Below are 57,671 nucleotides of genomic sequence, written 5' to 3' on the forward strand. Positions count from 1 at the left end.
ACTTGCATCTTAAAGTCTAGATCGTAACGCATAAAAATACCCCATAAGTTGTGTCCAACTTATGGGGGTCAGTTCAATGCCAATGCATATGCCCTTTTTTAATCTGAATCATTTGTTAACAGTACGATTTTTTATGAGATAACTTCTACCTTGGAGTTTTAATCCGTTAACGCTTCTATTAACGGTTGCAAAAAGCTTTAAATATATATAGAAATCACACACAAAGAAAAGCCCCGAACCTAGGGCGATGGGTTCAGGGCTATGGCGTTTCATATTGTTGTTGTTATCTCTTCCGTGTTGACTCATCCTAAGTCATAAACAGTAACTTATAAGACAGCGGGCTGACCTGTGCTTTTATTGCTACTGTCTCAACACTGCATCCTTGCGTATCCTTGTGTTGATGGTTATATTCTAGGCCAATTGATACGAGACAACTAGAGGCTAAAAACCTTATTTAACGTAAGCATTTGCTTACGTCGCAAGTGCTTGTTGTCAGCATTTTATCTTGATACTACAACCTTCTTAGCAATCACTCTTCTATTCTGCTTCTGCGTGCTCTTTTGATACTTTGCAGCCTTCTTTCTTGCCTGCTTCAATGGTGTTTTTTGCCTCTTTGACATCTTCTGCTTTTTCGGTGGGCGCATTGCCTTCTTGTTTACTCGCCTGCTCTGGCTCATATTGTAGGGTCGTCATTACCGGAAAGTGATCAGAGCCAATAGACGGCATGCGCTTGATATCGACCACCGTAAAACAAGCACTGTGAAAAATATGGTCTAGAGCCCAGCGTAAAAATGGGTACTTAACGTGAAAGGTATTGATAAAATGCCGTCCGATACGTGGGTCTAGCAAGCCTGAGATACGCTGAAAACGACGGGTGGTTTTTGACCAAGCAACATCATTTAAATCACCCGCCAATATAGCGATTTGGTTATTCTCTTTAATATGTTTTCCAACCATCAGTAGCTCAGCATCACGGGTCGTAGATTTATCCGCTTCTGTCGGACTGGGTGGCATCGGGTGTAAGCAGTATAGCCAAATGATTTGTCCGCCTTGCAAGCGCATCTTGGTGTGAATAGAGGGTATGTCATCTATAATCAAATACTTCACTTCAGGATTTATCAGCTCAAGCTTGGAATACAGGTGCATCCCGTACAGATTGTCCAATGGTACTTTTACCGTATACGGATAATCCGCTTCAATTTGATTAAGCGCTGCTTCCCATTTCTCATCCGTCTCTAAAGTAATTAGGATATCAGGCTGTTTGTCTTTGACCAACTCAATCAGTTTTTGGGTTTCATCATTCGGCGTCAATACATTTGAAACCATGATTTTTAACTGACACTCCTGAACTTCCGGCTTATCAATGGCGTTTTTTACTTCTTTTTTCCACAGTTTGGTATAGGGCAACACCATACGCAGCTGAAAGGCTAAAGTAATGCTCAAAACGATAAATAGCAGCCACTGCCCCAGTTGCCATTCTGTGCCAAATACCAGCATACCAACCCATGCAATGATACCCAATATCATAATTTGAATACGTGGAAACTCAACACCGCGCACCCACCAATGATCAAGTGGTAACCAGCCCCAAATGGTGACAAATGCGATTAGTCCCGCCAACCACTGTGCGCCATAATATAATAGGGAGAAATCCATAATATGTATCGACCGTTTATTAAATGAATGGCTAAGCCAATGATGGTATTGATTAATTGTTTTTACTAGGGCGCGTCCTCATTTTAAAAATGGTGATAAAAATGAGATAAATTGCAGCCAAACAAGGAAAATAGTGCAGTTAATATCGGGATATTACCCAGCTGTTTGACGAAGTTTGGCAAAATTTAGCCATTTTTAGACCATTTAGATGCCTATCGATTGAATTGAAGACAAGCCCGAACTGATATTAAATTTATTTAATGTCTTTGCTATCCAAATTGTCGATATTTAAACTTTTAATATCAACGTTAATAGCCGCTGCTTACTTTAGCATTTCATGACAGCAGCGCCTACTATTGAAGATAAATTACGTTATAGTCACTATAAAAAGTTACAATCTAAACCTCTCGTTAGATTATGAACCTATTAATAAACCACCCTTTTACTAAGTAGCCATTTCCATAAGTAGTTAGCTGCAGATTGGATAGCAAATCTGACTGGCATCGTTAACCAATCCATCACTCAATGTTATAATGAACATAGCGATAAGTGTATGAAAAACCCTGAAAGTTCTCTAAAAAACCTTGCTTTTTAGGGCTATTCACGGCATTGTTATCGGTTGACGATGCAACAATTTATTGTAAAAAGGATTAAGTTTCATGAGTAATTTAACAGTAGGCTTGGTAGGCTGGCGCGGTATGGTCGGGTCAGTATTAATAGAGCGTATGCGTGAAGAAAAAGACTTTGACGGTATGACACCGGTGTTTTTTTCAACCAGTAACGCGGGCGGCGACGCACCAAGCTTTGATGGTATCAAGACCAGCCAACTAAAAGATGCTCATGATATTGAAGCACTTGCTGCTTGTGATGTGATTATTACTTGCCAAGGTGGCGATTACACCTCAAAGGTTCATCAACCACTTCGTGATAGCGGTTGGACTGGCTACTGGATTGATGCGGCAAGTACCTTACGCATGGAAGACGACAGCATCATCATTCTTGATCCTGTTAACCGCAGCGTCATCGATAGTGCGCTTGCAAATGGTAAAAAAGACTTTATCGGCGGTAACTGCACCGTGTCACTGATGCTAATGGCTATCGGTGAGCTGTTTAATAAAGGCTGGGTCGAATGGGTCAGCGCCATGACGTATCAAGCAGCAAGTGGCTCTGGTGCCAACAACATGCGCGAGTTAATTGAAGGCATGGGCGTACTCCATGATGCCGTCAAAGATGAGCTTGCCAATCCTGCCAGCGCCATCCTTGAGATTGATAAGAAAATCGCTCAGACTCAGCGCTCAGACGATTTCCCTAAACAATACTTTGGTGTCCCATTAGCGGGTAGCTTGATTCCTTATATCGATGCGCAATTAGAAAATAAACAGTCTCGTGAAGAATGGAAAGGTGGCGTTGAAACCAATAAAATCCTTGGCAATTCTGAAGCAGATAAGATTGCTATCGACGGTATGTGTGTCCGCGTTGGTGCCATGCGTTGTCATGCACAAGGCTTAACGATTAAGCTTAAAAAAGACATTCCATTAGAAGAAATTGAAGCGGCATTGAAGAATAGCGGTAATGAATGGCTAGACGTGGTGGAAGACGATAAAGAAGCCACTATGAACCGTTTGACGCCCGTAGCCGTGACTGGTACTTTGACGGTTGCATTAGGACGCCTGCGTAAGCTGAATATGGGACCTGAATACCTCGGCGCTTTCACTGTCGGCGACCAGCTGTTATGGGGCGCAGCAGAGCCATTACGTCGTATGCTCAATATCATCCGTGAGCAAAACTGCTAAATTAATGGGCTTAATCTGAAATTAAAGAAAGACAGCACTTGCTGTCTTTTTTTTATGGAAAAATTTTCGTTAATAATGGGTTATTTTGCTTGATAAGCGATCATTACTTCATTGCGGCGCATAAAAGGTAATGTCCAAGGGGGATTATAACGTGCCAGTTCTGGTGTGCCTATTATGTTTAATTTTTGCATTTGCATCCAAGACTGTAATTCTGCTGTTTTTGCAGCTACCTTTTCAGCACCAGCTAGCCCTGAGAATTTAATAACGCCATAAGTCTGCGGCGGCACTTCGATAATTGCGATGTCTGGATTATTTGGCTTCGGTAACGTTTGCATACTGTATTGGCTTGGCATAGTAAATTGTACGCGCCATTTATCATCAGTCTGCTGCTGGTGCTCTTGTTTAATAGACACTGGCGCAGTCATGGCGATTTTTTGCGATGCATTACTACCATTTTTCTTAGTTGCAGATTGCTTTGCTTCAAATTTCATGGCTACAGGCGAAGTCATACTAATCTTGCTACTCTCGCCACTCGGCGCAGTATTATTACCGAATATATAATCCGCTAATACCTTAAATCCTGCACGACTAGCCGCATCTTGGTCACCAGACACCCAAGTTTGCGCCACCAGCTGACTCTCATAGCGACGCAACTCAAAGTCTTCGGTCTGTTTTAGTACAGTATAGTTCGGCTCTTCGGTTGCCATAGCTGCTCCTGATAGTAATAACGCACTGGTTAATAATACGCCACTTAATAGCGTTCTATTCAAAAGCGAATGTTTCGATGATAGGTAGCTTGCTTTGCTCATACTTTCTCTCCGCTGTGCAAAAATAGCGTTCAATACTCTTAAATTTGCAGCAGTTATTCATTTACTGTAGCAATTACTGGGCAAAGTTGTCTGTGTATTTTAGTTATATTCCTCTAATAGAAAATACTAATTTTAATCCTATGATTTATATACTGAGGCTATTTTTATAATTGCTTTTCCTATCTATGCAGATTGTGTGACGCATAAATATCGTAGTCCCCAAAAACGCCCGATAATGCTATAATTGGCGTTATTTTCTTAGCTTAAATAGCGGTTAACTTATGCAATTTGTCTTACATAAAACGGCCAGCGGCATTACGCGTGCACGCCGTGGTACGGTTCATCTCAATCATGGCGACGTGCAAACGCCCGCCTTTATGCCAGTGGGTACTTACGGTACCGTTAAAGGTATGCTACCACGCGATATCGAAGCGATTGGCGCGGATATTATCTTGGGCAATACCTTTCATTTATGGCTGCGTCCGGGTACGGATATCATTGATAAATTTGGTGGCCTGCATAAATTTATGCATTGGGATAAGCCAATCTTGACTGATTCAGGCGGATTCCAAGTATTTAGTCTGGGTGCGATGCGTAAAATTACCGAAGAAGGCGTAACTTTTAAATCGCCTATCGATGGCGCGAAAGTCTTTTTATCACCAGAAAAATCGATGCAGATTCAGTATAGCTTGAATTCAGACATCGTCATGCAATTCGATGAGTGTACGCCGTATCCAGCAACCCAGGACGAAGCAAAAAAATCCTTACAGCTATCATTACGTTGGGGACAGCGCTGCGTCGATGAGCACAAAAAACTTGGTAGTACCAATGCGTTATTTGGCATCATCCAAGGCAGTATGTATGCCGACTTGCGTAAGCAATCACTTGAAGGTCTGCTTGAGATTGGCTTTGATGGTTATGCCATCGGTGGTTTGTCTGTTGGCGAGCCAAAAGAAGAGATGATAGAGGTTCTAGATTATATCGCCAATGATATGCCAGCCGATAAACCGCGCTATCTGATGGGCGTTGGTAAGCCTGAAGACCTCGTTGAAGGGGTACGACGCGGTGTTGATATGTTCGATTGCGTCATGCCAACTCGCAATGCGCGTAATGGTCATTACTTTGTCACAGGTGATGCCGATAACGCGGGCGTGGTGCGTATACGCAACAGCCAGTACCGTACTGATGAAGGTCCACTAGACCCTGAATGCGATTGCTATACCTGTCAGAACTTTAGCCGTGCTTATTTATCACATTTGAATAAATGCAAAGAGATGCTAGGTGCACAATTAGCGACGATTCATAATCTGCGTTACTATCAGCGCTTGATGCAAGGTATGAGAGATGCTATCGAAGCGGATAAATTTGATGAGTTCGTCAATGAGTTTTATGCTAAACGTGGACAGACTGTTCCTGAGTTAAATCTGCGTTAATAGCTTTGATCAGATTCTGACTTAATAGTAAGCCTATTATAAAAATGCCTTAAATACAAAAATGCCAGTCGGCTTAAACTGACTGGCATTTTTGTATTTGTAATAGACTTTAACGTTTAAAAAATTTGAGGCTTAAAGACTTAAAAGTTATCATCTGGTACTTGGCTCATTGGCACATCTGGGTTGTTTCTTAGATGTATGATGGAAGCAATCAAACCGCCCCATATAAGTACCATTGAGATAATCATAAAAATAATAGCTGAAGTGCTCATAATAAATTCCTATTGAAATGTTAATCTACCTGCTAACTATTTAGTTTACTAACTAGCGCGCCTCATTAATGGCACGAGCTTTAGCATCTTCTTCATCATGGACACCCTTCATACGACTTAGTATAAATGCACCTAGACCGAAGAATACAACTACACCCCAACCAAATAGTAATAGGATAGTTGAAGAATAACCTTCATAAGGTGTTTTAACCAAATCAATAAACTTAAGACCCAAAGCGATAGTCAGTACTGTTGGTGTAATAACAGTTAGCATGAATATCCAAGCACCGCCTAGTTTGACGCTAGAGATACGATTGCTATGAGCCAATAGACTTGGAATTTTATTACGGTTAAACCAAGTGACCAATACAATTGACATTAAACCACCAGCAACGATACCGATATTATTAGCAAAGTGATCGATGACATCTACCAATACCAATGAGCTACCAGTGGAGAATGCTGAGATAGAGATGACCGCACATACGCCACATATTATAGAAACCGCTTTTTTGCGTGACCAATCAAATTTTTCTTGGAAAGCAGAAATAGGTACTTCTAAAATACTGATGAGAGAGCTAATACCAGCAACAACTAAAGAGCCGAAGAATAAGAAACCAACGATATCGCCACTCGATCCCATGGTAGAAATGATTTTAGGGAATACGAAGAACGCAAGCCCAACACCGCCGCTTGCAACTTCAGAGACATCTTGACCTGTTGATACTGCCATAAAGCCAATAGCAGCAAAGATACCAATACCTGCAATAAGCTCAAACGATGAGTTCGCAAAACCAACGACTAAGCCTGCACCTGTTAGGTTTGTATTCTTTTTCAGGTATGAGGCATAGGTGACCATAATACCGAAACCTACTGATAGAGAGAAAAAGATGTGTCCATAAGCTGCTAACCAGACATTAGGGTCTTTCATTTTCACCCAGTTTGGCTCAAAAAAGGCATTGAGGCCGACGATAGCACCCGGTAAATTAACTGCTTTGTATACCATAATGCCAAACAATACCAGCAACAACGGCAGACAAATTTTATTGGCAAGTTCCACACCTTTACGGATGCCACCAAACATAATTAATATAGATACTGCCCAAACGATGACCAAACCTATGAACATCTGTGGTACAAATACCGAGGTTAAATCTCCTGTATGTTTTACAAAGTCGCTGACAAAAAAGTTCGTGGTGTCTTCACCCCACTTTTGCCCGAACGAGAAAAACATATAACTGCCAGCCCAAACAATAACAGCTGCGTAATAAATAGCAATCACGAAAGATACTAGCGTCTGCCACCAACCCACAAACTGTCCAGATGGTGAGAATCTTTTATAAGCACGAGGTGCCGCAGTACGATATTTATGTCCTATAATATAATCTAAGAATAATAGTGGGATACCTGCTGTTAATAAAGCAATCAGGTAAGGCACCATAAATGCCCCACCACCATTATCATAAGCCACATAAGGAAAACGCCATATGTTACCTAAGCCTACCGCCGATCCAATAGCGGCTATGATAAATCCAGTTCTACCAGACCAATTTTCCCTTTGCTGTGCCATGTAACACTCCTAAAATTTATCAATCGTCTCTTCGATCATCTTCAGTATTTATTTTAAATGAATTGGAATAATCAAAAAGATCACAAGTCAGCTGTGAGTTAAAATAAGTTGCTGTAACCTTACTACAGGCAATAAGTCAGTTTCTGCTAAGCAACTAAAAAAGTCAAGTAATCATAAATATAAAAAGCCATAACTATTAGTTATGGCTTTTTATATTTATGATTAGTATTTATAACATTTAGTTTTGATAGTAAAAAACGTTTAAAATGTATTATCTCTCTATTAGAACAGGATTTAGCGCACAACCCCACGACGACTTTTCTGTAGAGAATCAATAAGCAAAGCGATTTTGGGTTCTTGTGGCAACAGCTCTTGTTTTAATATCTCAAGCGCTTGAACCGTGGTCAAACCTGAGCGATAGACAGTACGATACGCTTGACGAAGGACATCAATAGTTTCTTTAGACCAGTCTTTACGGCGCATACCTTCTACATTTAAGCCATGCGCTTTTGCAGGATTACCAGATACCATGGTAAAAGCAGCCACATCCTTTAGGATAAGACTGGCGCCCCCTACCAAACTGTAATCATCAACGGTACAAAACTGGTGAATACCCGAGTTACCGCCGATAATTGTATGATTACCGATGGTCACATGTCCTGCAATACCAACGTTATTGGCCAACACATTATGGTCTCCAATTAAGCAATCATGAGCAATATGGGTATTGACCATCAAAAGGTTGTGACTGCCAATTTTAGTCAAGCCGCCGTCTTGTTCGGTACCACGGTGCAAGCTACACGCTTCGCGAATGGTATTATGATCACCAATCTCAAGCCAAGTGCGCTCACCAGCGTACTTTAAATCTTGCGGGTCTTCACCGATGCTGGCAAACTGATAAAACTGATTGTACGCACCGATACGCGTCAGTCTGGCCACTACCACATGCCGATGCAAAACAGTATGGGCGCCAATGGAAACTTCGTCACCGACAATACAATAAGGGCCGATAATTGCAGTTTTATCAATCTTAGCAGACGGTGAGATGAGTGCTGTTGGATGGATCTGACTCATAATAAGGGCCTTTGTATCATCTGATGCGAGTAAGTAGTAAAACCAATACGGCCAGTTTAGCCTTAAGAATTATCCTAATACCAGCTCTGTGTAAAAATGCGATTGTGCCTAACAAACCGGTTCTGTCTAATATAGAGATATGATTGTCATCATATTTATTGACGACAAGTTTTAGCTGCTTTTACCAATTAGCTAATCTTACCAACTTGTCGCGCGCAATTCGCCAGTGTATTCTATTGTTCCTGACGTGCAATCATAATTTGAGCACTAGCAGCAAGCTCATCTTCTACATGGACGGTACAATCAAATTTATAAATACCCTGCTTTTGCATCACCGTTTTTGCACGGATAATCAGCTGATCACCAGGAATAACTTGGCGCTTAAAACGCACCTTATCCACTCCGGCAAACAGATACAGATAACCATCCTCTGCCGTCAATCCTGCACTAATAAAACCAAGAACCCCTGACACCTGAGCCATTGACTCAACCATCAATACGCCTGGCATAATCGGCTGATCAGGAAAATGCCCATTAAAAAACTCTTCATTAATGGTCACGTTTTTGATAGCAGTAATACATTCACCAGGTGTACAAGATATCACCTTATCTACTAGCAGAAAAGGATAACGATGCGGCAGATAATGCTTCAGGGTATGATAGGTTAATGGCAGTGCTAAGCCTTGTTCGGCCAAGCTTTTAATATCTTCATCACTAGGTCTATCTATATCAGTCGTGCTCATAATGGCGCTTCCTTGCTATATCCTAAGCTTTGCTTTTTTAAGCATTGCTGTGTTTTTAAATTCTATAAATAATTAAATATTGTATTAATTAAGCGCTCATTGGCAGCTACTAATTACACAATCCTAGTCACGCCCAAGCTGACGAAAACGTACCGCCGCACGCCGCCAATTAGCAGTTGGCATTGCGGCTGTTCCAGAAGAGTACGAGCCCGACTTTGTAATGGACTTGGTCACCATGGTCATACCGGACAATGTCACATCATCGGTAATGTCAATATGACCGGTAATGCCAACAGCACCACCGATAATGCAGCGTTTGCCAATCGTGGTACTACCTGCAATGCCAGTTTGCGCCGCAATGGCAGTACCGTCACCGATACGGACGTTATGGGCAACTTGTACAAGATTGTCAATAATAACATGATTGCCAATCACCGTATCGTCAATAGCGCCGCGATCAATACAGGTTTGGCTACCTATTCTTACATGGTCACCTATCACCACGCGTCCAAGCTGAGCGATACGCTCCCAACCTGTGATACTAGGATTGCTGGTGGGTGCAAAACCAAAACCTTCAGCCCCTATGCTAACCCCAGCATGCAATCTAACATGATTACCAAGTATACAATCATGCCCGATTACCACTTGCGATTTGATGACACAATCGGTGCCAATAGTGGTATTCGCTTCGATGACCACATTTACATCAAGCACACTACGGTCACCAATTTGCACTTGTTCACCAATGACACAAAAAGGTCCAATAGTTACCCCATTACCAATTACGGCGCTTTCGGCTATTACAGCGCTTGGATGAATACCACTCATCAAGGACTGATGAGCAAAAATCTGACTAGCGCTAGCATAAGCCAAATAAGGCGCAGCAACGACTAATGCGATAGTATTTTGACCAACTTTGTCCTGATGTTCTGTAGTGGTCAGCACAGCCCCTGCCTGACTATTAGCCAGACTAGGAATATAATGCGGATTGGCTAAAAAACTTAATTGCCGCGGATTGGCAGTGGTTAAATTACCAATACCGTCTAAATGTAGACATAATTGCGCAGCGCTAAGCTCAGCCTTGTTAAGAACAGGCTGACGCTGCTCAATCCGAGTGATGAGTTGCTCAATCGTTATCATAATTGTTATTAGTATATTGCTTTAAGTATCAGTATGAATAAGATGGTCGCCAAGTTGAGATATCATCTTGGCGACCGCTAAAATTTAAATGACTTTTAATTTACTTATTTACATAAACCAAAGCAATTAAATGATTTTACAGGGATTGGTTAGACTAAAAAGTGTTACCAATTTGGAACTGAACTTTTTCAGTCTCATCGCCTTCTTTATCACCGATAGGCACCGCGTAACTGAGTGAAATTGGACCAATTGGCGTATACCAAGTGACACCTAAACCAGCACTAAAGCGTAAGCTGTTATCTTGAGTCAACAACTTAACAGAACTTCCATCTGGATTAATAGTGGGCTTGCCATTAGGGTCAATAAAGTTACGATCTTCTTTATCGGTCGTATCAAATACCTGACCACCTTCAGCAAATATTACTGGACGTACTTGATCTGCCCAATCGCCTTTGAATGGCATTGGTAAAATCAGTTCGGTACCGAAGCTAACGAGCGCATTACCACCAATCTCTTCGTCTTTGAAACGTACCTGAGGATCAGGATTCACAGCATCATTATAACTTTGTGATTTAGGACCAAGCGTTGACGCTTCATAGCCACGCACCGAACCATAACCACCAGCATAGAAGTTTTCATAAAACGGTAAATCATTACCATAGCCAAGCTTAGTATAACCGCGTGCTACCCAATCTTTATAGAAAGGATAATAGACATTGCCACGGTAAACCAGTTTTTGATAACTGGCATCCCCAAGCCCAATGGTCGCATCGACGGTATGGCTCATACCTTTATTTGGAAATACGGGGCGATCTAACGTGCTGTAATCCCAACCAAATAATAGATTATAGCTTTGATAATCATTTTTGAAGCCAGTACGTTCAATGTCAGTGAAGTTTTCAAATGTACCGCCATCGTCAATGATTTGCTGGACGTTTGAAACACCAAGACGGCTACCACCACGTACGGTCGTATTATCAATATTTAGACCCGCACTGACGCGTTTGGTTTCATCAACAGGGTAACTATAGTTAAGAGTGGCGCCATAAGCATCGGTGACATAGTTACTAACGTTTCTGTCATCATACTTGGTTTCACGATAATAAGCGCTGACACCTTGTGACACGCCATTCTCTGTAAAGTACGGGTCAGTATAACCTAAGCTATAAGAATCGCGCGTCTCAGAACGTGATAGTGCTGCTTTCACACGGTTACCAGTACCCATAAAGTTATTTTGGGTCAAGTCTAACTGGAACGTTACACCGCCGCTTTGTGAGTAACCGGCAGCAATGGTTGAGCTACCAGAAGGCTGCTCTTCAACCACATAATTCACATCAACTTGGTCTGGCTGATTAGGTACTGGTTTGACATCGACATTAACGCCTTTAAAGAAACCGGTTCGCATCAAACGTGTACGTGACAACTGAATCTTATCACTAGAGGCAAGTGTACCCTCTAACTGACGCATTTCACGGCGCAATACTTCATCTTGGGTTTTTATGTTACCCGTAAAGTTGATACGGCGAACATAGATAGGACGCGCAGGATCAATATAATAATCGACATCGACCACTTTGGTTTCATCATTGATACGTGGAACCGGTCTGATTTGGGCTAAATAATAACCTTCATTGCCATAACGACTCTTAAGTGCAGCAGTTGTAGCATCAAGTTTGGCTTGTGAATATTTTTCATTGGGCGCAAACGTGACCAGCTCTTTTAGCTCATTGTTGTCAAAGGTTGGTTTACCTAAGAAGTTCACGTCGCCAAACTGATACTGTTCACCTTCACTCAAGCTGACTTCGATAAACACACTGCTTTTATCTTCGCTGATATTAAGAACGGCATTGTCTACTGAAAAACGCACATAACCATCATTTTGATAAAGCGCTTTGAGGTTTTCTAAGCTGGCTGCTAATTTCTCTTTGGCATAGCGATCAGACTTAGACAACAGACGTGTCCATGACGACTCTTTTACCGCAAAAACGTCCTTAATATCTTCATCACTAAAGTGCTTATTACCAATGATATTAATATCGACTACTTTAGCAGGCTTACCTTCAATAAAGCGCACGTCAAGCTTGACACGGTTGCCATCTAGCAGCGTTTGATCGACTTCAATATTGCTATTGTAATAACCTTGACTGATATATTGCTGTTGTAGCTCGTTGGCAACACCTTGCAAGGTAGCTTGCTTAAGTACATCGCCGACAGATAAGCCCGCGTTACCAAGACCTTGCTCAAGCCCTTCTTTTGGGATGAGTTTATTGCCTTCAAAGTTTACTTCAGCGATGATAGGACGCTCGACAACATCAAAACGTAGCTTGCCACCTTCGACACGGCTTTGGATATCGGCGAAGTTTTCAGTCGCATATAGCGCCTTAATACTGGCAGCCAAACTACTATCATTAACCGTCTCACCCACCGTAATCGGTAAAACTGGATAGAGACTATCAGGAGTTAGGCGTTGTAGACCATTGAAACCGATGTCAGTGACCACAAATTCTGCAGCCTGAACCGGCATACTCATCATCGCTACAACTAACGGCAACCCAGCCGCGCTCATAAATAAAGGCGTACGCATAAACACTATCCGTCAATAAAAAACTTGCTTAAGTTAAGGTAAAAAGCACATCTTGTCCAGCCTATTTCGCACACAATCATTTATGCACTCATGGCAGACTCAGGACACTTTATATAAAACGCATCATAAAATAAACTAAAAAATGAAATTAGTATAGTAGCGATATTAGAAAATAAACGCCGTATTGCTCTCATGGTTTGCTCTAGAGAAGCACACAACCATTAATCTATCGCACCTTAATTATTAAAGTGCCACATATTTCGTCAAAATAGCCGACTGATATCATTACCAATCGCTAACACCATGAAACCTGCCAGCAAGAGTAAACCAATATTAAGACCTACCATTTGCACGCCTTCAGAGAGTGGCTTACCGCGTATCAGCTCAATAAGATAGTAGACAATATGGCCACCATCTAATACTGGAATAGGCAAAAGATTCAATACGGCTAGGCTTAAACTTATTAAAGCTGCTGTCGATAATACCATCTGCCAGCTAATATCAAAGCTTTGTTTGGCAACTTTAGCAATGGTAATCGGACCTGATAAATTCTCTAAACCAATCATGCCAGACAGCATCTTACCCATTGAGCTAACAGTCATGACCGCTAACTGCTCTGTCTTCTGGAATGACTTAACCAGTGACTCGCCCGGACCATATACGACAGTGGTTTTGTAGGCATCAGGGATGACGATTTCAGACTCTGCCACCATAGCACCAATTTGCCCGTAATCGTTACCTAAATTGTCTTTTTTACCTTGCGGCATGATGGATAACTGAACCTGTTCGCCGTTACGCAATACGGTGAAATTAAGCAAAGTTTCAGGACTATCGCGAATGACACGCGTAGCGCTGATCCAGTCTTTAATCTGTTCATCATTAATAGCAGTAATGCGATCGCCCACCTGCAAACCTTGACGACTGGCTGCCCCATCGGGCGTTAAATCGCCAACTATCGGTGCGATGTTTGGTTGCCACGGTATCATACCAAAGCTTGATAAAGCGTCTTTACCTTGCGCAGCGCCTTGCATAAACTCTTTAACAGGCGCTTGGTAGGTCTTGGTTGTACCTTTATCTACTTCTGATTGCAAAGTAACGCTTACATTAGCCGTCTCGCCCATGCGCCCAGCAAGGCGATAATTAATACCTTCCCACGTTTGCACGTCATGACCATCAATCGCAACAATTTTATCACCAATAGGCAACTGCGCTATCGCCGCAGGAGTATCGGGTAATACTTGCCCTATCTTTGTCGCTAATTGCTCAGATGGGGTCATAAATAACACCCAAAACAGCACAATAGCGATGACAAAATTCATGATAGGGCCAGCCGCAACAACCGCAATTTTCTTCAGCGGATGCTGACGATTAAAGGCCAGATGCAACTCGTCTGCTGCGACTTCGCCTTCACGCTCATCGAGCATTTTAACATATCCACCAAGCGGTAGCGCCGAGATGCGATAGTCAATGCCGCTTTTTTTACTGGTCCAGCCAAAGAGCTTGGGACCAAAGCCGATAGAATACGTAAGCACTTTAACGCCACAAAGACGCGCGACAATGTAATGACCCCACTCATGCAGGGCGATGAGCGGACCTAAGACAAATATTGCCGCAAGCAGCGTTAATAAAAACGTCATCATCTTTTCTCAGTATTAGCTCTTAGTATTGTCTCTTAACATTGTTTATCGCTATTACTTCTTAGCGCATTTCTTCGCGTACTTTTTAGCATCGCTTATCAATATCACTTTTTAACAGCATTTTTTCGCAGAACGTATCAAATAACTGGATTTTTATAGCTTTATGCCAACTTCGCCACCAACGTATTAGTATGCTGGCGCGCTATTTTATCAATCGCTAAAATATCTTCAATATCAGCAGTCTCACTTAATACCGATACTTGTATCTCATTCAATGCTTGGTTATTAATATCCGCAATATCTGTTAGACGAATTTGCCCATTTAAGAATGCGGCAACCGCAATCTCATTGGCGGCGTTTAGCACAATCGTTGCCTGCGTACCCGCTTGCATCGCCTGCCTTGCCAAACGCAAACAAGCAAATTTTTGCAAATCAGGCTCAATAAATTCAAGTGCACTTAGGGCAAATAAATCTAATGGCTGTGAGCCACTATCGATACGGTCAGGGTAACTGAGCGCATGAGCAATGGGAGTCTTCATATCGGGACTGCCTAGCTGCGCTAAGAAACTGCCATCGCTATATTCTACCATTGAGTGAATGATACTTTGTGGATGAATGACGACATTTATCTTATTTTCTGGCAAATCAAACAAATGGCAGGCTTCGATTAATTCAAGCCCTTTATTCATCATCGTTGCCGAGTCGACCGATATTTTTTGACCCATTGACCAATTTGGATGTTTGACCGCTTCAGCGACGCTAGCTTGCTGCATCTGCGCAAATGACTGCTGTAAAAAAGGTCCGCCAGACGCCGTCAACCATAATTTACGCACACCATGATTTGGCTCGTGAACTTGAGTATTATCTTGCTGAATCGCTAATGGCAAACACTGAAAAATCGCATTATGTTCTGAATCTAACGGTAACAAGGTCGCATGATGCGTTTTAACCGCATTAATCATGACTTTCCCTGCCATGACCAATGCTTCTTTATTGGCCAATAAGATGCGCTTACCTGCGCGTGCGGCAGCTAAAGTAGAAGGCAGACCTGCTGCACCTACGATGGCCGCAACCACCGTATCAGTTTGCGTGTCAGTCGCAATATCGACCAGACCTGCTTCACCGCCGACCACCTCGATATCGAGACCTGCTGCGCTAAGACGCTGAGCGAAATCATCTACCGCTGCTGTCGGCACACTGACGCGTTTGGGCAAAAACTGCTGGCAAAGCGCTAACAACTTATCTAAACGGTGGTAGCCTGATAAGGCATAAACTTCATAGTTCTGTGGTTGCGCCGCCAAAATTGCTAACGTGCTATCGCCAATCGAGCCTGTCGCGCCTAGTACGGCGATGCGTTGGGTCATAACCATTTGTGCCTATAATACAGGGAAAATTAAATGAGAAATAAAGAGCATACATACCAGACTTAAAGCGCGTTAGCCATTTATCATGATAAATAAAATCTAACCAATAGGATCACAGCATCAAGGCGACTTAGTGGTTATAAAATAGCCCTTACCTCTTTTTAGCCTACTAGTCTTAGTTTACTAACTTACGATCTTATCACTGACAGTATTATAGCTTTTTTCTCTTATACTATGATTAAGCCAAGCTGCTGTATTGCCCAAAAACCCAGTGCAAATATCGGTGTGGCAGACAATAGCGAATCAATACGGTCTAATACACCGCCGTGACCAGGTAAAATCGTTCCAGAGTCTTTGACGTTAGCGCGGCGTTTTAGCATAGACTCAAACAAATCACCCAGTACAGAGGCTAAAATCGTCAACGCCGACAATGCCACAAAAGCGATTAATGGCACGCCAGTCAGTTGTAGTTTAAAAACACTAATGACGATAACCACAAGTAAACCTGTGACTAAGCCGCCTGCCAGTCCTTCCATACTTTTATTCGGTGAGACATTTGGTGCCATCTTACGGCGACCGAGCTTACGCCCAACAAAATAAGCGCCACTATCGGCACACCAGACCAATAAGAATACATACAGCAGCCACCATGCTGATAGCTGCCATAAGTAAAACATGGCAGTAATGGCGGCAGTTAATATCACCGCGCCCATCAATGCTAATTTCTTACCGTACCAGTTGGTATGAGTGGGAAATACTCGTACCCAAGACAGCGCCATTAACCAGATGACCAGTGACGCCACCCACCAAAACAGCCAAGTGACTTTAAACATCAGCGAGACGATGGTCAGTGCTAAAACCAAGAGCACAAATAGTGCAGGCTGCTGCCATTTCGGCATCAGCTTGGTCCACTCGTGGGCGGCGATAATGACGCCAATCGCTAATAGCGGTGCAAATAAAATAGGAGTTTGGCTCGCAAACATTGCAATACCAACGATAATAACGAGAACAATTGCCGTCTTAATTCGTTGCCACATACTTATCGAGCCTTATATAACGAAGAATGTTTGGTCAAAATACATCATAATCATAAACTATAACAGTGAGCCACAATCATGAATCATAAGAATGAATCACAATCAGGCATTATGCCAGTGAACCATAATAGCCCATTAGTCATGATTACCGCTCATTAAAACAGCTTATCATTAACCAAACAAGTGTAATTCAAATTACTAGAACTTCTTAACCTATCATTTTTACAGTCGCTATTGCTTGCGCTCGTCTTAATGAGTTTGTTGCTCGATCACTACTTGTTCGCTGGTTTTGCCAAAGCGTCTTTGGCGCTGAGCAAATTCTGCTATCATTGCAGCCAGCTCTGCTACTTTAAAATCTGGCCACAGTGTTTGGGTAAAGAACAATTCAGCATAGGCAGATTGCCATAATAGGAAGTTCGACAGACGGTACTCACCGCCCGTACGTATCAACATATCGACCGCTGGTGCGTCGGCTAATTGGACATATTCACCGAGCATCTCTTTATTAATGTCTTCCGCGCGTAAATTACCCGCTTCGACTTGCTTTGCTAACTGTTTGGCGGCATGGGCAATATCCCATTGACCGCCATAACTAATCGCAATGACTAATGTCATGGCTTCAAAGTCAGCCGTTTTTGCCTCAGCATCTAGCATCAAAGCTTGCAAAGCTTCGCTAAGCTGGCTGCGATCGCCAATAAAACGCAGGCGAATGCTATATTTGAGCATACGCGGCAATTGCTCATTAATCGTTAAGCTCAGCAAATGCATCAGCAGTGCCACCTCACTCGGTGGACGTTGCCAATTTTCACTAGAAAATGCAAAGACGGTTAGCACTTCAATACCCGTACTGACACAGTATTCGACTATAGGATCTAGCGCATCTTTGCCAGCGATATGCCCCTGACCTTTGCCTAAATGATTGATTTTGCCGTAACGGTTGTTGCCATCCATGATGACAGCGATATGACGAGGAAGAAGAGCGAGAGTTAAAGCATCTGGAATAGACATAGGCTAACTTGCTTGTTATTTGGATAAAGTGATGGTACGCGAACTAAATTCATGCTTTGCAACAATTATTGCCTATTTGCCAAAGAACTATTAACAGACTTAGACGTATTAAAAGACCTTGTATATAGGGCTTATAGCAAAATAAAAGCTTAATTTCTTATACGGCAATAAACAGCCAATCACCATTTAGTATTGGCTGTTCTTTTATAGAAAAATATGAATAGCATATCGTCTTCAATTGAAGAAGAAAGGTATCGCTTACACTGCCATCAAATCGCTTTCTTTTTTGCTTAAGCGGCTATCGATAGTCTCAATATATTTATCAGTGATTTTTTGAATATCATCACTCGCGCGGCGCTCGTCATCTTCTGAGATTTCTTTCTCTTTTGCCAAGTCTTTAATATCATTCATCATATCGCGGCGGATATTACGGATAGAAACGCGGCTGTTTTCAGCTTCGCTACGAGCAAGCTTTTGCATATCGCGGCGTGTGTCTTCAGTCAATGCTGGCATCGGTACACGAATCACGTCAGCGGTCATCGGGTTTAAGCCCAAGTCTGCCTCACGAATGGCTTTGTCAATCGCTTGTACCATAGTGCGCTCAAATGGCTGCACCAATAGCGTACGTGAATCTTCGACGTTGACGCTCGCCACTTGATTCAGTGGCGTATCGGCACCGTAGTAGCTGACCATCACACCAGATAGCATACCTGGATGGGCACGACCAGTACGTACTTTACTAAAGGTACTTTCAAGCGCCTCTAGCGTCTTTGCCATGCGCGCTTCGCCGTCTTTCTTAATCTCATTAATCATTAGGTATCCTTATTTATCGCGAGCGACAAATCATTCATTGCTGTTAGGTATAAAGCTGTTAGGTATAAATATTATTCAAATGCCGATGCTTAATACATCAGTAACTTCATATTCATATAAATGATAAAGATTGCGCTTAATGATAAACGCGGGTGCCTTCATTTTCGCCCATAATAACGTTTAATAAGGCGTTAGGCTTGGTCATATCAAATACTTGTAACGGTACGTTATGCTCACGGCATAAGGCAATCGCTGTTAGGTCCATAACACCAAGTTTTTGCTCGAGCACTTCATCAAAGGTTAAGCCATCATATTTTTTGGCATCAGCATGTAGGCTTGGGTCTTTATCGTAAACACCATCAACCTTGGTCGCTTTTAAAATCAAGCCCGCCTCGATTTCAATACCACGTAAGCAAGCAGCAGTATCGGTAGTAAAGAAAGGATTGCCCGTACCCGCAACAAAAATACAAACTTCGCCATTTTTGAGATAACGAATGGCATTACGGCTACTATAGCTTTCAGTGACTTCACCGATTGGCAAGGCTGACATCAAACGCGTTTTAATATTGCGACGCTCAAGGGCATCACGCATTGCCAAACCATTCATAACAGTGGCTAGCATGCCCATCTGATCACCAGTCACCCGACCGACCAAACCTTCTTTTTGTAGCTGAGCACCGCGGTATAAGTTACCACCGCCAACGACGATACCGACTTGTACCCCAAGTCCGCGTAGGTGGGCGATAGATAAGCTCATCTTATCGAGCACTTCGCTATCAATCCCCATCTCTTTGCCACCGGCTAGGGCTTCACCAGAGAGTTTCAGCAAGATACGAGAGTAACGCGGGTTTTTGTCAGACATGAGGTCACCTTGTTAGCATTAAATTATAATTAAAATGAGCGGTAAAACACAAATAGAGTTTGCCTGTGGATTTACCCGCCATGCCATCTCAAGGGCTATAACAAGCACCAAGACTGATACAAACGGGTAAAAGGCTAAATTGCGCTAATTGTAGCAAAAACTGCCCGTGATTGGGCAATTTTTACTCGGTTATCGTTTAGGCTTTCTAACCTTTATAACTGGCAAACAAATCATACTCGCTAGCGTCATCGATCGTGACGGTTAGGAACTGTCCAACTTTGACTTGGGCAGTGATCTCATCAACGTAGACGTGACCGTCAATCTCTGGGGCATCCGCGTAGCTACGGCAAATCGCAATACCCTCTTCACTATCAATCTCATCGACCAATACCATTAGAGTTTTACCGACTTTCTCTTGTAATTTCTGTGCTGAGATGTCCTGCTGTAACGTCATCAAACGCTCATAGCGCTCTTGCTTGACGGCTTCAGGCACATGATTTGGCAAGTCATTGGCAACCGCACCTTCAACTTCTGAATACGTAAAGGCACCGACGCGATCGAGGCGCGCCTCTACCAACCAATCAAGCAGGCATTGGAAATCTTCTTCCGTCTCACCAGGGAAACCAACCACAAAGGTTGAGCGAATAACGATATCAGGGCAGATCTCACGCCACGCTTTAATACGCGCTAAGGTATTTTCGCTATGCGCTGGGCGCTTCATTGCTTTTAGAATACTATGGCTAGCATGCTGAAATGGAATATCAAGATAAGGCAGTAGTTTTTTCTCGCCCATCAATTCAACGACTTTGTCCACGTGAGGATACGGGTATACATAATGCAGGCGTACCCAAATACCTAAATCATTTAATGCTTGGCACAAGTCATAAAACTTTGACTTGAGCGGCATACCATTCCAAAAACTGGTCTTATATTTCAAGTCCAGCCCATAAGCAGAGGTATCTTGCGAGATAATAAGCAACTCTTTCACGCCAGCGTTTTTAAGCGCCATGGCTTCATTCATCACGCTATCAATCGGACGCGAGACCAAATCACCGCGTAAACTTGGAATAATGCAGAAAGTACAGCGATGATTACAACCTTCCGATATTTTGAGATAAGCATAATGGCTTGGCGTTAATTTAATACCCGCCTCATTAATCAAATCTATTTTTGGATCATAGTTTGCATCCTGACTGCGGTTTGGTCTAGGCACATGCTGCGCTACGGCGGTAATCACCTCGTCATAAGCGTGCGCGCCGGTCACAGCTAACACCGCTGGGTGCATGGCACGAATTTTTTCCGCTTCTTTACCTAAGCAGCCCGTGACAATCACTTTACCGTTTTTGCTAATGGCTTCACCGATGGCGTCCAATGACTCTTGCACTGCCGACTCAATAAAGCCGCAAGTATTGACCACGACCAAGTCTGCGCCTTCATAATCACTGGCCACTTGATAACCGTCACGGCTAAGTTCCGTGATAATGCGCTCACTATCCACCAAGGCTTTTGGGCAACCTAAGGACACAAAGCCAATCTTTGGCGCTGCGTTCACTGGCGCATTCATAGTCGCTGCTGTCGCTTTAGCTGATGCCGCTGCAACCACATCGCTGCTTTGTTCAATGCTACGGTTTTGATTGTGGTTGGCTTTATGGTGATAAGGTTGAACACTGTCAGTCGAGCTTTGCGCGGGCGTTGCTGTCGGCTTAGCAGGATTAAAAATAGTGGCAGTGTCTTTCGGCATAGAAGCTGTTGGCATAGAAGCTAATGATGTAGAAGCTGGCTGTGAAGTGGCAATAGTCGTATTAAGCGACTCGGTATAAGTTTTGGGCATGGCTGACCTTGCTAGAGAAAAATGGCTGTGCGCATTGTACGTTTTTTTTGCAAAAACCGCCAGTTTTGCCGCGCTATAGTGTTGATTTATGGTTAAATATTATATCGCGCACCTCTTTACTCTAGGCAGCCCTCATGACAGCTGATTTGATCACCGAAAAACCGGCACCAGATTTGACATTTATATCACAGCATTTATTTACAGCTATCTTATGGATTGACGATGAACTGTCTATCACTTGGCTAAATGCCCAAGCTGAACAATTACTGGCCATCAGTAGCGGACGCTTACTTAATCAATCAATACTGACGCTGCTTGCACCCGATGAGTTGACGTTAAAAGACAGTCTTATTAATAACAATCAAGAAGATAAAACTTACTCTTTGACTGAGCGCTTTTCTCAAGCGCAGCACTATCAACAGCCGTTTATCGATCATGACTATCTCATACACACCCAGCTCAATGGCGGACTGACACTCTCCGTAGATTATAGCGTGACGCCCGTCATTTATGAGCAGCAACCTTATTTTATTATTGAGATGTGGGGCAAGGATCGGCAAAGTCGTATTTCAGAAGAACAGCGTCAACAGCAGCAATATAGCGTTGCCCGTCATATGCTACGTTCGGTCGCCCATGAAATCAAAAATCCATTGGCAGGCATTCGCGGTGCGGCGCAATTATTGCAGCGGCAATTTATCAAGTTTAGTGATATGTCTGCTTTTGACAGAGAGGCTACCGCTGCTATCAGCGATGAAAATACCGATTCAAATTATAATAATAACCTGCAAGAAAATGCAGCAAAGCTCCGTAATTATACCGATATCATCATCTCAGAGACCGACCGTTTGACCCAGTTGATTGGGCAGTTCCTTGGCTCAAGTCAGTTACCAAAATGGCAAATGCTAAATATCCATGAGCCGCTAGAGCATGTTTTGGCCTTAGTAGTTAACCAATATCCAGAAGTAGCGCTACAGCGTGATTATGATTTGTCATTGCCTGAACTCTGTGCTGATAAAGACCAGCTGATTCAAGTCTTTTTAAACTTAATTAATAATGCTTGCGAATCCATGACTGAGTTTAAGCAAACGCTGCAGCAAAACGTACCAGCCATATCTAGTAATTTACCATCAGATATTGCGCAAAGTTATCTTGACGTTGATGATAGCTATCAACCAAAACTGCATATTCAAACGCGGGTTGCCTTTCAACATACCATCGGTAGCCAACAGCATAAGCAGGTCTTACAAATCACCATTACTGACAACGGCTCAGGAATAGATGATGCGCTGATTGGTCAGATATTTTTCCCGATGGTGACCAGTCGCGCTACCGGTACTGGGCTTGGTTTATCTATCGTACAAGATATCATCAGCCGCCATCATGGTATGATTGACGTCAGCTCAAATTCATCACAAAGCGATAATCCCAGTTATAATTACAACAACAGTCAGACCCGTTTTACCCTTTACCTACCTTTTCAGCAGCCAATCGCTGCCAGTTAATGCTGTCACCTCCCTCCTCTCACTGCTTATTAGGCGAAACACATGACTCAGTATAATGATACTCAACACCTTACGAGCAATGAGCAAATTTCAAGGGTCACCGTGAATAACGCGCCTAATGATAATCCAGCAACGTTATGGCTTATCGATGATGATGCGGCGCTGCGTTTGGTATTGGCAGATACTTTTGAGGATGCCGGTCTCAACGTTATTAGCTTTACCCAAGCGCAAGCGGCGTGGACACGCCTTAATGATGTCTTGCAACAGCACGAAGCAGCCGACCAACTACCAGATGTGATATTGACCGATATTCGTATGCCGATGATGGATGGTCTGTCCTTTAGTGATTGGGTACATAAGCACTTTCCTAAGCTGCCAATTGTCATTATGACAGCGCATTCAGACCTTACTTCTGCGATCAGTAGCTATCAAACTGGGGCATTTGAATATCTGCCCAAGCCCTTTGATTTAGATGACGCGGTCGCCACGATTTATAAAGCCATTAATTATCAGCCGAATAAGGAGCTAGTAAATCAGTCAAATGAGCCTGCTACCGATATAATAACTGACACTCCATCTGAGACCATCTCAAAAACTAATGCTTATTCAAAAAACAGCAATAAGATAAAGCAACCGATTAAACCTGTTAGCAAGATTGATACTATCAGTAAGCCTAATAAAACTACCAAAAATAACGCTGAATTTAAAATCAATGCTAATAGCAATCCCAGCGGCATTATTGGTCAATCACAAGCGATGCAGACGGTATTTCGCGCTATTGGGCGCTTAGCACATTCACCTATTACTGTTTTGATTACTGGTGAGTCAGGTACGGGTAAAGAGTTGGTTGCAGGCGCACTACACGAGCACTCTCCGCGCGCGCAGCAACCTTTTATTGCCCTTAATATGGCAGCAATTCCACATGATTTGATTGAGTCTGAATTATTCGGTCATGAAAAAGGCGCGTTTACTGGCGCAACGACGACTAGGCAAGGTCGTTTTGAGCAAGCTGACGGCGGGACGCTATTCTTAGATGAAATCGGTGACATGCCGTATAGCACCCAAACGCGTTTGCTGCGCGTACTGGCCAATGGCGAGTTTTTTCGTGTGGGCGGACAACAACCGGTCAAAGTAGATGTGCGCATCATTGCCGCCACCCATCAGAATTTAGAAGAGCTTGTCAAACAAGGCAAGTTCCGTGAGGATTTATTTTATCGCCTCAATGTGATTCGCCTACCATTACCGCCATTACGGAGGCGACCTGAAGACATTCCGGCATTAGCCAATTATTTTATGCTACGCGCCGCTAAACAGATGAATAGCGCTGAAAAGCACCTTCATCCGACGGCGCTACAGGTGATGCAATCTTTTGAGTGGCGTGGCAATGTCCGTCAACTTGAAAATGTCTGCCTTTGGTTGACCGTGATGGCAACGGGCGATACTGTCATGGTAGAGGATTTACCACCAGAGTTACTTGAAAATACGCTCTCGCTTCAAGAACCGCATCCACAGCAAAATCTTTCCGTAATAGAAACCACTCAAAATCAGCAGCACAGTGATGGCGTGTATAGTCCCAATCAAAACGAGCAAAACGTTCAAAACAATCAAGTCAGCCAAACTAATGAAAACCAGAGTTGGCAGCAGGCACTTGCCATATGGGCTGAGCAGTCTCTGCAAACTGGTGAAACAGATATTTTGCAAACCGCAACGCCAGAATTTGAACGTGTGTTGCTTAAGGCTGCTTTAAACCATAGTGGTGGCAAAAAGATAGCAGCCGCTAACTTACTTGGTTGGGGACGCAATACTTTGACGCGTAAATTGCAGCAATTAGGGATTACCGCATCAGAAGCACCAAATAATTGGAATTAAAACCACAAACTGCCGAATTAAAATATTAGTAATATCAATAATTTATAGAAACCATTAAAAATAATTGCTAAATAATTAAAAATAATCACAAATAGGGCTTGCCAAACCATTCAAACTCTATATAATAGCCAACCACTGAGACGCACTACCGAATCAGTTAACTATCTTGATAGCATTTGAATTTAACTGCTTTTGATGATAGAGTAACGAAAATGGGGCTGTGGCGGAATTGGTAGACGCACCAGATTTAGGTTCTGGCGCCGCAAGGTGTGAGAGTTCGAGTCTCTCCAGCCCCACCATTTTCGGATAGTACATCTTAGACCAAATATTAAAACCTGCCTTTGAGCAGGTTTTTTTGTGTTCGAGGTTTATGTAAAATACCGATATCTCATAAATAGTATCATCCTTAACAAGACTGCCATTAGCGCAAATCAAACCATCTATTAGAGGCATAAAATGACTGGTTTAAAACGATGAATAAAGAATTTTGGCTAACGATAGGTCTACTAGTGATATTAGCAGGTGGTCTTGTCGGGCTTCGCAGTTTATATAAACCCGCTACTTCAGCTGACATTTCATCTGGTGTAGATACAGACTCAAATACCAAGATTATGATGAGCTTAGATAAATTTAGTGGCTTTCATCATGATGCAGAGATACTTTTAGAAAAATTAACCGTCCTAAAAAAGGGAATGGAAAGCGCGACTGCTAACCAAGATAACAAACTATTAGCAAGCACCATCAGCAATACCTATAGAATTATCGATAATGTGAATGTGAATCGTCTGCCCACGATTGCACCTTTTGAGGTTTGTGATGAGGCGTTAAACACATTAAACCTCTATGCTATTGGCACAAAAAATTATTACTCTAATACTGACAAAATGAATGTCGATCAGGTTCATAAATTGAGAGATGCTTTTAATACTCAGTTTGCTCAGTGTCAAAGCGTTGTTAATGATAAATCTGTTGAGCAGCTCTACCAATACTATCAATAATACGCTTTACCTATTATTTAATCATTAAAAATCCCTCAAAACTTCTTTCATACTTTGATAGCGCTTTTGAACCTGCTTCGCCAATACCTTATCAACAATACCTTGATAACGACTATATTCTAACGGTAAGGTTGGAATAGTCTGTTGGCAATGCTGAATAGCCCATTCTCTTAACGGCTCATCATTTAGTGAGTCTGTATTAAATGGTCGCTCGCCTACTAATATCTCAGTTATCATTACTCCAAATGCATAAATATCACTTTGCACCGTTGCGCCCTGCCCTTGCCAGCGCTCAGGCGCAAGATACGCAGGCGTACCAGCAAGGCTAGCTCCTACTGATTTACTAATTGGCTCAGCTAAGGCAAAATCGGTCAATAATAAATTAGGAATGATACTGCTATTATCCGCATGATTTGGCATGAAACCATCTAGCAAAATATTACTGGGTTTAATATCATTATGTAACCAACCAGCGTTATGTAGATTGGCTATAAGCTGGGCAGATTGCACAATAAACTGATGCTTTCGTTGAAAGGTTAATAACGAATGATTTCGAACGTTAAGCTGAGTTGCCAAGCTACCATTTAGATAATAAGGCATAACAAGGATTGTCAATGGCAAAGACTGCGCTAAGATCTGCACTCTTAAGTTGTCATAGGCGAGTATTGGTGGTGCGATAGCGGTAAGGCTGCTTTGAAGGCTGTTCTGATTACTCGATAAACTGTTTATAGATTTTAAAATGCTAGCTTCATGGATTAAATCAGCCGAGTTTTGATTGGCATCAGTACTTAACTGCCATTTAATCATTACCTGCCCAAATTTTGGATGTTGGCCGCGCGTTAGCCCTTGGTAATTAATTTCACTATTATTAATCTCACTATTATGAGTTTGCTGGCTGATACGCTGGTGAGCTATCTCGCTATAATGCCAATCTAAGAATAAACCATTCAGTACTGGCAGAATTTGCTGCGCTTGCGTTTGTAAGGCTTGTTTTGCACCTGCTTGTATTGTAGAGGGAATACTGGCACTATTTTTCATGGTAAAGTGAAACCTTTATACGTCTAGTATGCCAAACGACATTCTAATTTATATGAGTGACCAATTATTATGCCCCAATCCACCAAGCCTGTTTTGAATTATGCCCTACCCGACCATTTATTAGATTTGCTTGGGCAGTATCTGCAAGAGCAGGTTACGCCAACTATCGAGATTGATCCTGCCCAGCTGGCCTATCGCTGGGTTGGCGGTCATCAGGGGCATTTAGAGCCGTTAGCGGTCAATTTATTTTTAAGTTTAGATGACTTGCATGGTATCGATACGCAAAAGGCAAAACTGGTACAGAACACACGACAGTTTCTAAAAGGCTATCCTGCCAATCATGTCTTGATGACAGGCACACGTGGCGCTGGCAAGTCATCGCTGATTCGGGCATTGCTACAAGCCTATCATAGCGAAGGATTGCGTATTATTGAAATTGCCCGTGATGACCTACGGGTGCTTGATAAGATACGTGCCGCCATTAATGCGCTGCCAGCGGATTGTGGCTGCCACTATGTGGTTTACTGTGATGATTTGGCATTTAACGGGCAAGACGAGAGTTATCGGACGTTAAAAAGTGTGCTGGACGGCTCGCTGGACTCAGAGCAAGACAAGTTATTGGTCTATGCCACCAGTAACCGCCGTCATCTTTTGCCACAGCTGATGAAAGACAACGTCAATATTTATAATGGTCAAACCGATGAGGTCAACCCTTACGAAACCATTGATGAGACGGTATCGCTGTCTGATCGCTTTGGGTTATGGTTGTCCTTTCATCCAATAGATCAAAATACTTACTTACACATCGTGCGCCATTATTTATCAATCTCACCAAATCTTAGCCTAGATAATGCCAATGAGGTTAAAGTAAGTAATGTTAATGAAGAAGTAAACAAAACACTACCTGATAATATCAGAGCAGCGGCCTTACGTTGGGCATCAGAGCGCGGCGGACGTTCGGGACGCGTAGCGTATCAGTTTAGCCGCTACTGGATAGGACAGACAAGATTAGCAGCTGAGGACAATCAATCTTAAATATTGACTAAAAATTATCTTTTATAAACGCGTGCAGAATCTAAATTCTGCACGCAGCTACCCTCTTCTTCGCTTATCAAATCAACTGTACCATTTACCATATATTGATCGAAATCTGCTGCTAACCACAGATTGCCTTTATAGGCACTTTCGGCATCCAAGCGGATATGCGCCATATTGGTTGTATTACTATTTGGATTATCAAAGCTTTGATAGCGAGCACTAAAATGGGTCAAGATTAAATTCTTAAGGCTGTTTTCTTGAGCGAACCTACCTACCAGCTGTGCGCTGCTATGCATCGGATCAAAGTCTGGATTTTTTGCCTGAATCTTATTTAACACCTCATGCGTATAAGTGGCCTCATGCACCAGTAAATCGGTATCGACCACCGCAGCGCTTAGGTATTCTGGCGTATCGTTATCGCCTGCAACCACTACACGTGTACGTTGCACTTCATTGTCGACATAATCTGCTGAATAAAGCTTATGTCCGTTTTCAGTTATAACATCCTCGCCCTGTTGCAGTCTGCCCCACAGTACGCTTGCTGGAAGACCTGCTGCTGTCAATTTATCGGTATTAAGCGTACGTCGGCTGATAGTTTGCGTAAGTCCAAAACCGTAAGAGGCGACACGATGCGATAACGGGTGAATATCTATAACTAGTTGATGTTGATTGTCTAAGCTGATCGCTACCTGACCTTTATTTTTACTATTTGGCTGAGATAGCAAATCTTCTATCGCCATAAAGTTAATAACAAATGGAAAATATAGCTCAGTCGTTACAGTAATGGCCTCAAGCAATGTGGCTATCGCTTTTGGCGCAATAAGCGTCAGCGCTGCAGTACGTCCTGACATTGCCGCACTCGCCAGCAGCCCTGGCAGACCATAACAATGGTCGCCATGCACATGGGTAATAAAAATCGCTTCGAGCTGATGTAAAGATAACTTGGTATGCAATAACTGCTGCTGTGTGCCTTCACCGCAATCAATTAAAACCCAAGGACGCGACGTTTTATTTTGCTGTTGATTTGCCGCCGAGCTATAAGGATTCAGGCACTCGATGGCAAGCGCTGTGACGTTACGCTGCTTGGTTGGCACCCCTGCTGAGGTGCCCAAAAAAGTTAGCTTTAACATAGGTAAGCTCTTATATCTAAATCCTTATGCTCTATAACAACTGACATATCATAGTTCTTTGACCTTCAATCATTTGCCCGCCATTAGCCGTACATTCATTGACCATGTTGGACTCATAAGATTTCCAGCCGCCATAAAAGCTGGCGAGGCATAGCAACACCACAAGCAATTTTTGTGACCAAGCTTTGATTGATACTTGCTGGCTATGCACATTAGAATTGGCAGTATTCAGCGCTTGTTTAGTAGCAATGCTAGTATCGGTATTCATATCGTCATCAAAATTGATATCGGTATTTTCGTCATTTGATTTATGCAAGTCTGTCATTTTTTATCCTAAAAAAGGTTTTGTTTATAAATAAACAAAACCTTTTATTTTAATATTAAATCAGTCATTTATGAACAATTAAATGCGCCGCGTTTAAAACTTTAAACGACCACCTTTTTCTTCTGCACGTTTAAAGGCATCGCGCTCTTCACAGCGTTTAAGCCAATTTAAGATATTGGCATATTTACTACTATCTAAACCGGTACCAGCATTGGCACCGACAACCGCAAGATGCATTTGAATATCAGCAGCACTAAATTCAGCGCCTGCAAACCAATGATTGTCTTGTAGATGCTGCTCCATCATGGCCAATATGGCATCTAGACTATTGCTAATCATGCTTTTTTCGACTTGATTGCGAATGCTTTTGCTCACAGGTTTGATAAGCATCGGCGACTGCTCAACCACCTTGGTAAATACCAAACGCATGACCAATGGCGGCATCACTGACGCTTCAGCGAAATGCAACCAAAACGTGTACGCTTCCCACGCCGCTTCATTGTCATCGGCCGGCTTAAATTTTTTCTCAGTATCATAATGCTTAAGCAAATACTCAATAATAAATCCTGACTCAATGAGCACACGGTCATTTACTTCCAACATTGGCGCATGACCGAGCGGATGTATTTGTTTTAAACTGTCAGGTGCGCGGTAGGCTTTATTGCGCTCATAGCAAGTCAGTTGATAATCGACGCCAAGTTCTTCTAGTAACCATAAAATACGAAACGAGCGTGAGTTTGCTAAATGATGAAGGTGTAACATAAGCCGTCCTAGTTATTAAGGTTATTAAAGCTATTAAATTTATTAAAATCATTAAAGTTATCGGGTGAGTAAGTAATACCATTTATACTTGCTACCACGCATTGTATTAATAAACTTTATTAAGCGTGGCAGCACTGCTGTCGATAATAACGCAATTGACGCCCCTTTAACACAGAAACTATGTAGAGTAATAGCAAAGAATCATGCTTACCCAGTCAAAACCAATTTACTTAAGCAGCAAGTATTATTTAGTGTGCAACGCTTAAATTTTACGCTTTATTCTATCCATCTTTTTTTGATAACGACGCATCTTACGGAAACGGTGCGCTGTTAGCACCCCGTCTATGCGGCGGTTTATCAAGCGGCGACGCGGAGGAAAGCCGCCCACTTGTGGCTCGCGGTAGCCATGCAAATGATTATCACGGCGGCGACGGAGATAACCCATTACACTATCGCCAATCATGATAAATAACGCCAAAGTAATCATGCCATACATAAATAACGAGCCGCCTTCATCGAGGCTTTGGTTTAAAACCGTGATAGATAAGACAAACAATAGCATGGGTTCTACGTAACTTAGGGCGCCAAATAATGACACTGGCAGCTTACTACTGGCAACCATAGTCAGCGACATCGCCAGTGCACTAAAAGCACCAAGTAGCGGCAATAAATACCAAAACTTTATGTTTTCTGCCGCCACGCTAAATCCACCACTGCTATATAGCATGATAAGCACTACTGGCGTCAGCAAAGTTAAATCTGATAGCAAACCGGTAATCGGCGGTACGGCAAGCTTACGCCGAAGCAGATAATAAGGCGGATAACCCAAACATACAAATAACGTCACCCACGATACCGTTCCATATTGGAAAATATCATAGCCAATTCCCAGTGCCGCAAATAATGCTGCTAACCATTGTAGCGCACTCATGTGCTCATGATAAAAAAAGCGCCCCAGTATTATCATCACTAGCGGCAATAAAAAATAACCCAAGGTGACATCAAGACCAAAACCATTCACCGGTCCCCACATGAACAGCCAAATCTGTCCACCCAAAATCGGTGTGGGCAATATAAATATCAGCCATTCTTTCGGGGTTTTTAAGGTTTTCAGATAATCAAAAACGTGTTGCCATTGCTTAGTAAAACTGACCAATATCAGTAAGCTCAATAACATCATCAGCACACGCCATGACGCCACCTGTGTGCCCGTTAAAGGCAACATGAATAGCCCAAACAAGAACATCAGTGAAAATAAAAAGCTGGATGATACTGCTGCTAAAGTTCCTTGAAAAGTTTGATTGGTCGTAAGCATAACAACGGCCTTAAAAATAGCGCTTGGTGGGTATTATTTATAATTTATAACCATTTGATAAAGATTATAAAATAAAAAATAAAAAGTAAACTTTGATAATAAACAGCACTCAAAAAAAAGCCTCCAACGATATCGTCAGAGGCTTTTTCTAGAGCAGCATTGCTAACTAAACTAAAAAGCTAACAACTGAGATAGTTACTCGTCATCGTTTGTGTTTTCATCTGCTGCATCATTCGATGTTTCGTCATCTAGCGTATAGTCATTAGCAATATCGATAACATCATTGATATCGGTCGTCGCGCTGTTACCAGTTTCGGCATCGATATCGATTTGCTCTTGACCCTCTACGGCAAACGTACCATCTTCTCTCATGGCATCGATCAACTCATCGTCGCCTTCTTCGTGCTCAACACGCGCCATAGCAACCAGCTTCTCATCTTTAGATAGACGAATCAGCGTCACACCTTGCGTATTACGACCAGAGCTAGCGACATGCTCAACTGGGGTACGCACTAATGTACCTTTGTCTGAGATTAAGATAATGTCGTCTGTAGAATCAACCTTGGTAGCACGAACCAGCGCACCATTACGCTCACTGGTTTTGATAGCAATAACACCGCCACCGCCACGATTTTGCGTATTGAATTCATCGATAAAGGTACGTTTACCAAAGCCATTCTCACAAGCAATCAGAATCTCGTGTACGTCATCTTCGATAACCACCAATGATTTAATAAACTCATCAGCCGCCAAACGCATACCACGAACGCCTTTTGCGGTACGACCCATCGCGCGCGCATCATTTTCATCAAAACGAATCGCTTTACCACTTGAGGCAAATAGCATCACTTCTTGGCTACCGTCGGTGATACGAGCGCTGACCAATTTATCGCCTTCTTCTAGACCAACGGCAATCAAACCGTTAGAGCGAATGTTAGCGAACTGCTTAAGCTCGACACGCTTGACCGTACCATTGGCAGTTGCGAAGAATACAAAAGGCGGCTCTGCTTGCGTGCTGTCGTCTAAATTATTATCTTCTGATAAGCTGTCATCGCCATCTACTAAGGCATCTGTTAATGAAGTCTCACCTTTTACTGAAAGCTCTTCTACGATTTTTGGAATAGGCAAAATAGTTGTAACGGTTTCATCAGGATTTAGACCAATTAAATTCACTAATGGACGACCACGGGCGCCGCGACTGGCAATCGGCACTTCAAAACCACGTAAGCTAAACACACGACCCGTATCGGTGAAGCACAGTACCGTCGAGTGCGTAGACGTTACCACTAAATGATCAATCACATCGTCTTCTTTCATGGCAGTTGCAGACTTGCCTTTACCACCACGTTTTTGCGCGACATAATCGTCAATCGGCTGAGTTTTAGCATAGCCAGTACGCGAAACCGTCATCACAACCGTTTGCTCCGGAATCAAATCTTCACGGCTAAAGTCCGTACGTGAATCAACAATATCGGTACGGCGTTCATCACCGAAGTTATCACGAATCTCAATCATCTCATTAGAGATAATGGTCATTAACTTATCAAAATCACCAAGGATTGATTCTAAATTAGCGATTTCACGTAATAGATCCTGATATTCTTCCGTCAGCTTATCTTGCTCAAGACCCGTTAGGCGATGCAATTGCATGTCTAAAATGGCGTTGACCTGCTCAAGCGATAAGCGATAACGTTGCTCACCTTCAACTGAACCATCAATTAAGCCAAACGGTGCTTTTAGATCTTCACCTTCGATATAGTCAGGTCGTACTGATTGACTACCAGCAGCTTCTAGCATGGCGACTACACTACCTGAACCCCATGTATTATCGAGTAAGTTTTCACGAGCCATAGCGCGACTAGCAGACGCTTTAATGGCCGTAATAATCTCGTCGATATTAGCCAACGCAACGGCCAAACCTTCAAGCAAATGACCACGAACGCGCGCTTTATTAAGCTCATATATCGTACGGCGCGTAACGACTTCTTGACGATGGCGGACAAAGGCAGCAATCAGCTGACGTAAAGTTAGTAGCTTAGGCTGACCATTATCGAGCGCGACCATATTGATACTAAAGCTAGATTCAAGTGGCGTTTGTAGAAACAAATTATTAACAATAACTTCAGCCGTTTCACCACGACGCAAGTCAATAGCGATACGCATACCGTCTTTATCAGACTCATCACGTATTTCACTAATACCTTCGATTTTCTTGTCACGTACCAGCTCAGCAATACGCTCAATCATCTTAGCTTTATTAGATTGATAAGGTACTTCAGTGAAGACAATACGCTCACGATCACGGTTGACGCCAGTGTCAGTCATTGGCTCAATATGATAGCGACCGCGAATATGTAAACGACCTTTACCAGTACGATAGGCATCTTGGATGCCAGCGCGACCGTAGATGATACCGCCAGTAGGAAAGTCAGGACCTGAAATATGCGACATCAACTCTTCGGCAGATATTTGCGGATTTTCGGCATAAGCCAAGCAGGCATTAATCACTTCAGTTAGGTTGTGCGGCGCCATATTGGTCGCCATACCAACAGCAATACCCGTTGCACCGTTGATTAGTAGGTTTGGAACACGTGCTGGCATGACGCTAGGCATACGCTCAGAGCCATCATAGTTGTCTTCCCAATCGACCGTATCTTTATCTAGATCAGCGAGCATTTGGTGGGTCAGCTTGGTCATACGCACTTCGGTATAACGCATCGCTGCCGGTGGATCATCATCAATCGAGCCAAAGTTACCTTGACCATCAACCATCGGATAACGCAAGCTAAAGTCCTGCGCCATCCGCACAATCGCATCATATACTGCACTATCGCCATGGGGATGGTACTTACCAATGACGTCACCGACCACACGTGCCGACTTTTTATAAGGCTTGTTGTAGTCATTAGACAAGACGTGCATAGCGTACATCACACGGCGATGTACAGGCTTGAACCCATCACGCACATCAGGCAGCGCACGCGATACAATCACGCTCATCGCATAATCCAAATAGGATTGTTTTAATTCTTCGACGATGCCAATAGGACTGACCGACTCGCTCATATACACTCCCTCACTGGTTCCATTCCCTAAAATTTACGCGGTTGCTATCGTTAATAATGCGCAGAGTCATACAAAAATACAGCGACATAAATGCGTCGCTACTATCAATATATAAACCATAAAAAAGCACTGTTAAGCGTGCGAAACAAAGGAGAAATGGCGATAGTTTTAATAATAATTAAAAGAAGCTATTTTAGCACAAATTTGTTAATTTAGGGGGTTCTAGATGCCATTAAAATCAAGCAAAACAGCTCATTAGCGTTGATTTTTGGATATAGCAATAAGGATAAAAATGACTTTAACAACAGAGCCTTGTCTTTGACGTTTTTAAAGGCTGTTGTATAAAAAAACTGCATCCGATGGACACAGTTTTTTTCGCGAGTAAGATTAAAACTACTTATATGTTTAACGATAAAGCATTTTAGACAGGTTTGAATTCCTGATTAAAGAACTCGCGGGTTGCCTCAGTACAGGCTGGACTGACCAAATCGCCATGATAGTTAGTATAGAATGCCAATAATGAAGCGACACCGCCCTGTGGGGCTGCGTCATCCTTAATTTTCTTAACGCTATTACTAAAGTTGGTTTGCACGCTATCTTTAACAGCGACCGCATCCCATTTATTCATTGACGCCTGCCCAATCATGATAAAGTCCTGTTTGTCTGGGCGCTCTGCTTTGTTGTCTTTATCCACATCTAAAACCGTAATATTAAGTTTCTTAGCAGGATTCTTGGCTACTTCTGCCTGTAATAGTTTTACCATCGAACCCGTATTGGTATCGAAATAAACGGTCGGATCTTGGTTGCCACCACAAATAAACGTCGGCATAGTAGGCACATATCCACGTAAGTCATTATCCTTTAATGCTTTACGCAGGTTATTTTGCGGATTGGCAGCCGGTAAATTATTACTATTGGCTAACGTTAAACCATCAGGATTTTTTTGCGTATCTGCCACATAAGCCGCACGGAATTCTGTTTTAATCAAATAATCGGTCTCATCATAGCCACCCAAAATAGAAAACAGTTTACCTTGTGATAAACCTGCCAGCCTTGGATCGCTAGGATTCTTTTGGAATAAAGCATTATTAGGCAGTTTTCCTGCTTGGACCAACTCACCAAATGGCGTATTACTAGGCAACTGCGCGTCCGCATACTTATCTAAGAAAATATCTGATTTCTTGGTATAAATATTGCCGTATTTTGCCTGTAAGCCAATACCAAGTAATGGTGCAAAGCGCGACGCCCCAATATTGACATTGCCTGTAAAGATTTCATCACCAAAAGCGGCCAAGGCATAAGGGCCTGATGATGGCGCAATCGCCGTCACTGCTTTCTTTTGTGACTCTAATAATCTAGCGGTTGCCATAGTGACATAGCCACCTTGCGAGTAACCAGCGATAAACAGCTTACCTGAATCATCAATTTTGCTGTAATTGGCATCATTGCCGCGTTTTTTGCGTTCGATAATACTACGCGCGCTATCGAGCGCATCAACCATGTCGGTCGACTGCTGCTGGGCAACCAAATAAGGATGGTAGTCAAGTTTTGAGTCATCGTAACCTGCATAATTAGGGGCGACGACGATATAGCCTTGAGCGGCAAAGTTTGCAGCAATTAAGTTGGCTTCCCCCACCGCAGGATTTTTAGTGTTGCCGACTTGAGCAAAGTCATAGCCTTTATCAGTGGTTGTGCCATGCGCATACAATAATACTGGGCGATCACCTTTGCATTCAGCAGCGTCGCCAGTAGGTAGCATCAAAGCAGCCGTAGCATTGGTATCTTCATCGGCGGCACCTTTGGTATCATAGCTGACTTTTTCTATCGTAACGCCGCACTTAGCTGCAGGCGTTGCCGAACTTCCCAGACCAAGACTACTATTGATATCGTTTGCCGTAAAGGTTTTTACAAACTTAGCGCTGGCAGAGGACGAAGGCGATTCAACGAAACGCTCATTATCATCGTCATTACAACCAACAAGCAATAAGCTACTGGCAATGGCTAGCGATAAGAGGCCGCGCGTCATGATGGGTTTGTTTATAATAGATGAATTGGGTAAGACCATGATTGCTATCCTTAGCAGTGATAATGCAAAAAATTGCCTAGAATCCTTGGCAATTGGTAGGTGCAGCTTAGTTAAGATATTTTAATAGACATTCTTTTAACGATGGCCTTAATAAAAACAGTCTTAATATAGAATTTTTAAGTAAGATTATTTAATAAAAATTATTGCTTCAACGTTACTATTTATACGCTAAAACCCTATTAAAATCCAATAAAAATTTATGAAAAACCCTTTCGAATACTTTAGATAAAACAGAGCCCGTTATGAATCAGGAAATCAGTCAAGCAACTAGCCAGCCAGTGAACCAAGCAATCACACCATCAATAAACCAGCCCGATACGCGCACAGATCGCAGCTTTGATGCGATTGCTGACCACTTTGAAAAAAAGGTTTACGGCGGCTTAAAGGGTGACATTCGTTTGGCAGTATTGCGCCGTGATATTTTTGAATATTGTGCAAGGATGAGCCAGACGCTTGGGCGACCGTTACGTATACTAGATGTGGGCGCAGGGCTGGCGCAGATTGCGATTGAGCTTGCTAATCAAGGGCATACGTTGGTTATCAATGATATCTCAGTTAATATGTTAAAGAAAGCGCAAGCAAGTGCCGCACAAAATGGTGAAAACCATGAAAAATTGGCTATTACTTGGCATGTATGCCCGTATCAAGAGCTTGAAAAAAAGCTAGCGGGTAACACAGAAAAGTTTGATTTGATTATGTGTCATGCGCTGCTTGAATGGTTGGCAGAACCGGCAGATGTGATGGATTTTTTCGATAAGCATTTGACTGAAAATGGCGCGCTCTCGCTGTGCTTTTATAATCCGGCGAGTTTCGATTATCGCAATCTTATTATGGGTAATTTTAACTTATTGGATAACAGCGAGTATAAAGCGGACAACAAAAAAAGCCTCACGCCCAATTATCCAGTCGCTAAAGAAGAAGTTGAATCTTGGTTAGAAGCTCATCATTATCAAACGATACTTTCCAGTGGCTTGCGGGTGTTTCATGATTATTCGCCGCTAAAACGTGGCGGTCATAACGATCCTGATGCGGTGATACGTATGGAGCTGCGCTACTCACAACTCGAGCCATATAAATGGCTAGGGCGCTATTTGCATATATTGGCAACGCGTCACGCTTAACGTCTTCGTTAAGTTTAACGCGCAGTGCCAAGTTTAAATTTGATAACTATCTGACGTCTTACACACGTTCTGACCGATCATACTCCGACCACGTGGTGGCATTGATGTCTTTCTCATCAAACACTACCACATGCTCTAGGATAGGTAAGATACCAATTTGCGAGCCAATCTCATGGTTATGATGACTGGCAACTAACGACAATACGGTTTGACCATCGGCAAGCTGCAAGCGATAAAGATAGTTTGCCCCACGAAATACGCGTCCGACTACTAAAGCCGTCTGCGTACTTTCATCGTCATGGATGATATCATCGGGACGTACTAGCACCTTAATCGGTGTACCGTTGGGATAGTCATACTCGCAATACTGCGGCTGACCTGACTCGTCATAGACTTCCATGCGACGATAAATATCACCAAGCGCAGTTTCGACATGACCTTCCTTGATGATGCCGTCTATCATCGCCCCTTCACCGACAAATTCAGCAACAAACGGGCTGATCGGCTCATGATATAACTCACTTGGCGTTGCCCACTGTACCAATTTACCTTTATCCATCACACCGACTTTATCCGCTAAGGCAAAGGCTTCGTTTTGATCATGAGTAACCAAAATAGCGGTGGTATTGGTGCGTTTAAGGATATCACGGACATTCATCGCCAGTGACTCACGTAGCACCACATCTAAGTTAGAAAATGGCTCATCAAGTAGCAAAAGTTTAGGTTTTGGTGCCAATGCACGTGCCAACGCTACCCGCTGCTGCTGTCCGCCTGATAGCTCGCTAGGACGTTTATCGGCATGTTCTGACAATTCGACAAGCTCTAGCATTTCTTTAACGCGGGCTTTTTTTTCAGCAGCCGACCATTTATTAAGACCAAAAGCGATATTTTTTGCCACGCTCAAATGTCCAAATAACGCATAATCCTGAAACACCATTCCCATGCCACGCTTGGCTGGCGCGACCGCAAATTTGGTGCGCGTTGTCTGCTCGGTTAGACGCTGATTGTTTAAGAGAATTTTACCGCCACGGCTTTGCTCTAAACCTGCAATCGCTCTTAAGGCGGTGGTTTTTCCGCAACCGCTATAACCCAAAAAACAACCGATTTCACCTTGTTGCAAATCTAGCGATAAGCCATTAACGATAATCGTATTGTCATATCCAACGATTAAATCTTGAACGCTAAAATAAGCATCGTCAGCGCTAGCAGTATTTTTAGAGGAATTAAAAACATGGTTATCTTGCAAGTTAATTTGTTCTGCTGTTTCTTGATGTAAGTCAGTTTGATTTGTAACACTTTGATTTAAAGTGCTTTGAGGTAAGCTTTTATCCACTTGCAGCTGGGCTACCTGAGCTTTGGTTAGTAGCGTTGTGGGTGGTTTTTTCACATGCTCCGGTCTTGGCTTGCCGCTTATCTTTAAGGATTCAGGCTTTAAAGATTTAGGCGCTGCTGGATTGGTTGAATCGTTCATCAAGTCAGTATACATAGACGGTACCAGTAAGCTATTAGTGAATAAAACCCATCATTGACGCGGTTTTTAATAAGGCTTTTTTTTAATATGGTTATTTTTTAATGAGGTTCTTTTTAATGTAGCTGTTTAATTATGACTATTTAATTATAGTTGTTTAATGATAAATGCACTTAACCTTGCTTATCACTTTGGCGCAGCAATATCCAAACAGGGATAAGACCGACCAGCACAATCAACAAACTGGGCAATGCGGCGCGCGCCCACATGCCTTCACTGGTCATCTCAAACACCCGAACCGCCAACGTATCCCAGCCTTGCCGCCGCGTCATTAAAGTAATCGGCATCTCTTTCATCACTTCGACAAAGCCCATTAATAATCCAGTCAATACCCCTGGGCTCAATACAGGCAACATCACTTGCCGCCAGCGCTGATATGGGCTATCACTGAGTAATTTAGCCGCCGCTTCTTGATTGACCGTTAAGCGCTGTAGCTGACGGTCTACCGGCTGAAAGCTCACGGTCATAAAGCGCGTCGATAAGGCCAGCAGCATCACAATAACACTACCAGATAAAAACTGCGTTGAGGTAATACCAAAAGCTATCATCTGATTATCAAGCCACGCAATCGGAATAAATATCCCAACGGCCAATACCGTACCCGGCACCACATAACCCAAATTGGCTAAGGTGGTCATCAGCTTAGTCGATTTATCCGGATATTGACGCTTAACCCACGCAATAATAATCGCCAAAAAAGCGATAAATATGGTGGTCATGCTCGCAATCATAAGACTATTAGTGACGAAATCAATATAACGCGCATCAAAGTCTTGCTGGAAATTTAAGGCGGTCCAATAGAGCAGCTGCAAAAAAGGAATCAAAAACGCTATTAAAAATACCAGCGTACAAAGTAGCGCCATGCCCCACTTGGCAGGTTTACTGGCTTCAAAGCGCTGACTACTACCCTGCGTTACCGTATTACCACGCTTTGCTTGCCAATATTGCTCAAACAAGACGACGATAAAGACCACGCCGATTAATAGCGCTGCCAATTGCGCGGCGGTAGTTAGACTAAAAAATCCAAACCAAGCTTTATAAATCGCTGTCGTAAAAGTATCGACATTAAATACCGACACGGCGCCAAAATCTGCAAGCGTCTCCATGCTGGCAAGTAGCAAACCACCAATGACCCACGGTAGCGCCTGTGGTAACGCCAGCCGAAAAAACACCTTACTACGACTTAAGCCAAGCATCTGCCCCGCTTCAATCGCGCGCCTGCCTTGTGATAAAAACGCTTGGCGTGCAAGCAAATAGACATAAGGATAAAATGCCAAGGACAATACCAAACCTGCGCCCCAGACGTTACGTACCGATGGGATAGCAGTAGCAAAACCAAACTCCCTTAAAGCCGTTTGCAGTGGTCCACTAAAGTCAACAATACCGACGGTAACAAATGCTAAGACATAAGCTGGCATCGCTAGTGGCAACATCAGCGCCCACGCAAAAAACCGCTGTCCAGGGAAGCGGTACATACTGGTCACCCAAGCAAGTGCGGTACCGATAACGCCAGAAATCAGCGTCACCATCATCAATAAGATGACAGTATTTTCTAACACTTGCGGCAACACATATTGGCGCATATGCGTCCAAATATCAGCGACCGGCTGTGTCCATGATAATAGTACGATTAAAATCGGTACGAGCATAAACAACGAAATCAGTCCTAAGATTGATTTCGAGATAATACGTTTGCGGACGACATGGTCTTGACTGATAGACGGGCTATTGTTGTCGTTATTAGCTTCATTGACAGTATTGTCTTGCTTAGCAGACGCTTCTGGCATTGTTATCATAAGTTGCTACCGTGTCTTACGCATAATGACGCTATTAGATGCTAGATGACTAAACATCTAATAGCTAAAAACCAACCGCTCAGCTACTTGCAGCCTGTTATTTATAACCCGCTTTATCCATCATTTGAATAGCTTGGGTTTGTAGCTCACCAAATTTCTGCACGCTGATACTGTCTTGTTTAAATGGACCCCAAGATCTGAGTAGCTCTGACTCATCGATACCTTCTTTCACAGGATACTCTTTATCAGAACTGGCATAAAGACCTTGCGCTTCATCAGAAGATAACCACTCCATCAATTTAAGCGCGCCATCTGGATTGTCTGAGTTAGCGATAACCCCAGCGCCAGAGATGTTCACATGAGTACCAGTGCTGTCTTGGTTTGCCCAAAATATTTTTACAGGGAAGTTTGGTTTTTCATCAAGCAGGCGACCATAATAATAGCTGTTAGCGACACCCACTTCACACTGACCAGCGGCAATCGCCTCTAACATGCTGGTATCATCACTAAAGACGTCCGTTGCTAAGTTAGCTACCCAACCACGAATAATTTGCTCTGTTTTTTCTTCGCCCAGATTTTCCATCATGCTTGCAACCAATGATTGGTTATAAACAGCTTTTGATGAACGCAGACAAAGCTTGCCTTTCCATTTTGGATCGGCTAGATCAGCATAGGTTGATAGCTGAGCTGCATCAACTTTACTTGGATCATAAAAGATAGTACGGGCACGTAATGACAAACCTGTCCACTGACCTTTTGGATCACGGTATTTAGCAGGAACGTTAGTTTCTAAGATAGTAGAAGACACAGGTTGTAGTAAGCCTTGTTCTGCTGCTTGCCATAAGTTACCCGCGTCAACGGTTAACAGCATATCAGCGGGGGTGTTTTTACCTTCCGCTTGCAGACGCGCCATCAATGGACCGGTTTTATCGGTGACCAGCTCAATTTTAACACCTGTTTTTTCAGTATATTTATCTAATAACGGCTTAATCAACTGCTCATTACGTGATGAGTAAATAGTAACGGTTTGCCCACCTTCCGCCGTTGCACCATCATTTGCAGCCACTTCTTGCGCCGTGCCAGATTGCTCAGCCCCAGTCGTTGTAGCTTCAGCATCCACACTTTCTTCTGGCGTCGATGAATTACTACAGCCCGCAAGACCCAACATCATGCCAAATACAGCAACGGGTAAAGTAAGCTTAGTAGAAGATAGATTTGCACTGATAGCAGATAATGACATGGCATTCCCCATAATGGTGCTACGGATAAGTAAGATAAAAGGACATTAAAATCATTAATAAATGATTCAATAGCGGGATTAATAAGACATTAATGTCTGAGATACAATATACTAATCGAAATGAGATTAATTATCAATACATTTATCTTGCCCTGCTATACCAGTAATATGTCCTTAATTTTTAAAATGATATGAGTGTCGTATTCATCTGTCTGAGCTTAATTCTGACCTTCTAGTAGCCACTGCCCCAAAATGACATTAACCGCCGCTTCGGTGCGCAATATACGCGCACCGATATTGACCGCCGTGCAACCTTGCTCGGCAAGTAAGTCAATCTCATAATCAATCCAACCGCCTTCAGCACCGATAAAAACCATACTTGGCAACAATGAACTAACTGACCTATGAGGTGGTTCAGTATTTTCTAGCTGTTGCACATATTGCGCAAATGATAGCGCACTATAAGGATGAGCAACGATGGCGCGATTAGTCATTAAGCTTGCAAGCTTATCTTCAACAAAGGGCTTAAAGCGTTTTTGCAGACTGATGCGCGGCGCAACCGTGTCCACACCTTGTTGCAGTCCTTCTGACACAAACTCGTCAAGACGAGCCAACATCGGGCTTTGCCAATAGCTTTTTTGCGTACGGTAGCTATTGATAAGGATAATATCATTAACGCCAAGCGCGGTCATATCCATGATTAGGCGACGTAACACTTTTGGCCGTGGCAATGCCAGCACCACTGTAAGATTAAGCTTAGGTGGCGGATTTCTGGTCAGACATACATTCCCTAGCTGAATACTATTGGAGGCGATATCTTCAATGATGGCACTACCGAGCTTGCCGCCAAGTTGGCCAATTTTTAACGTATCGCCTACTTTGGCATCCAGTACTTTATTCACATGGGCAATTTGCGCCAAATCATTGATGTGTGCAGTATCATGTTGAAAGTTAGCTGCTGGCAATAATATACAGTTCATAGCATCACTTATAACAGCTGTTGATTTAGGTCTTGATTCAGTTCTGGATTAAAAGGTAGTTTTGCATATTGCTGAATCACATCTTCAATCATCGATAATTGACGATGCAAGACCGCTTGTTGCTGCGCGGTCATTGCTGCACCCGCTTGCCCTGCCTGTTTTGCCAATGGTAAATGACTGAGCCAAAACTCTAGCTGCTGATAAAGCAAACTATCATCATCGCTAGATGGCTGATTGGTCTCAATTTGCGGCTGAGATAGCTGCTTATCAGTATCAATAGCACTATAAAATGCATTATGTGGTTGATATAACGCCCCGACGCTAGCGAGCTTATCAACCACGCTTTGGCAAGATTGGGTATAGCCACCCATCAATACTGGCGTTGCTACGCTTGCAGGCTCAACGGGATTATGGCCACCAATATCGATTAATGAGCCGCCTACCAATGCCACATCGGCAAGCGCATACCACTTCATTAACTCACCCATACTATCAGCCAAATAAACTTGGGTATTTGCACCGATTACACCGTCATCACTACGTCGCGCCATCACCAATCCTGACTTTTCAATCAGTTCTGCCACTTCATCAAAGCGCTCCGGGTGTCTTGGCACGATAATCAGCAAGGTATTAGCTAACAAAGGGTTAGACAGAATTTTCTGCTGCCATGATAATACTCTATCTTCTTCGCCGCTATGCGTGCTTGCTGCTACCCAAATCGGGCGATCTGCTACGCCTAAATCTTCGACATCATTAGCTATTTCAACTTCTTGGGCACCGTTATTATCATTGAGCTTAGGCGTATTAATCACCCATTTCAGCGAGCCTGCTACGCGGATTTGCGCACTATGAGCGCCCAATTGCCGAAAGCGTTTTGCCGATTCATTATCTTGCGCAATAATCAAGCTCAGATTTTTCATCATACTGGCACTGACCGCACCAATTTTTTGATAACTTTTAAAAGAAGACGCCGATAATCGGCCATTGACTAAGATACTTGGGATACGATGCTCGGACAATTTGGTTAAGGTATTGGCCCAAAGCTCGGTTTCTACAAACATTGCGGCAACGGGTTGCACATGCGCCAAAAACGTCTCAATCACCGCAGGACTGTCGACTGGAACGTAGCTATGACTCAGACGACCTTGGGCAATATCATCGGCAAAGCGACTGGCACCGCGCGCATATCCTGTCTGCGTGGTATTGGTCAACCATATCTGATAGCCTTTTTCCAATAGCGCATCAAGCAAAGGCGCGACGGTATTGGTCTCGCCTAAAGACACCGCATGGCACCAGATGACTTTTTTGCTAGTGCTCTCTTTATGATTGCCACTTTCGTTGGCATTGGCATTCGACTTAACCTTTGCATCACGCACGGGCGGCGCAGGATAGCGCTTACCAAAACGCTGCTCCACTTCTTGCTGATAATTGTCGCGCTTATGCGAGCGATGCCATACTTGCAGACGATATAGCGGTTTTAGCAAACCAATCGTCACCTGATAATAAACAGGGGGTTTATAAACGGCTCGGCTTTGTATCGGCTGAGTCGACTTATCAAAAGAGGGTAAGGAATTATCAGAAGATGGCATGAAGAAGCCCAGATTAGTAATGGATCGAACGATAAGAAGTGGCGATAAAAAGCGCGCCAATTCTACCTGAATTTAATGCTAAACAATAGTTTTTAAGCACTTGTTATTAGAAACAGTAATTTAAAAGTCAGATTTTAAAAATCCGAATTTAAAATAATCGCTTAGACAATAATGAAGATTAATATAGCGACGACAATAATCACTGCAAACAATAACTGATAACGTTTAAGGCTATGCTGCTCTTGCTTTTGTGTGCTGATTAACGTTTGCGCTTGCTGCCATTGACTGACCAAACTGGCCGCTTCTTCATGACCGTTTTGCGCCGCCTGCTCAAGCCAATATTTGCCATTGGTCATATCTTGCGGTACGCCAAAACCTTGATAGTAAAGCTTACTTAATAATCGCTGGGCACGGCTGTCGTTTTTGCTAGCCGCTTGCTTCACCCATTCAACGCCTGCTTCCATACCAGCCACTTTATCCGTGTTTACCCCTTCGCCAAGAAGCTCATACATCGCCAAACGTAGCATCGCAGTGCTATGACCTGCATGAGCAGCGTCTTGCAATTTTGCTAAGGCTTGCTGCTTTGCTGCCAAATGGTTTTCTGAAAATATAACTTGCGCGCGAGGTTTCTCTTGTTTAGCAATATGCTGCTCAAATTGATCTAAAACTTTGCAAGCTTGCTCATATTCTGTTTTCCCAACGGTTTGTGGTACGTCTATTTCATCAAGCTCCGTCAGTAATTGGCTAAAAATCTCTGGGGTTGGCGCTTCTTTTATCACTGGTTTTACTGCTGGTTTTATCGCTACTTCTTTTAACCCTGCTTGTGAAAATGCTACTGGCACAGTTTCTGCTGATGGTACTTGTAATGGAACAGTTAATGAATTAGCTTTTGCTAATAGCCCCTCTGTTTGAGAGATTTCATGTGTTGCTTGAAGCTCGTTATCAGAATCATTATTAACAATATCTGTCTGAATGTCTTGCCTACTATGCTGAGGCGCTACTGCTTCAGTCACGTTTTTATCGGCAGATTGCGCGTTATCTACGGGTAGTGTATGGCTATTATCAATGGCGTTTGGCAGTCTTGCGCTAACTGCTTGGTATAGCCCACTTGCCACCTGCCCACCTTGCACCGCTTGAAACGGTCGATCAATATGACCAAACAGCCGCAGACCTATCGGCTCTAAGGCAAAAAATAGCGAGGCAGTCGCATTAGATTGATTATTAATACCAATATCATCATGATAGACCACGGCCATATGCCGATAAAAGTCAGCAGTCAGTAGTGGCAATGCGGGATAACGCTTCCGTAGCTCAAAGTCACCAAACCAATGGGGCGCATGTTGCCATTGCTGTGCCAATACTTGTCCTGCATAAAACGCTAAAAACACCATAAAATTACGATAGCGCTCATCTGTCAACAGCGAAGCCTCATCCCATATACCAGTCTTAATCATGTCGCGGCGTATATGTGACAGCAGGATATCTACACGCTGTAAACTTACCAGCGACTCATCGAGTTTACATTGATACAATTCAGCTTCATAAGCCATGCCGCCGGCGACAGGACGGCCAGCTAAGAAATCTTGCCAATAGCCTGCTGCGATATAATCAAGGGGCGTTAAGTGCGATGCAGACATAAGGCAAGCCTATCCTTTAAAATTAAGCGTTTTAAAAACCAACATTTCAAATAATAATAAAAATAAGATGATAATAAAAATAAGTAGTTTACCTTAACCTAAAATTAAAAGCGCTACAATAAAGGACTAAATAAGCGCACCACATTATCAAATAGGCGCTCTGCCCCGTGACGCTCTTGCCACTCTTCTAAACTTAAAAAACGACAGCTTTGTAAGTAGACTTCTTGACAGTCAGCAACCTGAGCGACCATCTCTGGCGTATAAATCGCTAAGCTGACCTCCATATTTAAATAAAAACTGCGCATGTCAATATTTACCGTACCAAACAAACAATAATCATCGTCAATGACCACCGTTTTAGCATGCAGCAGTCCGCCTTTAAACAAAGCAATGGTCACTCCTGCCTCAAGCAGCTCTTGATAGTACGCTTGCGAGGCATGCTGCACCAAAAATGAATCTACCTTTTCGGGCACAATAATTGTTACCTCAACCCCGCGTTTGGCCGCCGTAGTCAGCGCCCCTGATAAGGCTTCATCGGGAACAAAATACGGCGTGGTAATGCGAATGCGTTTATTGGCGCGATGTATCACCGTCACCAACGTATTATAAATCACATGCGCCGTCACTTGCGGTGCTGAAGGTATCAGCTGTGCCAGCACATCCTCGACGACTGGCATACGTGGTATCACAATCGATGTCGAGCCAATCTCGGGTGATTCATCAGTGTCGCTAAGCTCATCTAGCACTTTGACGCGGCTATTGATATCATTGATGGTCGGATGCATGACATAGAGTTTACGGGTGTAGGTATTCACGCGGTGATTGAGTGCATCTAGATTGTCTTTATTTTCCGCCCCAATATCGGTGACCACCACTTTCGCCATCGCCGTGGCAATATTCATCGGCTCTTGGCTGGTGCTGCGTATTGCCACATCAATCCATTGACCGACATTTTTGTTTTGTTTAAAAAACTTTGGGTCAACCAAGTTAAAGCTACCGATATAACCTATATGTTCGTCAATGACGATGATTTTACGGTGATTACGCAAATCTGAGCGCTTAAATAGAGTCTTAAATAAACCCACCGGCAGCGACTGATGCACAAAAACCCCAGCTTCTTCTAACATACGATGCTGTTTGCTATTAAAAAAGCTAAAACTCCCCACACTATCTGCCAAAATATGACACTCTACACCGCGCTGCACCGCTGCCATCAACGCGTCCATGACTTCGAGTATCTGACCTTTTGGATAAATAATATAAAACTCCATCAGGATAATGCGCTGGGCGGTATTAATATCTTCTATTAACCGACCAAAGATAGCACTCGGTGTGGTCAACAATTGCATTTGATGGTCGGGAAATACCCCAAACCCTGTCCAGCGCGTGCCTATTTTACTGACCCCGCGATAATCATCAGGCAGCAGCTCTTGTCCTTCATCAAAAACCATTTGCTCACGCTTAGCCATATCATTCATCAGTAGCCGCGCCTGATTCATGCGCGCACGATAGCGTCGCCCGATCATCGGCTCACCCAATAAGATGTAAGCGATAAAGCCAACCACAGGTAAAGTATAGAGCACGGCAACCCAGGCAATCGACACCCCGATATTACGCTGCACCGAGACGATACGCAGGGTCATGACTATCATCAAAATCACGTGCAATACCAAACCCAATCCAGCAAAGTCTCCTAACGACCATGTCGTAAAATAGTCTTCAATAAAAAGGGCGTCTATATTAAAATTATCTATGCTCGCCTCCATGAACCTATATCACTCAAATCATTCATCTGTTTATTAGTTATTAGCCCACTGTCTTATTAAGTAGACGCTTTGTTAGTTAGCTAGATGCAAAAAGCATTATCAGTATAGTAGTTTTTAGCTAGCACGCAATAGCCAACTATGTAGCGGCTACATCGTCCAATAATTACCCTACTTACTGCTTAATTTGACTGTAAATGCAGACTATTAACCAGTATTTGTAAAATACATGAAATAATATTTGACAGCCATGTGTAAATGTATATAATACACACCCACAGAGCGAGGCTTTAGTTAGTTCTCTTCTGTTGGAAGTTATTCAAAGGGTGACAACTTTGAATGTTAAAACTTTCAGGAATTCTTTTTTAAGAGACTTCCATCAAGAACCTAAAAACGGTTCTCAGGGTGATTAGCTCAGTTGGTAGAGCGTCTGCCTTACACGCAGAATGTCGGCGGTTCGAATCCGTCATCACCCACCACTATTTAGTATAGCGTTACTCTTAAGTAGTAAGCTAAGTGGCTAAATAAACTAAAACGACCTCAGCAGCGGTAGTTCAGTTGGTTAGAATACCGGCCTGTCACGCCGGGGGTCGCGGGTTCGAGTCCCGTCCGCTGCGCCATATTTAAAACTTAGTTTTAATTATATTATTAAGTACAAAGTTTCAACCTCAAGTATTCGTTTACTTGAGGTTTTTTTGTGCTTGTTGATTTTTATCAGCTATTAACTGCTACTTATCATTTTATCTAAAAAAATTTTTTCACTAAAATCCCGTACGAAACAACGTACCAACCACGACAAATGCCACTGAAAATAGCGTCACCAAAATAATATTAATGGCAAACCCATTCAAGTTGTTGGCAGATAAGCGTGGTATTACCCAAAAACGTGCATGCATAGCGACCATAGCCGTCAGTAATAATAATATCAGCTTCATGCCAATCAATACGCTAATGTCATTATCAAAGGCAAACCACATACCCACATTGGGTAATATCCTATGTGCCATCCATAGACCAGTAATGATTTGAATGGCCAATGCTGGCATACCGATTTTTTCAAACTGTCCCTCAAATTGTAACAATGCGTCTAAATTACGTGAAGATAGCACTTTTGGCAGCACCACTAATGCTAGTATTAAATGACCACCTGTCCAAATTGCTGCGCCAAGTAGGTGCAGGATTAGTAGATAGTTGAACATAAAACATCACTCCAAATAATTAATCAATCATGACCGTTTGAAACATTAAGGTATTTAATTATGAAACGTACCAATCAGTTGCAACCACTGTCACGCCAGCATCATCTTGGGCTTAATCTGTCTCGCCATGCGAAAGAAAGCTTGGATGAACCCGAAGAAATTGCTAAACATTGGCACAATCTTACCTCCTATATTAACGACATGCAGTATCACTTCGAAATTGAAGACAACTTAATCGCTAATGCCTTAGAGCCGTACCGCGCTACTCAACCGGATGTGGCGTCAGTACTCGAAACCCTTGATGGACAGCATAAGCAATTACATCAACTGATGAATACGGTCGAGCAATCACAAAAATCTGGCACTAAAGATGTCACAGTGGCACAAGTTCATGAGCTTGGCAGCCTATTATACGACCATATTCGATTTGAAGAGCGAGAGTTATACCCTGCGGTAGAAAAATATCTGACGGAAGCAGAATTAGATGCTGTTTATGAAGCCAGCCCTGATAGTATTAAGCGCCCTGATGAGAGTCGCTAGAGTGAATATTATCTAAGTACTGTATATATAAAAGTACCCCATAAGCTATATTAACTTATGGGGTACAATAAAAGTATTTGCTCGATTTCAAATAATCATTCCAAGAACCATCGTTGAAAATAGCGATTATCTAAAAACAGCGACTTGAATCTGTCTCACCATCCTGCCAATGAAGACGCACTACGCTGAGTGATAAAGCCATCTGGCGCTTGACCATTATCTGTTTGCCAGCGTTGGAATGCCAATCGAGTATTGGTACCGACGATACCATCAGCACCTTTGGTATCATAACCTGAGCTGGTCAAACGCTGCTGTAAATTACGGACTTGCGCCGTCGATAATGGACGCTCGTAGCGCGGCCATGACTTCTGTAATCCGCTCTGCCCTGCAAGCGCTTTACCCAATAAGCTCACACCTAACGCATAGCTTGATGAGTTGTTATACACCTTGATAACATCAAAGTTTGGGCTAAGCAGCAAGACTGGACCGTCTTTACCCGCTGGCAGCCACAGCTCCATTTGAGTATTACCATCCAAGGACACATCAGCGATGGTATCAACACCCATAGACGCCCATCTAGCCGCAGGCTGCTTGGTACCGACCAGCGAATAATCAAATGATGATGGAATAGTTGCTTCATAAAACGGTGCAAGACCACGCACCCAACCTGAATTACTCATGTAATTAGCAGTAGACGCCAAAGCATCACCCGTCGACCATGGGTTACGGTGACCATTACCATCGCCATCGACCCCGTGCTTGAGCCACGTATCGGGGATAAATTGCGTCTGACCCATACCACCTGCCCAAGAACCATCGAGCTGTGACCAAGAGACATCACCGCGCTGTAATAGCGTCGCTAATGACAATAGCTGAGTTTCAGCAAACTCTTGGCGACGACCATCATAAGCAAGGCTGGCAAGCGAGCTTGGAATACTGCTATTGCCAGTTACCACACCGTATGATGACTCCATACCCCAAATTGCGGCGATGATTTCTGCATTGACGCCATACTGCGATTCTAGTTGCGATAAAAACGCCCGTTGCTCGGCAAATTTACGCTTACCTGTGCTAACGCGGCCATCTGATACGGCAGAATCCACATATTCCCAAGGCATCTTAGAAAATTCTGGCTGTCCTGAATCAAGAGAGATAACTTGTTGGTTTAAATATGCCGTATCAAGTAAACGACGCACCGTCGAGGCATCATGACCCGAGGCAAGCGCACGCATTGAAAAATCAGATTTCCAATCAGAAAAACTGTTATAGCTTGGCTTGGCAACAGGTATGGGTTTAACGACTGGTACTGGCTTCACCTGGATGGTTTGGGTCTGAGTAATTTGTACATTGCCTTGGCGTACAGGTGTACTAGGCTTTTGCATCGCCTGCTGGCTGGTACAGCCAACCATGACTAAGGCGGGAAACAAAGCCATATATTGTTTTTTTAATAACATAAGATATCTCAAGTATGAATAAGCAAAGTAGCTTGATAGGCGCAGCTTTAATAATACTAATTAACATAGCTAAATTATTATAAAAGCTGCCACAGAATTAACGTCCTTTTTAACGCCTTTATTACTGTCTTTTTACTGTCTTTTTTTAATGAGCCTTTTTTAACGACCCAGTACCGCACGCGGGTCGATAGGATTGCCATTTAAGCGTACTTGGAACTCCAAGCCTACTTGATTGGTCTGACCGCTACTACCCATATTTGCAATACGCTGACCGCGCTGCACCGCCTCACCTTCTTTGACCAGCAAAGCACTGTTATGCGCGTAGGCAGTAATGTAGTTATCGCTATGACGAATCATAATCAGGTTGCCATACTCTGGCAGGCCATTACCTGAATAAAGCACGGTTCCCGATTGGCTAGCAAGCACCGGATCGCCCATGCTGCCAGCAAACAACATGCCCATGTTACCAGCAGCGGCATCAAAGTTGCGGATCACTTGGTTGCGACTCGGATATTCATAACCTGAGGTGGCGTTAGCCGTCACTTCATAAACAGGATTTTGAGAATAATTAGGCGTATTGCTCACAGGCGGCGTATAGGTTGGCTGCGGTTGTGTCGGTGTAGAGGCGTTATAGCTGTTGTTATTGGCGGCGCGTACTGGCTCGCCTTGCCATAATTTGAGCCATTGACCGCTATAAATCGTATATTTACTATCTAAGCCATTTAGTGCGCCGATTTGGCGATAGTTCAAACGATAGCGCGCCGCGATTTGGCTGACCGTATCACCGCGCTGTACACGATGATAATTGGGAACACCTTGTCCGTTAGTAATAATTTTAGGTCCAGCTTGGCTACCTGCTTGATAAGTAGGCTTGGTAGCACAGCCGACCATCGTCAATGTGGCTACTGTCAACGTACCCATCAAGGCCACTGTTGCCAAACGCGATCCAGCAATAAGCTTCTTCATACAAGATTTCCTATTCTTTATGTTGCTCACAAACTCCTTGTGTTACTCACAAGCATTTTGCTAACGGTTATAACATTTAATGTCTTAGATACCATGATTAATCATTGGATAATAAAGGGTTTATTAGCGATTTTAAGCACTGACAAATATCACTATGGATGAACCAATCAAGTTACAGCACCAACGCCGAGAGTGTATCAAGGGTTTCGGTTGGCGTATGATGCAGACGCACAGGCGATAGACTAATATACCCTGCTCCCACCGCTTGGTCATCCATCATTTCTATTGCCGATGATTGAGCGTTTTGATTTTCTGTTGATAGTTCACTTGATAGCCCACTTGATAATGTACGTTGACGTTTGCGTAGCGATAACCAATAAGCATCTCGGCCACGTGGGTCGACCACATGATGCACAGGACGTGCAATCTGACTGTGACTTAACGCTGTTATTTTTCGACCTTTAATCGCAGCGTTGCTATCAACATCAGGAATATTAACGTTTAATACATGATAGGGCAAATTTTTGCAAGCATCTAATATCGGAGTTTCCGTCAATAATTTGACAATTTCATTTGCCGCCATTCGATAATGACTGGCTTGTGCTTGACCTGTGCCTTTTGTTCCACCGCCCACTAAAGAGGTAGCAATTGCTGGTAAGCCAAAAAGCTGCGCAGTTAATGCCGCGCCAAAGGTGCCAGAAAATAAAACGTCCTGACCGAGATTGGCGCCTGAATTAATACCGGTAATCACACAGTCAAAATCGGTATGACGATAGAGTTCATGTAACGCCAAATACACACAATCAGCCGGTGAGCCATTAACTGCAATAAAGCCAGACTCTAGCTCATGGGTATATAACGGCGTTGAGATACTTAGAGAGCTTGCGCAGCCGCTTTGCTCATTGCTTAGCGCAACCACCACCACTTCTGCGATATTGGATAATGCCTGATAAAGTGCCAATAACCCTGAAGCATGCACCCCATCGTCATTACTTAATGAACTACCCACTACCTTAGAGGTAGGGGTTTCTTAGGTAATACCCATACTTGATACGGTATTCTGTATCAGCGGTTAGGCAAATTGACTAAGCTAACTCCGTCGCACCGACGGTTTTAGATTGTTTAGCCAGCATCAATCCTTGATTTAAGATATTGATACTAGCGTTAATGTCCCGATTATTGTTTTGCTGGCAGTTTGGGCACTGCCACTCCCGCATTTTTAAGGTTAATTCGCCTTTACTAAGAACATGATTGCAGCCTGAGCAAGTCTTAGACGATGGGAACCACCGATCTACCTTAACGAGCTGCTTACCATACCACTCGCTTTTATAGCTAAGCATGGTGGTGAATGTTGACCATGAACTGTCTGATATGGCTTTAGCAAGCTTATGGTTCTTAACCATGCCTTTGACGTTCAAATCCTCAATCGCAATAAAGTCGTGGTTTTTGACAAGATTGAATGAGAGTTTGTGTAGAAAGTCAGTGCGGGCATTGGTTATGCGCTCGTAAAATTTAGCGACTTTAACTCTTTGCTTTTGATAGTTACGGCTCTCTGACAGCTTGCGTTGCTGCGCTTTGGCAACTGCTCTGCGTTTGGCTAATATTTTTTGTTCTCGCGCAAGTTTGTCTTGCAACTTCGCTAGAAACTTAGGGTTAGCAACTTTTGTACCGTCCGATAAGACCATAAAGTCTGTCAATCCTAAATCAATACCGATGTTAGAATGTGTTTTTAGTAGTGGCGTGGCAATAGTTTCAACCAATAAGCTGACATAGTATCTGCCTGATGGGGTACGAGTGATAGTAGCACTCTTAATTAAGCCGTTTATCTTATTCGGAAATTTAGCGGGAATATGACCAATCTTAGGCACTTTGACGGTATTGTTTGTAATCGCCACTGTGCCTTTTTGATTGTTGGTGGTGTAGCTGTCCTTAATCCCTTTTTTCTTGAATTTGGGGAAGCCTGAGCCTTTGAAGAACTTACTGTAAGCAGTTCTTAGGTTTTGTTGCACGTTAGCCAGTGCTAAGCTATCAACCTCTTTTAGCCATTCAAATTCTTTTTTATATTGAGCAGGAGTGTTTTTTAGTTCAGCTTTATTCTCTTTGTAATAATCAATCTTATCGCTAAGCATCTTGTTCCAGATAAAGCGGCTGCAGCCGAACGACTTGGCAAAGAATATTTGCTGATCCTCGTTCGGATACAGCCTGACTTTATAGGCTTTTAGGATTTGCTTTGGCATATATGCTTGTTGTTAATAAGTGGTATAATTATTATACAACAATCAATAATAATAGTTACCAATAACGCATTCGTCCCACTACTTTAGAAGTAGGGGAATTCTGCGCTGAAATGTTAAAGATGCAATTGCTATAAGTACAAGATAAGCAGTAGCCACACTTTAATATTAAGGGTGAAAAATTAGCGCCGTATTGCAGATTAAAAGCACAGATAAAACCCTTAGGACCAGTTATCGGCACAAAAATCACCGCTAGGCCACATAATATTTTGGGCGATTATACCCTAATACTAGACAGAAACGAACCCAGTGCTTCGCTCTTATTTGCTGGACAGTCAGTTCTATTAGCAGCTTTTTGTCACCGATGATGAGCAATTTTTAGCGTAAAAATACTGGGGTGAGGTTACAGTAGGCAACAAGGTACAACATTATCAGCTTATACTTTTATGCTGAGGTAACTTAGCACTCTATAATACTGCTATGTTTCTGTAAACGTGGTTTAGCTCACAATATATCTACACTTAAATCAATATTTTATGTGACTTTTATTTTTTTACCCATTAACATAGCACCATCAAACAAAGACAAGCGAGTGTGATACTGAATGAATAATCAATCGATATTATCTATAGCTTCTGTGATAGCGAAGACCGCCTCAAAAGTAGGTCTGGCAGGACTGATAACGTCTGTTGCTATGCTGTCTCAAGCGACCAATGCCGCCTCTAATTCGGCAACGACGATTCCGCTGGATTTATCTGGTGTCAACATCACTAAGCATGAGATTGCGGTAATGCAAGTGCTGTCAGAGATATGTCCACCGATGTTAACTGGCAAACAAAAACAGCGCTTTTATAAATCTTATAACGTCCAGCTTCATGAATTGATGCCATCGTTAGAAGACCCGAAAGCGGCGATTCAATATTTATCTACTCAGCAAGATTATCGCCAGATATTGCAAGGTATTCGCAGTTGGACCATGGGCTTCTCAAAACAAGATAACAAAGCTCTATGTGAAGATTTGGCCAATGCTGAATACTCTTAAAAGTTAATTTTAAAGGCTATGTTTATTTTAAAGGCTATGGTCGAAAAACCTCTCAAATAGCCCTCTTAAAAAGTACTTTTGAAAAGTATTGGTATAAGTAAAAATCAGCAGTCTATAACGTGAACAATATTAGTCATCTATAATAATCAAAATAAAATTACTGCTAGTATCATGTTTAAGCTGTTGTTTTTAGAATGATGAACAAAACTAACCAATTAATAAACTATAAGCTTAAACATTAGGCTTATAAAAAACATGAAGCTTGCTGTCATCTTGTCTGCTTAGCGTAGATGGGACAGCAGGCTTTTTTGTGGCAGTTAAAAAAGTATTCATTTATCGAAATATAAAATGTGCTTAAGCGCTCTTTTAGCCTGCTATATAGCGATGTTTTATCATAACGATTTATTGTTTTTCGGCTCGCTCTATTTTATTATATTTATCGATTCCCCATCGGTCGGCATTTTGCTAAGATAAGGCGTTAATTTTATGTCCATCGCTTGGTTATCGCAATTCTTATGAAAAATCTGTTTTAAATCTTAGTTTTAGAGTCAGCTTTAAAATATGTTACGACAGATTAGCCATGAGATTTAGTACGAGAAATGAGCGGTAGATACATTTGGTTTTATGATGCGGTGTAACAATCTATGACAGTAAAGCGTGTAAAAAAACAGCTAGTACAGCTGGTAGTTGGTGTCAGTGTTTCTATGAGTGCAGTGATGGCGAGCGCAGCCATACAGCCACCTGTGATGGAAAATACGGCTTATGTATTAATGGACTATAATACTGGTGAAATATTGGCACAGAAAAATGCCAATCAAGCACTACCACCAGCGTCTTTGACCAAGATGATGACCAGTTATATCATCGAGCAGCGCTTAGCATCAGGTGACCTCAAAGAAGACGAACAAGTTTTGATGAGCCCAAGTGCATGGTGCCGCGGCAGTAGCAGTCAGTCTTGTATGTATGTGCCGGTCAATAAAACCGCCAGTGTCATCGATATGCTACGCGGTATCATCATTCAATCAGGCAACGATGCCTCAAAGGCGATGGCTGAGCATATCGCGGGTAGCGAAGCCTCATTTGCTATCTTGATGAATGAGCAGGCTGAAAAGCTTGGGATGAAAAACACCCATTTTGTTAACTCTACCGGTATGCCAGACGAAGGTCACCAAGCATCAGCGTTAGATTTAGCGAAGCTGTCACGCGCCATTATCAAAAACAGTGGCGATTATTATGGTCTTTATTCGGAAAAAGAGTTCACTTATAACGGTATTACCCAAGGTAACCGTAACGCTCTGTTAGCGACTGACCCTACTGTTGATGGCTTAAAAACGGGTCATACTGATGCAGCAGGCTATTGCCTAGCAGCCTCAAGTAAGCGCGAAGATATGCGCCTGATTTCTGTGATCATGGGTACAGAAAGCCAGCAAGCCCGTGCCGATCAATCACGTGAGTTACTCAACTGGGGTTTTGGTCATTTTACTACCGTCACTAAAGCACCTGCTGGGCAGTTTGTTAGTAAAGTACCCGTATGGTTTGGTGAAGTGAAAGAAGTAGAGCTTGCAACTGGTGATAGCTTACAAATCCTGACCGATAAAACGCAAAAAAATAAAATCACCACCGTGGTTGATATTCCTGAAAGCTTAGAAGCGCCTATCAAAAAAGGTCAAGAAATTGGCAAAATGATGGCCGTTATTGATGGTAAAGCGGTTGCCTCTGTGCCTATCGTAGCCACGAGCGATATCGAACAATCAGGCTTTATGAGCCGTATCTGGCAACGTTTTACACGCTGGGCACAAAACTTATTTTAAGTAATTGATTCAATAA

General features: G+C 42.9%; 44 protein-coding genes and 3 tRNA genes. 13 read left to right on the forward strand and 34 right to left on the reverse strand.

Going from position 1 to position 57,671, the window contains the following annotated elements; translation table 11 throughout:
- Positions 1–537 precede the first annotated feature (537 nt).
- On the reverse strand, positions 538–1,656 hold the full coding sequence (locus tag AC2FA3_RS11780; protein ID WP_490509730.1) for an endonuclease/exonuclease/phosphatase family protein: 1,119 nt from the start codon (positions 1,654–1,656) through the stop codon (positions 538–540).
- Between the two features lie 659 nt (positions 1,657–2,315).
- Between AC2FA3_RS11780 and asd the strand changes: the two genes are divergently transcribed.
- Entirely contained in the window at positions 2,316–3,449 is a 1,134-nt protein-coding gene (gene asd / locus AC2FA3_RS11785; protein WP_490509731.1) for an aspartate-semialdehyde dehydrogenase, read from the forward strand.
- 80 nt (positions 3,450–3,529) lie between these two features.
- Here the strand turns inward: asd and AC2FA3_RS11790 are convergent, their stop codons facing one another.
- Positions 3,530–4,258 carry an SOUL family heme-binding protein gene (locus tag AC2FA3_RS11790; RefSeq protein ID WP_490509732.1) on the reverse strand — a complete coding sequence of 243 codons (729 nt, stop codon included), beginning with the start codon at positions 4,256–4,258 and terminating at the stop codon, positions 3,530–3,532.
- A 281-nt stretch (positions 4,259–4,539) separates the two neighbouring features.
- On the opposite strand from AC2FA3_RS11790, the gene tgt reads away from it, so the two are divergent.
- Positions 4,540–5,691 (forward strand): tRNA guanosine(34) transglycosylase Tgt, encoded by a 1,152-nt coding sequence (tgt, locus tag AC2FA3_RS11795; protein ID WP_490509734.1) that lies wholly within the window; start codon positions 4,540–4,542, stop codon positions 5,689–5,691.
- A gap of 140 nt (positions 5,692–5,831) precedes the next feature.
- Here the strand turns inward: tgt and AC2FA3_RS11800 are convergent, their stop codons facing one another.
- The 13 genes from AC2FA3_RS11800 to rimO form a co-directional block, all read right to left on the reverse strand.
- On the reverse strand, positions 5,832–5,963 hold the full coding sequence (locus AC2FA3_RS11800; RefSeq protein ID WP_201543419.1) for a methionine/alanine import family NSS transporter small subunit: 132 nt from the start codon (positions 5,961–5,963) through the stop codon (positions 5,832–5,834).
- 52 nt (positions 5,964–6,015) lie between these two features.
- Complete coding sequence (locus AC2FA3_RS11805; protein ID WP_490509735.1) at positions 6,016–7,533, reverse strand: sodium-dependent transporter; 1,518 nt, start codon at positions 7,531–7,533, stop codon at positions 6,016–6,018.
- 294 nt (positions 7,534–7,827) lie between these two features.
- Positions 7,828–8,607: an acyl-ACP--UDP-N-acetylglucosamine O-acyltransferase gene (gene lpxA / locus AC2FA3_RS11810; RefSeq protein ID WP_490509736.1), complete on the reverse strand. Its 780-nt coding sequence runs from the start codon at positions 8,605–8,607 to the stop codon at positions 7,828–7,830.
- Between the two features lie 233 nt (positions 8,608–8,840).
- On the reverse strand, positions 8,841–9,350 hold the full coding sequence (gene fabZ / locus AC2FA3_RS11815; protein WP_227679142.1) for a 3-hydroxyacyl-ACP dehydratase FabZ: 510 nt from the start codon (positions 9,348–9,350) through the stop codon (positions 8,841–8,843).
- A 123-nt stretch (positions 9,351–9,473) separates the two neighbouring features.
- Positions 9,474–10,490: a UDP-3-O-(3-hydroxymyristoyl)glucosamine N-acyltransferase gene (gene lpxD, locus AC2FA3_RS11820; RefSeq protein WP_490509737.1), complete on the reverse strand. Its 1,017-nt coding sequence runs from the start codon at positions 10,488–10,490 to the stop codon at positions 9,474–9,476.
- Positions 10,491–10,644: 154 nt separating this feature from the next.
- The gene (bamA, locus tag AC2FA3_RS11825) at positions 10,645–13,074 is read right to left on the reverse strand and encodes an outer membrane protein assembly factor BamA (protein WP_490509738.1); all 2,430 of its coding nucleotides are present in this window, start codon (positions 13,072–13,074) and stop codon (positions 10,645–10,647) included.
- Positions 13,075–13,337: 263 nt separating this feature from the next.
- Positions 13,338–14,714 carry an RIP metalloprotease RseP gene (gene rseP / locus AC2FA3_RS11830; RefSeq protein WP_490509739.1) on the reverse strand — a complete coding sequence of 459 codons (1,377 nt, stop codon included), beginning with the start codon at positions 14,712–14,714 and terminating at the stop codon, positions 13,338–13,340.
- Positions 14,715–14,872: 158 nt separating this feature from the next.
- Positions 14,873–16,075, reverse strand: coding sequence for a 1-deoxy-D-xylulose-5-phosphate reductoisomerase (ispC, locus tag AC2FA3_RS11835; protein WP_490509740.1), 1,203 nt, complete (start codon positions 16,073–16,075; stop codon positions 14,873–14,875).
- A gap of 227 nt (positions 16,076–16,302) precedes the next feature.
- Entirely contained in the window at positions 16,303–17,112 is an 810-nt protein-coding gene (locus tag AC2FA3_RS11840; protein ID WP_490509741.1) for a phosphatidate cytidylyltransferase, read from the reverse strand.
- 249 nt (positions 17,113–17,361) lie between these two features.
- Positions 17,362–18,120, reverse strand: coding sequence for a polyprenyl diphosphate synthase (gene uppS, locus AC2FA3_RS11845; protein WP_490509743.1), 759 nt, complete (start codon positions 18,118–18,120; stop codon positions 17,362–17,364).
- A 258-nt stretch (positions 18,121–18,378) separates the two neighbouring features.
- Positions 18,379–18,933 (reverse strand): ribosome recycling factor, encoded by a 555-nt coding sequence (gene frr, locus AC2FA3_RS11850; protein ID WP_201543433.1) that lies wholly within the window; start codon positions 18,931–18,933, stop codon positions 18,379–18,381.
- Positions 18,934–19,069: 136 nt separating this feature from the next.
- Entirely contained in the window at positions 19,070–19,795 is a 726-nt protein-coding gene (pyrH, locus tag AC2FA3_RS11855) for a UMP kinase (protein WP_201609567.1), read from the reverse strand.
- A 205-nt stretch (positions 19,796–20,000) separates the two neighbouring features.
- Positions 20,001–21,626, reverse strand: a complete 1,626-nt coding sequence (gene rimO, locus AC2FA3_RS11860; protein ID WP_490509744.1) for a 30S ribosomal protein S12 methylthiotransferase RimO — start codon at positions 21,624–21,626, stop codon at positions 20,001–20,003.
- Positions 21,627–21,760: 134 nt separating this feature from the next.
- Here rimO and AC2FA3_RS11865 point away from each other — a divergent pair, with 134 nt between their 5' ends.
- The 4 genes from AC2FA3_RS11865 to AC2FA3_RS11880 all read left to right on the forward strand — a co-directional run bounded on the left by AC2FA3_RS11865 (position 21,761) and on the right by AC2FA3_RS11880 (position 25,995).
- Positions 21,761–23,128, forward strand: coding sequence for a two-component system sensor histidine kinase NtrB (locus AC2FA3_RS11865; RefSeq protein ID WP_490509746.1), 1,368 nt, complete (start codon positions 21,761–21,763; stop codon positions 23,126–23,128).
- 42 nt (positions 23,129–23,170) lie between these two features.
- Positions 23,171–24,997 (forward strand): sigma 54-interacting transcriptional regulator, encoded by a 1,827-nt coding sequence (locus AC2FA3_RS11870; protein WP_490509748.1) that lies wholly within the window; start codon positions 23,171–23,173, stop codon positions 24,995–24,997.
- Between the two features lie 214 nt (positions 24,998–25,211).
- Positions 25,212–25,296, forward strand: a tRNA-Leu gene (locus AC2FA3_RS11875).
- Between the two features lie 174 nt (positions 25,297–25,470).
- Positions 25,471–25,995: a hypothetical protein gene (locus tag AC2FA3_RS11880; RefSeq protein ID WP_490509749.1), complete on the forward strand. Its 525-nt coding sequence runs from the start codon at positions 25,471–25,473 to the stop codon at positions 25,993–25,995.
- Positions 25,996–26,019: 24 nt separating this feature from the next.
- On the opposite strand, the gene AC2FA3_RS11885 is transcribed toward AC2FA3_RS11880, so the two are convergent.
- A complete protein-coding gene (locus tag AC2FA3_RS11885) occupies positions 26,020–27,033 on the reverse strand; it encodes a protein kinase domain-containing protein (protein ID WP_490509751.1) in 1,014 nt (337 codons plus the stop codon).
- A 69-nt stretch (positions 27,034–27,102) separates the two neighbouring features.
- On the opposite strand from AC2FA3_RS11885, the gene AC2FA3_RS11890 reads away from it, so the two are divergent.
- Positions 27,103–28,068: an ATP-binding protein gene (locus AC2FA3_RS11890; RefSeq protein ID WP_490509752.1), complete on the forward strand. Its 966-nt coding sequence runs from the start codon at positions 27,103–27,105 to the stop codon at positions 28,066–28,068.
- A 14-nt stretch (positions 28,069–28,082) separates the two neighbouring features.
- Here the strand turns inward: AC2FA3_RS11890 and AC2FA3_RS11895 are convergent, their stop codons facing one another.
- The 6 genes from AC2FA3_RS11895 to AC2FA3_RS11920 all read right to left on the reverse strand — a co-directional run bounded on the left by AC2FA3_RS11895 (position 28,083) and on the right by AC2FA3_RS11920 (position 36,734).
- Positions 28,083–29,201: a ribonuclease Z gene (locus AC2FA3_RS11895; protein ID WP_490509753.1), complete on the reverse strand. Its 1,119-nt coding sequence runs from the start codon at positions 29,199–29,201 to the stop codon at positions 28,083–28,085.
- A gap of 31 nt (positions 29,202–29,232) precedes the next feature.
- Positions 29,233–29,526 carry a hypothetical protein gene (locus AC2FA3_RS11900; RefSeq protein ID WP_490509755.1) on the reverse strand — a complete coding sequence of 98 codons (294 nt, stop codon included), beginning with the start codon at positions 29,524–29,526 and terminating at the stop codon, positions 29,233–29,235.
- Positions 29,527–29,619: 93 nt separating this feature from the next.
- Positions 29,620–30,288, reverse strand: coding sequence for a glutathione S-transferase (locus tag AC2FA3_RS11905; RefSeq protein ID WP_490509756.1), 669 nt, complete (start codon positions 30,286–30,288; stop codon positions 29,620–29,622).
- 262 nt (positions 30,289–30,550) lie between these two features.
- Complete coding sequence (gene rarD / locus AC2FA3_RS11910; protein WP_490509757.1) at positions 30,551–31,603, reverse strand: EamA family transporter RarD; 1,053 nt, start codon at positions 31,601–31,603, stop codon at positions 30,551–30,553.
- 195 nt (positions 31,604–31,798) lie between these two features.
- Positions 31,799–34,669: a DNA gyrase subunit A gene (gene gyrA, locus AC2FA3_RS11915; RefSeq protein WP_490509758.1), complete on the reverse strand. Its 2,871-nt coding sequence runs from the start codon at positions 34,667–34,669 to the stop codon at positions 31,799–31,801.
- Positions 34,670–35,090: 421 nt separating this feature from the next.
- The gene (locus AC2FA3_RS11920; protein ID WP_490509760.1) at positions 35,091–36,734 is read right to left on the reverse strand and encodes an alpha/beta hydrolase family protein; all 1,644 of its coding nucleotides are present in this window, start codon (positions 36,732–36,734) and stop codon (positions 35,091–35,093) included.
- 263 nt (positions 36,735–36,997) lie between these two features.
- On the opposite strand from AC2FA3_RS11920, the gene AC2FA3_RS11925 reads away from it, so the two are divergent.
- Complete coding sequence (locus tag AC2FA3_RS11925; protein ID WP_490509761.1) at positions 36,998–37,876, forward strand: methyltransferase; 879 nt, start codon at positions 36,998–37,000, stop codon at positions 37,874–37,876.
- A 58-nt stretch (positions 37,877–37,934) separates the two neighbouring features.
- On the opposite strand, the gene AC2FA3_RS11930 is transcribed toward AC2FA3_RS11925, so the two are convergent.
- From AC2FA3_RS11930 to AC2FA3_RS11960, 7 genes are all read right to left on the reverse strand, one after another.
- Positions 37,935–39,362 carry an ABC transporter ATP-binding protein gene (locus AC2FA3_RS11930; protein WP_490509762.1) on the reverse strand — a complete coding sequence of 476 codons (1,428 nt, stop codon included), beginning with the start codon at positions 39,360–39,362 and terminating at the stop codon, positions 37,935–37,937.
- 155 nt (positions 39,363–39,517) lie between these two features.
- Positions 39,518–41,200: an ABC transporter permease gene (locus AC2FA3_RS11935; RefSeq protein ID WP_490509764.1), complete on the reverse strand. Its 1,683-nt coding sequence runs from the start codon at positions 41,198–41,200 to the stop codon at positions 39,518–39,520.
- A gap of 97 nt (positions 41,201–41,297) precedes the next feature.
- On the reverse strand, positions 41,298–42,440 hold the full coding sequence (locus AC2FA3_RS11940) for a Fe(3+) ABC transporter substrate-binding protein (RefSeq protein WP_490509765.1): 1,143 nt from the start codon (positions 42,438–42,440) through the stop codon (positions 41,298–41,300).
- Positions 42,441–42,658: 218 nt separating this feature from the next.
- On the reverse strand, positions 42,659–43,420 hold the full coding sequence (locus tag AC2FA3_RS11945; protein ID WP_490509767.1) for a 16S rRNA (uracil(1498)-N(3))-methyltransferase: 762 nt from the start codon (positions 43,418–43,420) through the stop codon (positions 42,659–42,661).
- 8 nt (positions 43,421–43,428) lie between these two features.
- On the reverse strand, positions 43,429–45,009 hold the full coding sequence (locus AC2FA3_RS11950) for a 3-deoxy-D-manno-octulosonic acid transferase (RefSeq protein ID WP_490509768.1): 1,581 nt from the start codon (positions 45,007–45,009) through the stop codon (positions 43,429–43,431).
- A 161-nt stretch (positions 45,010–45,170) separates the two neighbouring features.
- The gene (locus tag AC2FA3_RS11955; RefSeq protein ID WP_490509770.1) at positions 45,171–46,646 is read right to left on the reverse strand and encodes a tetratricopeptide repeat protein; all 1,476 of its coding nucleotides are present in this window, start codon (positions 46,644–46,646) and stop codon (positions 45,171–45,173) included.
- Between the two features lie 113 nt (positions 46,647–46,759).
- Entirely contained in the window at positions 46,760–48,412 is a 1,653-nt protein-coding gene (locus AC2FA3_RS11960) for a cardiolipin synthase (RefSeq protein ID WP_490509771.1), read from the reverse strand.
- Between the two features lie 400 nt (positions 48,413–48,812).
- Here AC2FA3_RS11960 and AC2FA3_RS11965 point away from each other — a divergent pair.
- Together AC2FA3_RS11965 and AC2FA3_RS11970 are read left to right on the forward strand one after the other, a co-directional pair.
- Positions 48,813–48,888: transfer RNA gene (locus tag AC2FA3_RS11965), tRNA-Val, on the forward strand.
- Positions 48,889–48,952: 64 nt separating this feature from the next.
- Positions 48,953–49,029: transfer RNA gene (locus tag AC2FA3_RS11970), tRNA-Asp, on the forward strand.
- A 141-nt stretch (positions 49,030–49,170) separates the two neighbouring features.
- Here AC2FA3_RS11970 and AC2FA3_RS11975 read toward each other — a convergent pair.
- A complete protein-coding gene (locus AC2FA3_RS11975; protein ID WP_201625100.1) occupies positions 49,171–49,608 on the reverse strand; it encodes a CopD family protein in 438 nt (145 codons plus the stop codon).
- Positions 49,609–49,668: 60 nt separating this feature from the next.
- On the opposite strand from AC2FA3_RS11975, the gene AC2FA3_RS11980 reads away from it, so the two are divergent.
- A complete protein-coding gene (locus AC2FA3_RS11980) occupies positions 49,669–50,148 on the forward strand; it encodes a hemerythrin domain-containing protein (RefSeq protein WP_490509772.1) in 480 nt (159 codons plus the stop codon).
- Positions 50,149–50,303: 155 nt separating this feature from the next.
- Here the strand turns inward: AC2FA3_RS11980 and AC2FA3_RS11985 are convergent, their stop codons facing one another.
- From AC2FA3_RS11985 to tnpB, 4 genes are all read right to left on the reverse strand, one after another.
- The gene (locus AC2FA3_RS11985; protein WP_490509773.1) at positions 50,304–51,602 is read right to left on the reverse strand and encodes a lytic murein transglycosylase; all 1,299 of its coding nucleotides are present in this window, start codon (positions 51,600–51,602) and stop codon (positions 50,304–50,306) included.
- A gap of 159 nt (positions 51,603–51,761) precedes the next feature.
- The gene (locus AC2FA3_RS11990; protein WP_490509774.1) at positions 51,762–52,568 is read right to left on the reverse strand and encodes a peptidoglycan DD-metalloendopeptidase family protein; all 807 of its coding nucleotides are present in this window, start codon (positions 52,566–52,568) and stop codon (positions 51,762–51,764) included.
- 172 nt (positions 52,569–52,740) lie between these two features.
- Complete coding sequence (surE, locus tag AC2FA3_RS11995; RefSeq protein WP_490509775.1) at positions 52,741–53,577, reverse strand: 5'/3'-nucleotidase SurE; 837 nt, start codon at positions 53,575–53,577, stop codon at positions 52,741–52,743.
- A gap of 76 nt (positions 53,578–53,653) precedes the next feature.
- On the reverse strand, positions 53,654–54,805 hold the full coding sequence (gene tnpB / locus AC2FA3_RS12000) for an IS200/IS605 family element RNA-guided endonuclease TnpB (RefSeq protein ID WP_490509776.1): 1,152 nt from the start codon (positions 54,803–54,805) through the stop codon (positions 53,654–53,656).
- Between the two features lie 601 nt (positions 54,806–55,406).
- On the opposite strand from tnpB, the gene AC2FA3_RS12005 reads away from it, so the two are divergent.
- Positions 55,407–55,844 carry an MCR_0457 family protein gene (locus AC2FA3_RS12005; protein ID WP_201609597.1) on the forward strand — a complete coding sequence of 146 codons (438 nt, stop codon included), beginning with the start codon at positions 55,407–55,409 and terminating at the stop codon, positions 55,842–55,844.
- A gap of 644 nt (positions 55,845–56,488) precedes the next feature.
- On the forward strand, positions 56,489–57,655 hold the full coding sequence (locus AC2FA3_RS12010) for a D-alanyl-D-alanine carboxypeptidase family protein (protein WP_490509777.1): 1,167 nt from the start codon (positions 56,489–56,491) through the stop codon (positions 57,653–57,655).
- The last annotated feature ends 16 nt before the right edge of the window (positions 57,656–57,671 follow it).

The organism is Janibacter sp. CoH_79_TC_3, from assembly GCF_058197955.1.

What these genes read in the sequence shown, in the direction of transcription:
- AC2FA3_RS11780 (WP_490509730.1), bottom strand. Translation starts at nt 1,656, where the DNA reads ATGGATTTCTCCCTATTATATTATGGCGCACAGTGGTTGGCGGGACTA.
- asd (WP_490509731.1), top strand. Translation starts at nt 2,316, where the DNA reads ATGAGTAATTTAACAGTAGGCTTGGTAGGCTGGCGCGGTATGGTCGGG.
- AC2FA3_RS11790 (WP_490509732.1), bottom strand. Translation starts at nt 4,258, where the DNA reads ATGAGCAAAGCAAGCTACCTATCATCGAAACATTCGCTTTTGAATAGA.
- tgt (WP_490509734.1), top strand. Translation starts at nt 4,540, where the DNA reads ATGCAATTTGTCTTACATAAAACGGCCAGCGGCATTACGCGTGCACGC.
- AC2FA3_RS11800 (WP_201543419.1), bottom strand. Translation starts at nt 5,963, where the DNA reads ATGAGCACTTCAGCTATTATTTTTATGATTATCTCAATGGTACTTATA.
- AC2FA3_RS11805 (WP_490509735.1), bottom strand. Translation starts at nt 7,533, where the DNA reads ATGGCACAGCAAAGGGAAAATTGGTCTGGTAGAACTGGATTTATCATA.
- lpxA (WP_490509736.1), bottom strand. Translation starts at nt 8,607, where the DNA reads ATGAGTCAGATCCATCCAACAGCACTCATCTCACCGTCTGCTAAGATT.
- fabZ (WP_227679142.1), bottom strand. Translation starts at nt 9,350, where the DNA reads ATGAGCACGACTGATATAGATAGACCTAGTGATGAAGATATTAAAAGC.
- lpxD (WP_490509737.1), bottom strand. Translation starts at nt 10,490, where the DNA reads ATGATAACGATTGAGCAACTCATCACTCGGATTGAGCAGCGTCAGCCT.
- bamA (WP_490509738.1), bottom strand. Translation starts at nt 13,074, where the DNA reads ATGCGTACGCCTTTATTTATGAGCGCGGCTGGGTTGCCGTTAGTTGTA.
- rseP (WP_490509739.1), bottom strand. Translation starts at nt 14,714, where the DNA reads ATGATGACGTTTTTATTAACGCTGCTTGCGGCAATATTTGTCTTAGGT.
- ispC (WP_490509740.1), bottom strand. Translation starts at nt 16,075, where the DNA reads ATGACCCAACGCATCGCCGTACTAGGCGCGACAGGCTCGATTGGCGAT.
- AC2FA3_RS11840 (WP_490509741.1), bottom strand. Translation starts at nt 17,112, where the DNA reads ATGTGGCAACGAATTAAGACGGCAATTGTTCTCGTTATTATCGTTGGT.
- uppS (WP_490509743.1), bottom strand. Translation starts at nt 18,120, where the DNA reads ATGTCTATTCCAGATGCTTTAACTCTCGCTCTTCTTCCTCGTCATATC.
- frr (WP_201543433.1), bottom strand. Translation starts at nt 18,933, where the DNA reads ATGATTAATGAGATTAAGAAAGACGGCGAAGCGCGCATGGCAAAGACG.
- pyrH (WP_201609567.1), bottom strand. Translation starts at nt 19,795, where the DNA reads ATGTCTGACAAAAACCCGCGTTACTCTCGTATCTTGCTGAAACTCTCT.
- rimO (WP_490509744.1), bottom strand. Translation starts at nt 21,626, where the DNA reads ATGCCCAAAACTTATACCGAGTCGCTTAATACGACTATTGCCACTTCA.
- AC2FA3_RS11865 (WP_490509746.1), top strand. Translation starts at nt 21,761, where the DNA reads ATGACAGCTGATTTGATCACCGAAAAACCGGCACCAGATTTGACATTT.
- AC2FA3_RS11870 (WP_490509748.1), top strand. Translation starts at nt 23,171, where the DNA reads ATGACTCAGTATAATGATACTCAACACCTTACGAGCAATGAGCAAATT.
- AC2FA3_RS11880 (WP_490509749.1), top strand. Translation starts at nt 25,471, where the DNA reads ATGAATAAAGAATTTTGGCTAACGATAGGTCTACTAGTGATATTAGCA.
- AC2FA3_RS11885 (WP_490509751.1), bottom strand. Translation starts at nt 27,033, where the DNA reads ATGAAAAATAGTGCCAGTATTCCCTCTACAATACAAGCAGGTGCAAAA.
- AC2FA3_RS11890 (WP_490509752.1), top strand. Translation starts at nt 27,103, where the DNA reads ATGCCCCAATCCACCAAGCCTGTTTTGAATTATGCCCTACCCGACCAT.
- AC2FA3_RS11895 (WP_490509753.1), bottom strand. Translation starts at nt 29,201, where the DNA reads ATGTTAAAGCTAACTTTTTTGGGCACCTCAGCAGGGGTGCCAACCAAG.
- AC2FA3_RS11900 (WP_490509755.1), bottom strand. Translation starts at nt 29,526, where the DNA reads ATGACAGACTTGCATAAATCAAATGACGAAAATACCGATATCAATTTT.
- AC2FA3_RS11905 (WP_490509756.1), bottom strand. Translation starts at nt 30,288, where the DNA reads ATGTTACACCTTCATCATTTAGCAAACTCACGCTCGTTTCGTATTTTA.
- rarD (WP_490509757.1), bottom strand. Translation starts at nt 31,603, where the DNA reads ATGCTTACGACCAATCAAACTTTTCAAGGAACTTTAGCAGCAGTATCA.
- gyrA (WP_490509758.1), bottom strand. Translation starts at nt 34,669, where the DNA reads ATGAGCGAGTCGGTCAGTCCTATTGGCATCGTCGAAGAATTAAAACAA.
- AC2FA3_RS11920 (WP_490509760.1), bottom strand. Translation starts at nt 36,734, where the DNA reads ATGGTCTTACCCAATTCATCTATTATAAACAAACCCATCATGACGCGC.
- AC2FA3_RS11925 (WP_490509761.1), top strand. Translation starts at nt 36,998, where the DNA reads ATGAATCAGGAAATCAGTCAAGCAACTAGCCAGCCAGTGAACCAAGCA.
- AC2FA3_RS11930 (WP_490509762.1), bottom strand. Translation starts at nt 39,362, where the DNA reads ATGTATACTGACTTGATGAACGATTCAACCAATCCAGCAGCGCCTAAA.
- AC2FA3_RS11935 (WP_490509764.1), bottom strand. Translation starts at nt 41,200, where the DNA reads ATGATAACAATGCCAGAAGCGTCTGCTAAGCAAGACAATACTGTCAAT.
- AC2FA3_RS11940 (WP_490509765.1), bottom strand. Translation starts at nt 42,440, where the DNA reads ATGTCATTATCTGCTATCAGTGCAAATCTATCTTCTACTAAGCTTACT.
- AC2FA3_RS11945 (WP_490509767.1), bottom strand. Translation starts at nt 43,420, where the DNA reads ATGAACTGTATATTATTGCCAGCAGCTAACTTTCAACATGATACTGCA.
- AC2FA3_RS11950 (WP_490509768.1), bottom strand. Translation starts at nt 45,009, where the DNA reads ATGCCATCTTCTGATAATTCCTTACCCTCTTTTGATAAGTCGACTCAG.
- AC2FA3_RS11955 (WP_490509770.1), bottom strand. Translation starts at nt 46,646, where the DNA reads ATGTCTGCATCGCACTTAACGCCCCTTGATTATATCGCAGCAGGCTAT.
- AC2FA3_RS11960 (WP_490509771.1), bottom strand. Translation starts at nt 48,412, where the DNA reads ATGGAGGCGAGCATAGATAATTTTAATATAGACGCCCTTTTTATTGAA.
- AC2FA3_RS11975 (WP_201625100.1), bottom strand. Translation starts at nt 49,608, where the DNA reads ATGTTCAACTATCTACTAATCCTGCACCTACTTGGCGCAGCAATTTGG.
- AC2FA3_RS11980 (WP_490509772.1), top strand. Translation starts at nt 49,669, where the DNA reads ATGAAACGTACCAATCAGTTGCAACCACTGTCACGCCAGCATCATCTT.
- AC2FA3_RS11985 (WP_490509773.1), bottom strand. Translation starts at nt 51,602, where the DNA reads ATGTTATTAAAAAAACAATATATGGCTTTGTTTCCCGCCTTAGTCATG.
- AC2FA3_RS11990 (WP_490509774.1), bottom strand. Translation starts at nt 52,568, where the DNA reads ATGAAGAAGCTTATTGCTGGATCGCGTTTGGCAACAGTGGCCTTGATG.
- tnpB (WP_490509776.1), bottom strand. Translation starts at nt 54,805, where the DNA reads ATGCCAAAGCAAATCCTAAAAGCCTATAAAGTCAGGCTGTATCCGAAC.
- AC2FA3_RS12005 (WP_201609597.1), top strand. Translation starts at nt 55,407, where the DNA reads ATGAATAATCAATCGATATTATCTATAGCTTCTGTGATAGCGAAGACC.
- AC2FA3_RS12010 (WP_490509777.1), top strand. Translation starts at nt 56,489, where the DNA reads ATGACAGTAAAGCGTGTAAAAAAACAGCTAGTACAGCTGGTAGTTGGT.